This window comes from Maricaulis sp., assembly GCF_030149425.1.
In the GTDB taxonomy this organism is placed as follows: domain Bacteria; phylum Pseudomonadota; class Alphaproteobacteria; order Caulobacterales; family Maricaulaceae; genus Maricaulis.
This window is the reverse complement of record NZ_JASBRQ010000059.1, coordinates 1-53,049: the sequence shown is the minus strand read 5'-3', so window position 1 is coordinate 53,049 and position 53,049 is coordinate 1. Positions and strand designations below refer to the sequence as shown.

Genomic DNA, 53,049 nt, shown 5'->3' with positions numbered 1-53,049 from the left:
ATGGCTCGGGGCGAGGCTTGGATGCGGCTTGCGGCGGCCTATATGGAACGGAGTGAGGCACAGGACCGGCGCGACGAGATCCGCGCGCGGTTGGCGGAAGAAATTGGCAGGGACGATTCTGACAGCGTGCGACGGTTGGTGGAGGCCTACCGCCGAGAGACATCACGGTCTGAGTCATCCTGACAGAGTTTTACCATTGTGCGCAGCTGACAGCGCGACAGGGACGAATACATGAGCAAACCGGCTGAAGCCAACGAATCGACGGAAGCGCAGGACGGCCCGCTGCTGGACCTGACGGACCAGTCGGTGAAGAACATGATCAAGACCGCCAAGAAGCGCGGTTATGTGACTCATGACGAGCTGAATGCGGTTCTCCCGAGCGAGGAGTTCTCCTCCGAGCAGATCGAGGACGTGCTCGCCCAGCTTTCGGAAATGGGTATCAATGTGGTCGACAACGACCCTGATGCCGATGACGAAAACGGCGATAATGCCAAGGCCGCCGACTCGAGCGACGATTCCGAGGAATCGGAGGAAAGCGAAAGTCGCGCCGTGGCCGGCGCGAGCAAGACTGCCGTGGTCGGTCAGAATACGCCGTCCTCTGCCGATCGTACCGACGACCCGGTCCGCATGTATCTGCGCGAGATGGGCTCGGTCGAGCTTTTGTCACGCGAAGGCGAAATCGCGATCGCCAAGCGCATCGAGGCCGGCCGCAATGCGATGATCCGCGGCCTCTGCGAGAGCCCGCTGACTTTCGAGGCCATCATGGTCTGGCGCGACGAGCTCCAGGAAGGCCAGGTTCTGCTGCGCGACATTATCGACCTCGACGCCACCTATGGCGGCCAACAGGCCGAAGCGGCTGGCGATGATGAGGACGAGGACGGAGAGGACACCGGCGAAGGCGAAACGCCGACGCCCGAACAGGCCGGTCCGTCCGGCGAGCCGGACGAGGACGAAAAGACCAAGTCCGACGACGACGACGAGGACGGCGAGGAGACCGAGGGCTCCGGCGAGGATGATGACGACGACGATGATGATGACGGCGCGTCGCTCTCCCTGTCCGCCATGGAAGCCGAACTGCGCGACGGAGTCATGGAGACGCTCGACCTGATCGCGAGCGATTTCGCGGCCTTCCGCAAGCTCCAGGACAAGCTCGTCGCAGCCCGTATCGAGGGCAAGGACCTCACCAAGCAGAGCCGCGAGAAGTACGAGAACCTTCAGAACGCCATCGTGACCAATCTGAACACGATGCACCTGAACAATGCCCGTATCGAGGCGCTGGTCGAACAGCTCTATGCGATCAACAAGGAACGCATGACGCTGGAAGGCAAGCTGCTGCGTATGGCCGACGCGCACGGCGTGCCGCGCGCGCAGTTCATGGATAGTTATTTCGGAAACGAACTAAATCCGGAATGGCCGAGTTCCATGGCCGATACGTCCAAGGCCTGGGCCCGGTTCGTGGACCGTGAACGTGAAGATGCGGGCAAGATTCGTGACGATCTGGCCGATCTGACCCAGCGTGCCGGCGTGCCGATCGAGGATTTGCGCCGCATCGTCCGCACCGTCCAGAAGGGCGAGCGCGAGGCGCGCGTGGCGAAGAAGGAAATGGTCGAGGCGAACCTGCGTCTCGTCATCTCCATAGCCAAGAAATACACCAATCGCGGCCTGCAATTCCTGGATCTTATCCAGGAAGGCAATATCGGCCTGATGAAGGCCGTCGATAAATTCGAATACCGCCGCGGCTACAAGTTCTCCACCTATGCCACCTGGTGGATCCGCCAGGCGATCACCCGCTCGATCGCCGACCAGGCCCGCACCATCCGTATCCCGGTGCACATGATCGAGACGATCAACAAGATTGTCCGTACCTCGCGCCAGATGCTGCACGAGATCGGCCGCGAGCCGACGCCGGAAGAACTGGCCGAAAAGCTCGCCATGCCGCTCGAAAAAGTGCGCAAGGTGATGAAGATCGCCAAGGAGCCGATCTCCCTGGAAACGCCGATCGGCGACGAGGAAGACAGCCATCTCGGCGATTTCATCGAGGACAAGAATGCGGTCCTGCCAATCGACGCCGCGATCCAGTCCAACCTGCGCGAAACCACGACCCGCGTGCTGGCCTCGCTCACCCCGCGTGAGGAGCGCGTGCTGCGCATGCGTTTCGGCATCGGCATGAATACCGATCACACGCTGGAAGAAGTTGGCCAGCAATTCTCTGTGACCCGCGAGCGTATCCGCCAGATCGAGGCTAAAGCCCTGCGCAAGCTCAAACACCCGAGCCGTTCGCGCAAGCTCCGCAGCTTCCTGGATAATTGATCCGCCGCCAGCGGTGGATCATCCCGGACAAGTTCCGGGATCCAGACGAGACAGACACAAGCCGGGCTGGTTCAGCCCGGCTTTTTCATTGCGGCATGTTAGTTGTTTTGACAAACCTTGCCATATGCCGCATCCTTTCCGCCAAAGGAGTGCGCCATGGCCACCATGAATATCTCTTTGCCGCAAGCGCTGAAGGACTGGGTCGAGGCCCAGGCGGACCGCGGGCTGTATGCCAATTCCTCTGACTATGTGCGTGACCTGATCCGGCGCGATGTCGAGCGGCAGGAGAAGGTCGAGGCTTTGCAGGGATTGGTCCATGAAGGCGAGGCAAGCGGTTATTTCGAGACCACCCCGCAAGCTCTCTATGAGAGCATTCGCAAACGCTATGATCCGGAGAAGTGAGACTTGAAGTTTCCTTCCAGGCGGACCGCGACCTCGGCCAGGTTTATGCCGATGGATACCTGAAATTTGGCGCGAAACGCGCTGATCGTTATCTCCTTGGACTTACCGAAGCAATCGAGCGGCTGGTTGAATTCCCTTTTGCGAACCGCCTGCTTTCAGAATTCAATCCGCCACTGCGATGCCACCAGTTTCGCGCTCATCTCGTATTCTACCGGGTTGATGACGACACGGTCCGGGTTATTCGCATCCGCCATGGACGCGAAGCGAGCATCCGCGACTAACCTCACCTCCGCCGCAACATCCCAAAGCACAGAAAATACCCGGCCGTCACCAGAATATAGCCCTGGACGATCCAGTCGCGTCCGGTGAAGGCCATCAGCAGTGATCCGCCGACCACCAGCATCACGCCGAGGCGCGACACCTTCCAGTAGGACAGGCTCGGCAGGGTCAGGGCGGTGCCGAAGATGTAGTTCGGGCCGTAGACGATGAAAACGCCCCAGATCGAGGGGGTGCTGCGCAAGTGATTGACCACATCGCGGTAAAGCTCGCCCGGTGGCAGGCTCCAGAAGATGAAGTCGAGCACACACATACCGATGATCGCGGCCACCCCGGCCGGAAACAGCGGGATGGTGAGCAGGTGGATGTTGCGCTTGGGCAAGCGGCCGATGAAGGGCAGGAACAGCACAGAGCCGATCAGGAGGGACCAATGAGCGAAGTCGATGGGCTGCTGGCGGGCGACGAAGTCCGGACCGAGATTGAGTAGCGTCTGACCGATGATGTAGAGCAGCAGACCGGTAATCATCAGGGCTTGATCGGACCGTTCGGGGAAGCGGGCGTCGCTGGACTGGATGATCATGGCAGCAGCCCTGCCCGGTCGGGGGCTACGGAACTGGAAATACGCAAATCTGTCTCCTGGAAAACATGAAGGACGGTCTGGCCAGCAAACAGGCCCTGGGGCAGAAATCAGACAAGCGAAATGGCGTGAGGGTGGCCGAAAAAGTCGCCGATTGCCTGTGCCTGCAACTCGCGTATCGTGAACCGACACCATGACTGTACCGCCGATCACCCGCTCCATCCTCAAAGCCGTTCTGGCCACGCTTGTTCTGGGCTCGTTATTTGCCTTCCTGGCGCCCTACCGCACTGCCGTTCTCGGCTGGCCGGGTGTGTGGCTCTACTGGCTCTGCATGATGGGGGCGGGCTGGGGAGCGGGGATGGCCGCCGAGGTCGTCATTCCGCGCCTGGCGCCCCGCTGGCCGCCGCTGGCAGTTTATGTCGGCGTCGCGATCTGTGCGAGCCTCAGCGTTATCGCGGCAACGCTGATCTATCATCACCTGCGCGGATATCCGGTCAGTCCAGGCGGTTACGCCAATGTCGTGCTGCAGGTCACTATTCTGGTCAGCGTGGTTACCGGGGTTTATGCGTTTTTCCAGACCCGCAACCGGGTACCGGAGCCGTCTGGACACCGCGCAGAACCGGACGCCGCCATGGCTGGCGCGGCCTTGCTGGACCGCCTGCCGCTGAAACATCAGCGCGCGGCACTCCACGCCATCGCGGCGGAGGACCATTACCTGCGCGTTTATACCAGCGCCGGGGAGACTCTGATCCGCATGCGTATGAGCGATGCCCTCCCGGCTGTGGCGGCGTTGGACGGGGCGCAGACACACCGCTCATGGTGGGTGGCGCGCGACGCCGTGGAGGGCGTCAGACGGGGCAATGGCAAGGCGGAGCTGAGCCTGTCCGGGGCGGTCACGGCGCCGGTTAGCCGCTCTTTTGCACCGGCTCTGCGCGAGGCGGGATGGTTCTAGGTGCCGGGCATGCCTAAAGTGCGGATCAGGGGGGAGTCGATCATGCTCAAATTTCTTCTGGCCGGTGCGAGCCTGGCCCTGATCGTCAGCTGTAAACCGGCGACCGAAACATCGGCTCCCGAAGCGCTGGTCCCAGAAGCACAGGCGAGCGACGAGACCAGTGCCCCCGCCGCGCTCAATGCGTTTGAGGTCCAGGGTTTCCGAACCCAGATCGTGGTTGAGATTGATGCGGCTCGGCAGGATGTCTGGGACGCGGCGACCGGCGATATCTCACCCTGGTGGGACCATTCTTTCGCCCTCGAGCCGGCCGAGCTTTACATCGAGCCAGTGGCTGGCGGGATGTTCTATGAAGTTATCGAAGACGGCGCGGATGACGGCGCCGTCCATGCCACGGTGATCTATGTCCAGGCACCGCAAAGCCTGCGCCTGCATGGACCTCTGGGCCTGTCCGGCCGCTCCTATGATCTGGTCTCGAGCTGGACGCTGACCGAGGCCGAGAGCGGCGGTACGACCTTTACCGTAGATCTGTCCATGCATGGCGAGATCGATGCGGAACTGGCCGGCGTGGTGCGCAATGTCTGGGTCCATTTCATCGACAACCGGCTGAAGACCTATATGGAAAACGGCTGCTATCGCGAGCCCGAAGCGCCCTGCGCCGCGTTCGAGGAATAGCCGCCCGTGTTCAGCCTCATCCGCCTGCTCTGCTTTCCCATCGCGCGATTGATCGGTTGCTGGCCGATCGCGGTCTATTTCGCGCTGGTCATACCGGTTTTGGTGGGGCTCTACCCGTTGTCGCCGGAGACCATGGCCTATGTGCCCATATGGATGTTCCCGGTGCTCTATATCTACCTACTGATCGGCTTTCCGCTGCTCGCCTATGTGCGCAAGGGCGGCTGGTATGAGGTCCCGGAGCGGAGTTCATGAGCCTTCATCGCCATCAACTTCAAACCACGGGCCCCGGCCTCTATGATTTCACCGCCGAAGCGGAGAGTTTCGTCCGCCAGGCCGGCTCTCACGAAGGCCTGTTGACCGTCTTCGTGCGTCATACCTCCTGCTCGCTGGTGATCCAGGAGAATGCTGACCCGGATGTGCAGCGCGATCTGAATGCTTTTTTCCAGCGCCTGGTTCCGTCCGCCGACCACCCGTCCATGTCCTGGCTCCGGCATACCACGGAGGGGCCGGACGACATGCCGGCGCATATCAAGGCGGCGCTGACCCAGACCTCGATTGGCATCCCGGTAATGGAGGGGCGGTTGGCGCTGGGGACTTGGCAGGGGATTTATCTGTTCGAGCATCGCGAGCGGCCGCACCGCCGCGAGATCGTGATGCACCTCAGCGTCTAGGCGCCAGCACGCAGGACCGCCCAAAAAGCAAGAAGCAGGCTGCTTGGGCGGCAGCCTGCTTCGCTCAGGTATGAGATTTGGGGCTCCCATACCCTCCGGTCCGGTGTGCGTTAGCGAAGTGTTGGGCGCACTCCTGTCCCCCCGGCCCGGAATTTGGTTGTCAGTTTTTCAGCTCCTGCATGCCCCGGCGAACGCGACTGGCGCGCTGCGGCGTTTCCGCGGCCTCGTTTTCGGCCTCCTGCAGGCCGATCACGTCGGGCGCATTGAGCGCGATGCCATCGCTGTCCGTGTCGGTTCCGTCGGCTCCGGTCTCGGCGGCGTGATTGATCACCAGCAGCGCATCCATGGGTGAGACTTCGCCTTTGGGTTCATCTTCGTCTGCGAGAGCGCTACCCGAGGTGCGGCGCGCGGCTTCGCGGACGCTCTGCACGGCCGGTAAAAGCAGGGCTGCTGCTTCATCGCTCTCGCCGTTGGAGATGTCCTGTTGGGGTGCGCGTGTGGACTGTGAGCCGTCTGACACGCCGCTGTCAGCGGCCACCGCCGGCAAGGCGATGAGCAATGCCGCAAGACCGGCATAGGTCAAAAATGTCGTCGTCAGTTTCATTCCATCCTCTCTTCATGACGGACCGCGCGGTCCCTCACGAAGCGCGGCAAGTAGAGGTTATTTTTTAGAATATTCGCCGGTGCGAGAAGGTGTATGTCACAACAATGGCGCGCACCGAGTTGCATGGAGTTGCACGCGAGTTGCACTGGAGGGTGGCCCGTGACATGGTTGCGTCATGAAAATGGACAGTTTCTCAGATAAGCTCGGGCTCGTCCTGAAGACCCTGGTATTGAGCCGGACCGGGCTCGCAGCGGCGCTCAATGTCGACAAATCTCTGGTGGGTCGCTGGGTCGCCGGGACGGTCACGCCATCCGAGCACAATCTGGCCAAGCTGACCCGGTTTGTCGCCAGTCGTGTAGACGGTTTCACCATGCTCGCCTGGGAGAAGGACCTTCCCGCTTTTTCCCGCGGGCTGGGCGTGGAAGCGGAGGAGCCGGCGCAGTTTTCCGCCGGCCCGGCCGGGCTGATACCGCCGGCGATCTTCCAGGAAGGCCTGCGCGGCGCAGAGATGCGGGCCGAGGCTTATGAGGGCTTCTGGCGCACGACCCGCCCGTCAAGCGATGTGCCGGGCTGCTATCTGCGCGATATCACCATGGTGCGCCGGCGTCCCGATGGTCTGATGGGCTGGTATACCGGTGTTGAGGGCGAACGTTTTGAAGGCTGGTCCCTGCTCCTCGGTCACCAGTTTTTCTCGATTGGCTGGGACCCGTCGCACGGCACGCTGATGTTTGCCATTTTCAACGGCGTTGCACGGCAAAAGGCCGAGGTCGTGGAGGGGCTGTCGCTGGCCAATCTGCGCGATGCCGGCAGTTCACCGGTCTGTTCCGCCTGTGTCATGGAACGGGTGGGAGAACTCTCCGGCGATACGGCCCGCGATGATGCCGATTTCGATGCCCAGGTGCGCGCGCTTGATCCGCTGGTTCCGGCCAGTGCCGTGCCGGAGGAGATTCGTGTTCATCTGGCCCGGACCGTCAGCGACGAAGTGCCGGGCATGATGCGCATGTTCTTTGCCACCTCGATGGCGCGCGGGCCGGTACTCGACCCGCTCGACGCCAAATAGCCTAGCTGTCGCGCCCGTCGAGCAAGCGCTCATAGCTGTCGACCAGCGCCATATAGGGCGGCACATTGGTGTTCTCGATCCCGGCTCCGGTATCGATCGCCATCTTGATCTCGAAATGCAGATGGATGGTGGTGGCACTGCCGCCAAACTCGTTAGAGACATAGCCCAGCCGCTGGCCGCGCACGACCCGGTCGCCGGGCGCCACCGTCAGGCTCGAGGCCTCCAGGTGCAGATAGGTATAGCGCACACCGCTATCGGTGGTCAGGCGCACCGAATACGACCCGATTGAGGTGATGGTCCCGTCCTCGCTGGCGACGGCCCAGTGAATAGCGTCCTGGCAGGTCGCCGGGCGGATGTCCTGGCCCTGATGGCCGACCCCGGCCGGGCACATGGGTGTGGAATAGCCCCGCGTCTCGCAGAAATTATCGCGCCAGGCATAGGCATAATTGCTGGCATTGCACTGGCCACCCCCCGGGCCGTGATAGCCGCCATGGCCATAGACCTGGCTGTTGGCGTAGGCCTGGCCCATCTCCATGGGGAAGCGCATGCCCGGGGCGTAATTGGGCTGGATGGTCTGGCCGGTTCCCGATCCCGGTGTCAGATCCCCTGCGGGCAGGTAGCTGAACGCATCGCCGGCGGCATCGGTGGGAATGACCGGTTCGGGTTCTGGCTCTGGTTCTGGCGCAGGTTCTGGCGCAGGTTCTGGCTCCGGCTCCGGCTCGGGTTCGGGCTCTGGCTCTGGCTCTGGCTCAGGGGCTTCCACCGGGGGCGGATCGGCCGGCGCCGGGAGGTCCTCTTCCAGCGGCCAGAACACCATGGCGGCGATCCCCAGAGCGGCGACAATGGCGGCGAGGGTGCGTTCGGTATTGGGAGCCATGATTATTCTCCCTCATCCGGCGAGCCGGCGACGATACCCAGATTGAGGGCGAGGCCGCGGACATAATCTGCTTGCGTACAGCGTGGATCGGTTTCCGGATTGTCGCACTCCACCGTCACCGAATAAGCGGCGCCATAGCGGCTGAAGTTGGCCTCGGCGCCATATTCTGTGCGGGTGATGCGCAGCCCGTCGCCATCGCTTGTCCGCAATCGCCGCAGGGTGACGGGGTCGGGGGCGCGGGCGTGGGCGAGGCGGGTGCCGAAGACCTCGATCAGAATGTCCGGCCCGGTGATCGAGATGGTGAAAAAGTCCTCCTGCGGGAAGAGCAGCACCACCGGCTCCTCGGCCAGGCCGAGGCTGGTCCGGGACGGCATCAGCACCGGCAGGCGGGTCGAATTGGCCTGTATGGCTTGATCATTTTGCGGTTGCGGGAAGCGTTGCACCAGGCGGGCCGTGGCGGTGAAATTGGCATCGCGGGCGTTCTGGGCCCGCACATCGGCACGCACCTGATCCCAGTCGATCGGCATGATGCGCGGATTGTCCGGTGTTGCCGTCCGGGCCGGTTGCAGCGTTGCCAGCGTGCTGACCCGGTTGGAAATCTGCGCGTTGACCGCGCGCATACTGCGCAGGTCCTGTGTGCGATCGGCGCGGTCCTGGGCGTCTACCGTCGCCGGTCCGGTCGCGATCACGCCGAGCGCGATAATGGTGGTGAGATTGAGCTGATGTCGCATGAACGCCTCCCTGACCCCATGATAACCCATGATTGCCCTGCCCGCATGAATGCAGGATGAGAGGCGAGCTCAGAACCGGTTCAGACGGCCCGCCGGCCGGCAGCATCACCCGCCGGCGCAGGGATCGCGGCGCCGCATCATTGAAATTTCAAACGCGAGCCCGTATGTGCAGCGCACCAAGTGCGTTGGCAGGAGTTGAGCGCGATGCGTCTCACCATGATGAAAGCAAAGCTGCACCGGGCCGTCGTGACCCAGGCGGACCTGCATTATGAGGGTTCGATCTCGATCGACACCGATCTGCTCGAGGCCGCCGGCATCCTGCCGAATGAACAGGTCGATGTGCTCAACATCAATAATGGCGAGCGTTTCACCACCTATGCCATCGAGGCGCCGCGCGGCAGCCGCACCTTCGGCATTAACGGCGCCGCGGCCCGCCTGGCCCAGCCGGGTGACCGCATCATCGTCGTGGCCTATGCCGGCATGGATGAGGCCGAGGCCAAGGTGTGGGAACCGACCGTCATCCTGCTCGACGAGAAGAACGCCGTCGTCGCCGCCTCCGAGGCGGGCTGAACCAGCCCCGGCGATCCGGTCTAATCCTGGCGAATACAGAAATCGGCGCTGACCGAGGCCGTCAGCGTCAGCTGACCGGCCGCAATCGGTGTATCGGCACTGGCCATGCGGGCCATGGCCATTTCCGGCATGGCGACCGGGCGCGGCTGGGAAAAGCCCTCGCTCATGCGCAGGATACCGCACAGCTCGAACCCGGCGGCGTCGGCATAAAGCTCGGCCCGCTCGAGCAATTGCGCCACCGCGTCACGGCGGGCCGCATCCATCGCTTCATCGGTATTATCGGCACCGAAGCTGACGCCCTGGATATTATTGGCGCCGGCCGAGACCATGGCATCGATCACCTCGCCAACCGCATCGATCTCATTGATGCGGGCGATCACGGTGTTGCGCGCCTCATAGCCGACGATCTCATTGATATAGGTGCCGGGCACGCGGCGGTCGGAATAGACCGGGCTGACCGAGAGCTGCGCCGTCTGCATATCTTCGCTCGCCACCCCGGCGCGGCGCAGGGCGGTAAAGACGCGCTGCATCAGCGCCGCATTGGCGGCGACCGCCTCGGCCGCCGTTTCACCGCGGCTGACAGTGCCCGAGCGTACGGTGGCAAATTCCGGCGCGATCTCGGCCTGCGACTGGGCCGACAGCGAGAGCTGCGGCACTGGCGGGGACGCCGTGAATGTCTGGGCGGAACAGGCGGGCAGGGCCATCAGGGCCAGGGCCGACGAGGCCAGCAGCGTGCGGATCATCCATCTTCTCCAAGGCTTAAGCCGGTTATCGGCTCACACTAGACACCAGACCCGCCTGCGTCATGCGCAAACCGGCCCGATGCGCCCACAGGTCGCACGGCCGGCCTGCACCGGACATGAACAGCCAGGCCGCCAAGCCGTCGCATTTCCCCCTGCGCGCCCGCCTTGGCCTTGGCGCCAAAGGAGGCTAGTCCTGTGCCTTCTTCCATGCGAGCGGGCCTGTAGCTCAATTGGTTAGAGCCGGCGGCTCATAACCGCTTGGTTGGGGGTTCGAGTCCCTCCGGGCCCACCATGCATTTCAATGGGTTGAGGGGCTACCTTGATCGAGCCCGGTCGTTGCATCTCCAGGTCCAGCTGAGGTTCCAATAAACCTTCGCTCGCTATTCAGTTCGATTCCGTTTCGCAATGGTGTTTCAATGGGGGGGGTAGCTTGCCGAAGCTTAATTGTTAACGTTTGATTGAAGCGTGGGGAATAACGTCTCCGGGTCGAATTTCTTCATATACGGATTACGAATGCGCCACGCCAAGATTGCTCCAAAATCCACCACTGCGGGATCCAGTTTTCGGGATTGGATGGGGGCACTCTCGGCAGATGTAAAGTCTGCCAGCGTGGGAGTGGCTGAGCTTCCGTTTCAACGATGGCGCCGGTTCAAAGAGGCTTTTTCGCCGGAGCTGGTTGTCGACGCGATCCAAGAGACGGAATCAGATTGGGGATGTCCGATCCAATCTTGTTTCGATCCGTTCGGCGGGTCTGGAACGACGGCGCTAACCTGTCAGTTCTGGGGCATCAAGCCGTATTCAGTCGAAGTTAACCCATATCTCTCAGATCTGATCGAAGCCAAACTTGCGACCTACGAAGAAGGTGAAATCATTACCGGATTGGCGCAGGTGCTCGAGTCGTTAAGCGCCGACAGCCGCGGCGGCTCAGAGAGTGCCTGTTTTGAAGGTGCGCCGGCATCATTCGTTGAGCCCGGTACTAATGGGAAGTTTATTTTTTCCGTCGGGGTCGCCGCTAGGCTCGTCGCGTTCCGAAACGCGATCGAGTCCATATCTTCTCTGCGAGTGCGACGTCTCTTTCGTGTACTTCTTTCGTCGATAGCCGTCGACGTGAGCAACGTGGTCGTAAGCGGAAAGGGACGCCGATATCGTAGAAACTGGCAAGCGCTCGATATAAGCGCCGAGCAAGTGGATAGATGTTTCGTCAAGGCAGTCAATATAGCAATTGAAGACATCTATACATTCGCTGATCGAGCCGAGACCCGCTACTCATTGACGCGAGGTAGTTGTCTTGAAGCGAAGATCCCTGCGGAAGAACCAATTGACCTGTCGGTTTTCTCTCCGCCGTATCCTAATTCATTTGATTATACAGATGTTTACAATGTAGAGCTCTGGGTGGGTGGTTATCTAAAGAGCTCAGACGACAATCGTAATTTGCGAATGGGGACGTTGCGAAGCCATGTTCAACTTAAACGACCGACCGCTAATCCTCAGGCATTCTCGAAGGCGCTAGAGGGTTGTTTGATTGAATTGAATGAAGTGCAGTCGAAGCTCTGGAACAAAGGTATCCCACAAATGGTCGGGTCCTATTTCGCCGATATGGAATCTGTACTTTTGCGATTACACAGCGCACTTGCAGAAAACGGGCGAGTTTACATGACCGTCGGCGACAGTCAGTATGCTGGAGTTCATGTTCCGGTGGCTCGTGTGTTGTGTGAGATAGCCCCTCAACTTTCTTTCGAAGTATTGGGTACCGAGAAAGTCCGAGCAATGCGAGCTTCGCCTCAACAAGGTGGACGTGCTGAACTTCCTGAGACGTTGATCAAGCTCCAGCGTTCTGGGCTATAGCGTACGCTTGGTCGCGTGCCGCTTCGGCGTTCTGCCGAAGCGGCCAATACCAAATCGCTGTTTCATCCGCTGCGGCTTGGGTCGCAAACTTGTCTAAACAATTAGGGTTTGCCACTTGCGTCGCTCGCATGTCGTAGCAACAAAGCGCCACCCAGTCCGCTTTTTTCTCGCTGCGGTACTGATGGGCTTGGATCAGTCCTTTAGCAACGTTCTTTTCATTGTCATTGTCGCTAACCGGGTTGCCTCCGGACGTCTTCGATCGGAGTACTTTGAGCTCTAGTACGCCGTCACACGTTAATGCCTCATTGAATCCTGGTCCTCCGTCGAACCATCGGCAAAGCTGCAAGTCCAATCGACCTTTGGCTGTATCGGCTTCTGAACGAACATCGAACCTGTCGTGAGCAAATTTTTGCGCTAAGCAGTCGTGCACCCGCCAGTGTACAAGAATCTCCGCTTGAGACTTGGGAATGGCCTTTCCTGCGTCATTCCATGGGCTTTCTTGGTTTCCCTGGTTCAGAAGGAAGGGGGTTTCAAGGGCCCGCGAATGCAGTTGATTCAATGTCTCTTGGACCTCGTCAGAGGTAATTGGTTCGTCGGCGAACTTCACTTCAACGGAGTCATCCGGATTTCTCATACCCGTCGGGTATGCGCCCATGAATGGGCGTGCGGATGTCCACTCCACAATGATAGTAGGTAACCCGCCAAGGTTTGATGCTTCAATGCGCCCGATCATCTCCGAGAAAGGTGTTCCCATGGCGCAGCCCGTAGCTCGCAGCAAACTCGGATTTACGATCCAAATATGATCATCCATCTCGCTGGATCCCGACTTAAACGTTGCGGTTTGTATCGCATTGGCTGCCCCGTCGAATTCCATGAGAGTTTCAGTCGGGGTACTGGAAAGAATTATTACCGAGTGCCCTTTTGTATTGCCGCTAGCATGCCGGTCATGAACTAACTTGGCGGCGGCCCTCATAAATCTCGTCATTGGAGAGGTGCCGGCCGACGTTGGTGGACGCTTCCGCTCAGCCAAAATAGTTTGGACCTCGTCGTCGCTGGGAACGCCCTCAGTAAACTCAGCCATGCGCGCGAGCCTTAAGCAGCTGCATATACATTTCCAGCTGAGCTGGAGGATCTAACCGGTAGGACTCATCCCACCATTCAAACTTTCGAGCGCTCTCAACCGTTTTGTTGGACTTAATTGCAGCTCTGTTGAATGCTACTATTCTGTTGCGTGCAATCTCCGGGTCTGAGTAAGAGGCGTCCATTCGTGCGACGTCATCGCTCTGCTGGGCTTCCACGTCTTGTAAGTTCACTGCGATCTCGAAGAACAAGCGAGCTACTTCAAGCTCTCCCGGAATTCGATCAATAAGCTTGAGGACAGCTGGTGCGTTCTTCGAGTTCAATGAGAATTCGGCGGCTATCCTGGCTCCGCCCAGTTCAAGCTCTCGATACCGAATTTCATCTACGTCGACCAATCTTTGCCCGACCAGGTGATCGAGCTGACGCTGTAGCGAGGGGTAGTAGGGGCCGTCGTCAGATTTTAGGACGTGACTAGCTAGCGGGGTGACGCCCCAAAGAGGGCTTAAAAAGCTAGCGAGGAACGCTACGGCGTGGATTGTCTCGACTGGCGTCGGGTACAATCCCGCGTCTTCACATGCTCTCAAAATCTGCATGAGTTGAGCGCGTGCAAGTAGTGGAGAGCGACTGCTTTGTTGAGTTGGACTGGGTTTGGTGGAAGTCATGTCGACCCATCAGTCGCTGAGCTCATTGCTTCGCGGATTTTGCCCTCATATTCCTCGCGGAGAGAAGTAAGCGCCTGCGTAGGGGCGGCGATCTGAGTTAGGTCTAGAAGGCGAGAGTATCGGGCTGCTTTAGAAAGGCCGTGGAACAGATTGGGAACGAAGTCTCCATCTACGACATTGCACGCGGCGATAAGCGTCGGTCGAAAATTAGAATCCCGGCCGTAGGCGTTATTTGCAAAGGCACTGAAGAGGTTGCCTGCTCTGCCGGCGAAGACTGCGTCTACAGCCCCTTCGGGCGAGTCTACTACTAGATTGGCGGTTGAGATTTGCGCGGCCTCTAGCAATGCCATTCGGAAGGCAAGGTCCAAATAATCACGTTGCGATAACGAGACCTCGGAGTCTTCTCGGCGGATGAAATCCCCGGTGGATGCTGTTCCAACCATTTCAATTTCGAATGCTGGAAAATGAAACCTACTAACCCCTGATCCTTGCCCAAGGGCCTCTTCGCGTGGCGTATAGGCGAGGCGCACTTCTTCAACGAAGTATATCGATGCCCAGTAGGCGAAGCGGTCTTCAATGGTTTTGCGAACCTCTAGCGTTCTTTGCTTGAATAAATCGAACGTCTCTCTGAACTCCGCTTCGGCTTGTTCACGCTTGGCAATAAAATCGCGACGGCTAGTCTCTAGCAGCTCGATGCGCTCTTTTTGCTCGCGCAACGCGCTTTGTTCTTCGGGCGGCAATTCGCGTTCAAGTTCATGTATTTTATCGATAATTTTGCGGGTTTTAAGTTGTAGTTCGGACCTGGTCCGAGAAATAGAACGAACCCTGTCTCCTGTGATCTCCAAAGCTGATTCAAAGCTGCCTCGGAGCTCTCGAGCCTGTTCAAGTTGGCTGTACTTGTCTAAGAGATCAGCATGCGAAGCTTCCGAAATGTCGCGGATTTCCGGATCTCGGTTATGCTCTTCGCCACACACTGGGCACCTGCCCTCGATGATGCGAGCATTCAATTCGACCGCGCTGGATTTCGCGTCATTTCCGCAGGCTGAACAGTGTTGTGAAGTTGCCAGCTTCAAAAACACGTAGGCTTCGGAAGCTGGCAGCCCGGCGAATGCGTGCCGCATAACCTCGTACTTTGCCGCCTCGAACGCGGTTTCCGACGCATCTAATTCTGTATCCGACGTTTCCAATTGAGTCTGAGCGGATCGGTGCGCTGATTCAGCCTTTTCGTAATCAGCATCGATACTCTCCAGCTCAGCCTCGGTCTTCTCCTTTTCAATTTTGAGCTCGGCTATTTCGCTCCTAACTACGTCTGCGTTGTCGAATTGCGACACGGTTTTAACGTGCTTGTCGCGAATAGTTTTTAGTACGCTGCGAATATTCCGTTCAGAGCTGTCGCTCGAGATTATTGATGCCTCGAGCTCCTTGAGTTTCCGGTTTGTTTTGCCATCCAATAGGATTGCTCTGAGGATTTCATATTGCGCTCGGAGGTTCCAAACCAGAGTCTTCCGAGACTCAAGAAAAAAGCAAAGGTAGTCGATCACTCGGACGATGTCGGCAAAGTCGGCGAAGTTCGACTTTTGGCACAGGTAGATTTGGTAGGTTTGTTCGTCGTCGAATTCTTCGCATGTCTCTAGGTCGCGGCAACTTATGAGGCGCAGGTCAGAAAGCCGCCGCTCGACTTCTAGAACGCTATCGCCAATCCGTAATCTGGCAGTGGCGGTGGCTGATTTCGCTCGGTCAGCGGTACGAGCCGAAAAGACAGATTTATTGGATGCAATGAGAGCTTTTCGCGCCTCGCCGAGCTTCCCCGGTTCACGTACCGCGAATGGGCCCGTGATCATATGCCTCAGCATAAGAAGAAGGGTGCTTTTTCCTAGGCCGTTCACACCCAAGATCAGATTAGCGCCAGGCTGTAGGTCGAGCGAAAGGCCTGTGGCTGCCTCTGTACCCGGGTAGAGCCCATAGCCGCCCACCGAGATGGCTTCAACGGTCGGAAAACTAATCACGTCGCCCCCAAATTCACTCCCCTCGGCGGCCATAAAAAGCCGAGTAAGCGAGATTATCTTTATTGGTCGAAATTGCAATCAGGGGTCGTTTTTTTGAGATGAGAAAACACACCCAACACCCTTCCCAGCGCGCCCCTTACCCCTCAACCCGCTCCACCAGCGGTCGCGCCTTGAGCGCCTTCACCGCCTTCACCGCGACGCTTGCCAGATCCACGCCCAGCTCCTCGTAAAGCGCGTCCATTGCGTCGCGGATTTGGGCCAGCATCTTCATCATCAGCGTGAATTGCGCCTGTCCCTCCGGCGTCAGCTCGAGCACTTTGCGGCGGCTGTCGGTGGGGTGGGGGTGTTTGGAGATCAGGCCGAGCTTGATCAGGAGGTCGACGCGCTGGGTGGCGAGCTGGTGGGGTTGGTCGAGGCCGTTGGCGATGTCGGCGGCTGTCACATTCTCGACCTCGCCGATCATCAGCACGGTGGATATGGCGCGCGGCGGGATGGCGATCTGGGCCGAGGCCAGCAGGACCTCGCCCTGGTCAGCGATGGTTTCGACCAGCCGTAACAGCTTGTTTGAAAGGAAGGCTCCGCTCAGCGGATGGGTATCCATGATGTTGCTGTCGCGCATGGCTTGCTAAATCCACAATCAGTTGTACAATCAATTGTGCAATAATATGGATATCCGTCGCTCCGGTCAATCCGGAGCCTTGTCGATACGAGGAGGAAGGCGATGCAAGCGCAGCAAAACGACAAACACGCCACCATCACGACGCTGATCGTGTTCCTGGGGGTGCTCACCGCGAGCAGTGCCGCCGGGCATTACCTGATTGTCGGGCTGGTCCCGACCTCGCTCTATGTCGGGACGCTGATGGTGATGCCGACCCTGTCCGCCTTTGTGACGCTGATGCTGCGTGGCCGCAAAATCTCCTCCCTGCCGTGGGCCTGGGGCCGTCACGGTGCCAATTGGGCGGGTTATCTGATCCCGGTTTTTTATGTCGGTGTGGCCTACGCGCTGATCTGGCAGCTGGGCCTGGGCGGGATGGGAAACCCGGAAACCCTGGCCGAGTGGCGTGGTGAGCTGGGCCTGCCAGACGCTGACGGCTGGATGGTGATCGCGCTGATGGTCGTCCTCATGGCGGTGGTGCAATTCGTCAAATCGCTGGGCACGATTGCCGGGGAGGAGATCGGCTGGCGCGGCTTTTTCGTCTTCGAATTGCGCAAACTGATGTCGTTCGAGGCGACCTGCCTGGTCAGCGGTCTGGTCTGGGCGGTCTGGCACTATCCCATCATCATCGCCTATGGCGGCGGCGATACCGTGTTCCAGCTGGCCTGCTTCACCGTGATGCTGGTCTCCATGTCGGTGATCATGACCTATTACACCTTCCGCGCCCGCTCCCTGTGGCCGGCGGTGATGTTTCACGGCGCCCACAATATCTACATCCAGAAAATCTTCTCACCGATGACCGAGGCGAATGACCAGACCGCGATGTGGTCCGACGAATACGGCTTGATGATCCCGATCGTCGTGACCGTGCTGGCGCTGATCTATTGGCGCCGGGCGCGCGCGGCGGGGATGTGAGGGGAAGGGCGTTAGGGCCCCGCCGTTTGTCACACCCTCTGCCCGCCCGGGCAGAGGGTCCGCGAGAAAAACAGGAACACTCGGAATGCAGGAACATTCACCAGTTCTGCGCGTTGCTCTGCAAGACAAAAGCAGCAGGCGCGAAGGCGCTTGACCCTGGCGAGCGAGGTTATACCCGGTTGGCCTCAGAGATCAGGGGGAGGGGCCAGGAAGTCCGGCGGGCAACGCTGGTCGTCGCAGGCCGGGAAGCGAACATAGACCTCGTCGACAAAAAACGAGATATCCATCCCGGCATCGCTCATACGCTCAATATACTCGGCGTTTGACGGGCGTGATTCAATCCAGGTGTAGATTTCGGAGGCGCGGCCATCGGTCAGCGTATCGAAGCGCGCCATAAAGGTCTCGAAGCTGTAACCGTCGCCGCGGTCAGCTGCCAGTTGGCGCATGACGTCAGCGAAACGCTCCGGATCATCCTGTGACAGCTCCGCGTCGAGGAACATCGCGATCAATGATCCTGCCGAATAGACCGAGTACCAGTTGTCACCCTTGGCATAGCCCGCCTGGGCAATACTCTCCGGGGTCTCGACCAGACCCGCTATGTAATAGCCGCGAAAAATATTCGCGATGCGCTGTTCCAAGAGGTCAGTGTCCCAATAACCGGCCTGTGCCATCAGCTTCAGGGTCAGATAGTCGGTGAAGCCTTCAATGACCCATTCCAGCTCGGGAACATTCCGGCCGCTGGTACGCCCGATGGGATTCCACAAGTGCATGACCTCGTGCCCGAGCGTGTGAGACCAGTTGATCTGATCGGCGCTGCGCAGAGGCAGGGCGATCCGCATCGCGAAACTGTCGTAGAACACACCGCCATCCGATGTGTAATCCGCCATGAAGAAAATCGTGTACGCCTCTCCGGCCGCCTCGCCCCAGAATTCTGTGTAAGCCGCGGGGAGATCGCCCAGTATGCTCTCGATTGTGGGCATGATGGGCGCCAGTCGGGGATCGACCAGCCAGGTCAGGTCCAGTCCGCCTGAAGAAGTGGAGTAGGGGGTGGCGGGGCCCATGCCGAACATGTTCTGCCCCAATGCCCATGTTTCGCGCACCCAATGGTGATCGCCGCGGTCGTCCCAGGGCGAAACGACCTGCCATCCTGACGGCAGGTCGAAGGAGACGGTTACATCACATCGCGGCAGTTCCCAGTCGATCAGGAAGAAGGCGTGACCGGCGAAGACATAGGTGCCATCGATGATGTCGGCGACTTCATCCTTGCCGGGCGCTGAGATGTTCCAGTCAACCTCGCCATGATCTGCCACCAGCTGGTAGGTCAGGCGTGACGCCTGACCGTCCGGAGTGCTCCATGCACCGTCGCCAATATACTCGATTGCGAGGTCCTCACCCTCCGAAGTATAGGCGCGCAGGGCGCGCACCGATGCGGATTGGGCCTGCGGCCGGTCCGGGGTTGGAAAATGTGCGAGATCCCAGCGCGACGACGCCTGGGTCTGCTCCAATGTGACCGCGAAAATGTCCTCGCCCACATAGGTGACCTCGTAGTGTGCAACAGGATGTGGACAATCGGGCGTTTGTAGCGCGTGTGCGCCGGGTGTGCAGGCCGCTGAGGCCACTCCGGACACAATTGCAAGTGTGGTGAGGGCATGAATGGGTTGCGGTGAGAAGGGCATTGAATCTCGCGCCTTTCGGGTTGTTTCTCGTTTTGTTTGGTGCCGCGGGGCGGATGGTCAGATGCGACGCGCGAATGAGCGGATCCACCATTGAACGAAGCGGTACTTTCCGTCGGGGGTCACCGCGATGCGGAAGCGGAACCAGCGCCCGTTCTCGGCCACGCCGATGTAGAACTCGTCCCCCTCGTGATGCAGCACATAGTCCACGCCGCGATTGCGCAGAAGGACCTCCTCGCCGGCCTGGAAGATGCGAATGGTCGGCAGATCGTCGCGCTGCTCGTATATCCCAAACAGCTCGGCAGCCGCGGCCGGGCTCAGTGGAGCAAGCCCGCTTGGAGCCGGGTTTTGTGTCTGCTCCGGCAGGTCGGTGAATTCGGCGACAATCCGGCGAAGCACTTCGCGGCGATCAAGCTCCTCGCCATTGGTGAAGAGGACAACCCCGAGGTCAAGCTCGGGCAGGATCAGAACATTCGAAGCGTATCCGGGCATGCCGCCGGTATGGAAAAGCGCGGTTTGTCCGAAAAACTGCCCGTTCATGAGACCGTATGAATAGGAATAGGATGTGACCAGTTCAGCCGGCGGAATCTGTGGCGACTGCATGATTTCCGCGGCCGATGGCCGCCACACCGCACGGCCTTGGAATTGACCATTATCAATGAATGCGGTGAGAAAATTCGCGTAATCGAGGACGGTCGAGAACATCGTGCCGGATGGCATGGCGGCAAGTCCGGTCTCGGATGGCGCAACGGCTTGCATGCCGCTATCGGTAAGGCGATGGCCGACGGCCAGGCCGGTTCGTTGTGCTTCGGTCAGTGAGAATGTTGAGGAATCCATGTGCAAAGGAGCCAGCAAAAGCTCCCGCATGGCCTGTTCAAATGACAGGCCCGTCGCCGCCTCCAGCACTGCACCGGCCACCGCGTATCCGGGATTTGAGTAGGAGAAGCTCGCCCCGGGCGAGACGTAGATAAACCTGCTGTCCAAGCTTCTCGCATAATCCAGCAATGGCATTGTGCGCGGCGTGGAGTGCTCGACACTGGTGTCAAGCAACCCGCTGGTGTGATTGAGCAGCTCATGGGTCGTGAGCGCTCCGATCGCCGGGTCGAGGCCGTGCAAGTATCGCGATATCGGGGCATGTAGATCGAGGCGCCCTTCATCGTGCAGCCGGACCAGCGCCATGCCGACCATCATTTTCAAGGTCGAGGCTGAGCGGAAAGTGTGCTCCGGGGTGACCGGCTCGCCGCCCGGTTCGGTCTGGCCATATCCAGCTGCATGAACGAGCTCACCCCGGTGGACGATGGCGATGGCGGCGCCCGGGACAGTTCCGGTGCGGATCTGTTCGCCGATATAGCGATCAACGGTTTCTGAGCGGAACTCCGATCGCTCGGCATGTGCGGTAATGGTGGACAAGCATGCGAGAATTGGTACCAGCAAAAGGCGACTGAACATGACAGACATTACCCATGTTATTGTAAGCGGGAACGCAGCGATGTGCGGGCGCCCTTTCTGAGGGCAGGGCGCTGGCTCTCAAGGCGTTTGCAGTGAAATGGACGGATTATGCAGCGAAAGAGCAGGGAGATGACGGGGCACGTATTCTCCCTGGCCACCAGCCAGCTGAATGCCTGGCTCCGGCGATTCCCCGGCGCGCTGTTCATGTTCGGCGTTCTGGGCCTGGCGCTGTTCCAAGCAATCTACCTAATGCAGGTCGGGCGGATAAACGGTCAGGATATCACGGCCGTTCAGTCCGCTTTGATTGCTCTGACAAAATGGTTGGTCTACGTGCCGGTGTATCTGGGCGTGCGCCTGGCCATAAAGCGCTACCCGGTCACGCGGAAGCGGCTTTTGTCGTCGCTCGTTGTGCCATTACTCGCATTCCTTGTTGCGATCGGGGTCTGGAGAACATCCTGTCTCCTTGCGATCGTCCCGTCAGGTCACGCATTCGCGACTATCTTCAAAGCGGGTATCCGCTCGGACCTGCTGGAGGTTCTGTTGGTGCTGGGGGGCATTTATGGGCTTGCTCAGCTCAGCCAACGTCCCCTTGCGGCGCTGCCCATGCCCTCGATCGAGGTCCGTGACGGGACCAGGACGCTACAGCTTTCCAGTGCGGAGATTCTCTATATTGAAGCGGAGGATTATTATGTCCGCTTGCATACTGCCAACCGGTCCTGGCTTTTGCGGCGCCGGCTCTACGAAATGCTCGACTTGCTCGAAGAGTTTGGGTTCATGAGGGTGAGCCGGTCAGCGATTGTCTCGATTGGACACATTCAGGCGCTGAACCGCGACGAGACTGGTAAGCTGTTGGCGGAGTTCGAGAATGATCAGTCCTTGGCAGTGGCTAAAGGCTATCGGCAGGCCTTGCGGCAGAAATGGCGCGGAATGACTGTAAGCGAAAACCGGGATGGTGGGGCTGGATCTGGATAGGGGCAAACAGAGCCTTATCAGCTTCGGTCACGCTGTCCGCCGTCCTGCCGGTAGGCGGAAATGGGCACCAATTACTCTGGGTTCGCCCCTGAGGTGATTGGCTCGCGCGGTCGTTCCCATCGCCAAACAAAAAGCCGGAACGCTGAGACGTTCCGGCTTTTGCATTTCAGAGCTGATCGGCGTGGGTCCTAGAACCGTCCGCGCAGCGTCACGCGTGCGTTCAGCGGGGCGCCGACGCTGGCCTGGTGCGTGCTGTGGGCGTTGGGGAAGTAGAGTTCGTCGGTCAGGTTCTCGATGTTGAGCTGCAGGCGGAAGCGCTCGGACATGTCGTAAAAGGCCGCGGCATCCACGCGGGTATAGGCCGGCAGGATGGCGGTGTTGGAATTATTGATGAAGGTCTCGTCCTGATAGGTCAGGCCGAGGCCGCGGCCGAGCGCGTCGCTGACCTGGTAGACATTCCACAGCGACAGCGTGTTCTCCGGCAGCTCGCGCGGGCGCAGGCCGGTATTGCCGGTGCGGTTGACCTGCTCGCCGTCGAGATAGCTGTAGCCGGCGGAGATGAACCAGGCCTCGGTGAGCTGGCCTTGCAGCTGCAGTTCGAAACCGGTGATCTCGGACTCGATCACGTCCAGCGTTGCCGGGTCATTATCGGCGACCTGGGGCGAGCGCTGCTCGATCTCGAAGATCGAGCCAGTGAAGCTGAGATTGGACGCCAGGTCCCATTTCAGACCCGCTTCCAGATTGGTGAACTCATTCGGGTCGAGGGCGTTATTGCTGCCATTGATGGCGGCGAACTGCTCGCCCGAACGCGGCAGGAAGCTCTCGGAGTAGGAGGCGTAGAGCGAGACGTTTTCCTGCGGCTTGTAGACCAGGCCGAGGCGCGGGGAGACGTTCTCGTCGGTGCGTTCGCGCAGCTCGTCGGCCAGCACGTTGTAGACCTCGATCTCGAAACTGTCGAAGCGCGCGCCGATGACAATGTCGAGCTGATCGGAGATCTCGATCTCGTCCTGGATATAGGCGGAGAAGACGCGGACATCAGCTTCGGTGTCGTCATTCGGGTCGGAGAAGGCGAGCGTGGTCGCATTGCCGTTGGCGGCCGTGCCACTGCCGCCGCCGGTCGCCAGCGGACGGGCGATGGTGAAGAATTCCACATCGTCATTGCTGTCCGACCAGACCGGGTTGAGGCGGTCATTATTGTTGACCGTATCGATGAACTCCACGCCGGTGACGAAGGTGTGGTTGAAGCCGGCCATTTCAAACTGGCCGATCAGGTCGGCCGAGAGGATCAGGTTCTGGCGCTGGGTGGTGTCGAGATAACCGTCGAGGCCAACCTGGTCCGGCGTGTTCACCGCGTCATAGCTGGAGGCGTAGAGGTTCTGATAGACCTTGTCATAATCGCCGTAAAAAGCGCTCAGGCGGCCCTTCATCGTATCGGAGAACTGGTGCTGCAGCGTGGCCCGGAAGACATGGGCGTCGAGCGTGTGGAAGTTCAGATCCTCATCGCCGAAGACAATGTCCTGGAAGGCCTCGACCGGTTCACCATCGGCGCCGGTGGGGATGCCGCGATCGATGAAGCGCTCATGGTCGAGATATTCATAGGACAGGTCGAGCCGGGTCATCTCGCCGAGCTGGAAGCGCGCGGTCGGGTTCACGCCGATGCGCTCGCCATCATAGAAATCGCGATGATTATCGAGGCTCTCATACATGGCGTTGATGCGGAAAGCCGAGTTCTCGTCAGCCGAGACATTATGATCGAGCTGCAGGCCGTAACCGCCGAAACTGTCGAGCGAGAGCTGGTAGCCGGTGAAGCTCTCGTCGAGCTCGGCTTTCTTGGTGACGCGGTTGAGAATACCGCCCGTACCGCCACGGCCGAATAGCAGCGCATTGGGTCCGCGCAGGATCTCGACCTGTTCCAGATTGTAGAGCGGACGGTAGTACTGCACGTCGTCGCGCACGCCGTCGATGAAGAAGTCGGCCGTCGAGCGCACGCCGCGGAAGACGACGGAATCGCGATGGCCTTCGCCCTGGGAGGTGTTCACACCCGGCGTGTAGTCGATGATCTGGCCGATGCTGTTGAAGCCGCGCTGGGAGATTTCCTCGGCGGAAATGATCGACAGGCTCTGGGGCACGTCAATGATCGGCGTCGGGGTGCGCAGGGCATTGATCTGGTTCGCATACAGAACCTGACCGGTGACTATGATCTGCTCGCGGTCTGCCGCATCGGCATTGTCAGCCATGGCCGGTGCGATGCCTAGGGTGAGCGAAAGCGCGGTCGCGCTCATCAGAGCGAGCGAGGATTTGTACATAATTCTTGTCCCTGCGAAGTATTCGCAATGACCCCTAATGCGAAGGAAAGTGATAATCAATCGCAAAACTGCAACACTCCGGCGCAAACCGGACTTGCAGGATTGTCGGGGCGCGGCCGGGCGCGGGCGGGAAATCCCGGCCTAGGGCGCAATCCGCCTGCTATTGCATCCACATCCCGCGTCGACCAGTCGGCGACACTGATCAGCCCGGCCCGCCGGGGTGCGTCAATTTGCGCTGTCTTTCGCGATGAGATCATCGCTGCCGGTGAAGGGGGGAAGCATCTCTGTCCAATCCGCCTATGCCGCATCCGTGTCGCATGCCATTTAAACGACTGTCGCGGGGCTGCCGTAGATCAATGGTGGTATCGCGGCTGAGATTTCAGACATCACGGCCGGCCGCTCGGGCCGGGCTGGATGTAACGGTTGGTAACAAGGGAAAGTCGATGAAAAAATTTCTGCTTGGTGCATTGAGTGCAATTGCGATGACCGCCGCGGCGCAGGCCGATCCGGCGATGTGGAAAGTGGCCGATGAAGACAGCGAGATCCTGCTCTTCGGTTCCGTTCACGTTCTGCGCGAGGACACGCAATGGCGTACCGATGCACTTGAGGCAGCGATCGCCGCAGCGGACGAGGTCTATTACGAGACGCCGATGACCGCCGAGGCCCAGGCCGCTTCGCAGCAAATCATCCCGCAATATGGTCTCAACCCGCCGGGCCAGACGCTCAGCTCCATGCTGACCGAGGAGCAAAACGCCCAGCTTGCCCGCGTCGCCGCCCAGTTCGGTTTTCCGGCACAGAACCTCGAGCCGCTACGTCCCTGGCTGGCGGGCGTGTCGATCGCCATGCTCGGCGTGCAGCAAGCCGGTTATAATCCGATGGCGGGCGTCGAGATGACCCTGGCGGCGGTCACCGAGGACGAGCGTGAGCGCTATTTTGAGACCTTCGAGGACCAGTTCGGCTTCTTTGCCGGCCTGTCGCCGGAGGTGGAGCTGCATTTCCTGACCTCCTCGCTCGACCAGATCGAGAATGACCCGGACATGCTTGATCGCATGGTCGCGGCCTGGGCGGCGGGTGATATCGAGAGCCTTAACACCATTTTCCATGACGGCATGCTGGAAGCGGGCCCGGAGGTCTATGACGTGCTTCTCGTCCAGCGCAACCAGCACTGGGTCGACGAAATCCAGACCATGCTGGACGGCTCCGGCAATACGCTGATCGTCGTGGGTGCCGGACACCTGGTTGGTCCGGACGGGGTTCCGGCCCTGCTGGAAGCGGAAGGCATTTCCGTCGAGCGCGTGCAGTAAGCGCAGCGCTCACGTCGAAACGATCAAGGCCCGCGGCACTTTGGTGTGGCGGGCCTTTTTCTATGCGCTTTTGACGGTCGCCCCGGAGGCTCGAAAGCCGGACGATTTGTAGGTCAATAAAAAGGTATGTATACTGACAAAAAACAAGACGAAAGAATGATCATGAATATACTCTCTGACCTGCAGCACCATATTGATAAAATGGACTTTTATCAGCGCTATCTGCTCGGATTCGCCCTCCAGGTGGCTTTCATTGCTGGTGTGATTTTCCTCGGGATGATCGGTAGCTGGCTGAATTGATTCGGCGATCCGGAGAGCCGGAGCGCGGACAAGAAAAAGCCCTCCCCGGGAGCGCCGGGGAGGGCTTCTTGTTCCAGGGCTTGGCCGGGTTTACTGACCCTGGCCGAGCGAGTAACCGCGTTCACCGTCAAACGTGTAGAGATTTTCCGTCTTGATGGCGTCGATCCCGGCCGTGCCCAGCTTGCCGAGCAGGTCGGCGACATCGAGGATGCCGGCCTTGCCCGTAGCGTGGAAGCGGCAGCGCCAGTGATCGGTGCAGAAGGTCTCCGGCAGACCTTCCGGCCAGACCTTGACGCCGCGATTGGTGATCAGGACCAGCTCGAAGGCCTCGTTGGACGCCGCCTGCAGAGCTTCGGCCAGCGCGTCGGCGGCGCCGGCATGCTGCACGAAGACATCAACACCGACCATTTCCTTGACCGCCGGAGCCTTGCGCTCGGGCTGCTGGATGGTGATCGGCTTGGCGTCGGCGGCGTAATTGGCTTTCGGCAAGGTGGCCGGGTGCTGACCCATGCGCTCGACCACGGCCTGGGCGAATTCCTTGGTGCCGAGCGGCTGTTCGGTCGGCTTCATATCGCCGGTGCCGAAGCCGTCCTCCACGGTCTTCAGCCAGGCATTATGAATGCGCGAGGCAGCTTCGCTCTGGCCGAGATGCACCAGCATCATCACGCCGGCCAGGATGAGGCCGGACGGGTTGGCGATGTTCTTGCCGGCAATATCCGGGGCCGAGCCGTGAATGGCCTCGAACATGGCGCAGCTGGCGCCGATATTGGCGGAGGCGCCCAGACCGACTGAGCCGGCAACTTCGGCCGCCACGTCGGAGATGATGTCGCCATACAGGTTCGGCGTGACGATGACGTCGAAGCGCTCCGGTGCGTCGGCGAGGCGGGCGGTGCCGATATCGATGATGTAGTGTTCAGCCGCGATGTCGGAATACTCCGCCGAGATCTCGTCAAAGACCTTGGCGAACAAACCGTCGGTGAGCTTCATGATGTTGTCTTTCACCATGCAGGTCACTTTTTTGCGGCCATAGGCGCGCGCGTATTCGAACGCATAGCGGACGATCTTCTCGCAGCCCGGGCGCGAGATCAGCTTCAGGCACTGATAGACCTCATCGGTCTGACGGTGCTCGATACCGGCATAAAGGTCTTCCTCATTCTCGCGCACAATGACGACATCCATGTCGGGATGCTTGGTGGCGATGTAGGGCGCATAGGCCGCACAGGGGCGGACATTGGCGAACAGGCCGAGCGATTTGCGCACGGTGACATTGAGGCTTTTATAGCCGCCGCCCTGCGGCGTGGTGATCGGCGCCTTGAAGAAGACGCGCGTACGGCGAAGGCTGTCCCAGGCTTCCGGGGTGATCCCGGCGCTGATGCCCGACAGATAGACCTTTTCCCCGATCTCGATCGGCTCAGCCTGGAAGCGTGCGCCGCCGGCCTCGAGCACTTTGAGCGCCGCATCCATGATTTCCGGGCCGATGCCGTCGCCGGATGCCACAGTGATGAGCGGGGTTTCGACGCTGCCCTGCGCCTCGGAAATATCGTTCGGATTTACAGTCAGATTCACGTTGACGTCCTTCTTCACACACAAGTTTGGCGCACCGCCTACCCTATACGTCACCATGTGTGAAATTGATTTTCGTCGCCGTCATTATTAAATATCGCAATCATGCCCCACAGTCTTCATCCCGACCTTCTGCGCGCCTTCGTCACCGTGGTGGAGAGCCGTGGTTTCAGCGCTGCGGCCAAACGCCTGCATCTGAGCCAGTCGACCGTATCGCTGCAGATCAAACGCCTTGAGTCGCAGCTCCGGGTCCGCCTGCTGGATCGCTCGCCGCATCACCTGCGACCGACCAATGATGGCGAGGCCCTGCTGGAGAAAGCCCGGAAGATACTCTCTTTGCATGATGAGCTGGTGACCCGGTTCGACGAGCAGCGGCTGACCGGTGTTGTCCGGCTCGGCGCACCGGAGGATTTCGCCACGGTGCACCTGGCCAATGTGCTCTCGCGCTTCGCTGCCAGCCACCCGGACGTGGTTCTGGAAATGCGCTGTGAGCTGACCCTGGACCTGGTCCAGCGTTTCGACAGCGGCGGGCTGGACCTGGCAATCGTCAAACGCGAACCGGATGACGCGCTCACCGGCCGCCGGGTCTGGCGTGAGCCGCTGGTCTGGGTCGGCGCCTCGGAAGGCGCCGCGGAACAGACCGATCTGCCCCTCGTTGTGTCGCCGTCTCCTTGTGTCTATCGCAAGCGCGCCACCGAGGCGCTCGACCAGGCCGGCCGGCCCTGGCGGATTGTCTATACCTGCGCCTCGCTTGCCGGCACCCATGCGGCGGTGCGGGCCGGGCTCGGAGTGAGCGTTCTGGCCAAGGATATGGTGCCGGACGACCTCTTCATGCTTGATGCCGCCGAGAGCGGTCTGCCGGATCTGTCGGATACGGAAATGGCGCTGTTGGAAGCCTCTTCCATCCCACCCGCGGCCGAGCGCCTGCGCGACACCATTATCCGCGAGCTCGAGCACGGTCATGGCGGGCTGAAGCTCTAGCGAGTCCGGGCGCCAGCTCACTGAAATGTCAGAATTATTACATTGCCACTGCGGGCGCGCTCTCGTCAGGTGATGCCTATGATGAGACAGTTGAACATGATTTGGTCCGGGCTTGCGGCCGCGCTGGCGGGGGGCTCAATGGCCTTGGCTGACTGCAACCCGGGTGTTGAAGTCGAGATTGAGCGGGTCGACCGGGACAACTGGCAAATTCGCTATCACTTCGACCAACCGCACGCGCGCTGGGCCTTTATGCGTAGCGGCGATGATTTTCGTACCGCACGCTGGACAGTGACTGGCGACCATGTCGCGCTGAGCCGCAGCGCGAACATCGATTATCTGACAGCGGGCCAACCGGTTGACCAGATCACGATCGAGCTCAGCCATCGCGACCATCCCGTCTTGTTCGACAATCAGTCTTTCCTTCCCCTCGGTGGTGAGGCCATCGCGATCTATACCGGTCAGTTCATGCTTGCGGGCGTGTGCGAGGACGACGTCCCGAGCGCTGATGATCTGCGCGCCGCAGAGCACCGTTTCCGCTTTGATAGCCGCTTGCAGGAAACGGTTCTGGTCCATGGCGGCCCCAGCACGGCATCAGACAGCCATGTCTTCAATCCGCAAATCGGCGCCTTTGCCCTGTTCGGCACGGCACACCAGAGCGTTGACGCGGCGACGGCCGTATTTGTCGCTGACACCATCCCGGCGCGAATGTCGCAAGTTGTGAGTGCCGCGCTTGAAGACGCGATTGCGGGGATAGAGCGCGCGCTGGGGCAGGCCTTGCCGGTTCAGCCCGTCCTGATCCTGGCCGAGCGTACCGATGTCGGCGATGGTATCGCCTTTCGCGGCGGGGTGCTCGACAACCAGGTCGCTATTGAAGTCGGCGGCGGCCGCCTGTTCAGCGACGATCCCGCTATGCAGGACATGGTCGACCGTTTTGTCACCCGGTTGATGGTCCATGAAGCGGTGCATCTTTGGAATGGCGACCTTGTCACCAATGCCCAGCTCAACGAGGCCTGGATGCATGAGGGCAGTGCCGATCTATTGAGCTGGTTCGCACTCATCGACGCCGGTCTGATTGACCAGGAATTTCTCCAAGAGCGCCTGTCCAGGGCACTGAATGGATGTATCGGCGAACTGGAAGGCGGACCGCTGGATGCCGCCATTGAGCGCGGGCGGTATGGTGCGCATTACAGTTGCGGTGTGCTGATGAATTGGCGTGCCGGCTTCAGCATCCGCCCTACAGACCCGTCCGCTGGCCTTTCGCAATTATGGTCGGAGCTGATCGCGCGCGGGCTGGAGCATTCAGACCGGCTCTACACGGTGGAGGATTTTCACGCCGTCCTGGTCAGCCTGGGAGCGGACGCACGGCTCGCGGCATGGATCGACAGCGTCCGGCAGTCCGATCTGGATGACCCGGCTGGGTTTGTCCTGCCGGGCCTCGCCGACGCCGGCTGGGTCATATCCGGAGAGCCCGGAGCCTATCGCGTAGCACTCTCGCCAACTCCCTGAAAAATATGGTGTGACGTATTGCTGTCACACCGCTTAGGCAGCGCTGTCGCGTCTGTGTCGTAGACGGTGACGTCTTGTTTGCGTCATGGAAGACTCTGGTTTGATGCAGCGGTAAGCGAGCGGAGTATGGTCATGATGACAGAGCGAAAAAAGGCGCTGGCCGGAGCAAGCGGCTGGGAAGTGGTTTTCTTTCTCCTGCTTGGCGGTGGCATTGTTGCGCTGGTCATCGCATTAAGTCGCTTCGGTTGATTGCGGCGCTATGCTCTGAAAGGTCTCTGAAATGGCGGATCACGTGATGGCTGATCATGACTTCATTGCACGCGGGCTGGTCGATGCGACGCTGTCGCTCAAGCATGGCGCGTCGCTCAAGTTCAAGCAGGACGATGTGGAGATTGGCGTCTGGCTGTCGGCTTGGACGGGCAAGGAGAAGATCTGGATCAATGGCGCGCTTGTATCGGAGCTGCGCACGATCGGGTTCAATCCCTAGCATCGCTTCGAGCATGACGGTCATATCTATGAAGCCGTAATGACGGTCGAGACGGGCGGCGCCTATATGGCTGGCGGTGTGATCGGAGCCGTTTTGGCGCTGGTTCTGGGTTAGCGCCTAGCCACTCCGCCGCTAGAGCTAGCCGAGGGCCTGATCGAGGTCGGCGCACAGGTCCTGCGGGCTTTCCAGACCGACCGACAGGCGCACAAGCCCGTTGCCGACCCCGGCTTCAATCCGCGCCTCTGGCGTCATCGCCGCGTGCGTCATCGTTGCCGGGATCGAACACAGGCTCTCCACCCCGCCCAGGGACTGGGCCAGGGTGAAGAGCTGCAGTGTCTGCACGAATTGGCGGGCGGCTTCTGTGCCACCGTCGAGCTCGAGGCTCATCAACGGGCCGAAACCATCCTGCTGACGGGCCGCAATGGCGTGACCGGGGTGATCTTCCAGTCCCGGGTAGTCGACCCGCAGGACTCGGGGGTGGTGGCTGAGATGGCGGGCAATCTCGAGTGCGCTGTCTGACTGCGCCTTGGCGCGGACCGGCAGGGTGCGCAGGCCGCGCAGGGCGAGAAAGGCGTCAAAGGCGCCGCCGACGGCTCCTGCGGCATTGGCCCACCAGGCCAACGCCTCGACATGGCCGGGGTCGCGGGCACAGATCACACCGCCAACCATGTCGGAATGACCATTAATGATCTTGGTCAGGGAATTGATGACGAAGTCGGCGCCGAACTCGGCTGGGCGCTGCAGCGCCGGGGACAATATCGTATTGTCGACCGCCACGAGCGCACCGGCCTTTTTGGCCAGGCTGATGGCAAGGTCCAGATCGGTCAGGCGCAGGCGCGGATTGGATGGCGTTTCAAGGAAAAGCAGAGCGGTGCCCGCGGTTACTGCGCGGCGCAGCGCAGCCGGGTCGGTGCAATCGGCATAGACGAGGTCAAAGCCGCGCTGACCGGCCCGGGCATCGAAAATCCGCCGGGTCCCGCCGTAACAATCATGCGCACAAATGATGCGGGCGCCATTGGGCAGCAGATTGAGAAGGATATCGATCGCCGCCATACCGGAGGCGGTGATCACGGCTCCGGCTGTGCCTTCTAGGGCCGCTAGCGCCTTGGCGAGCTCTGCGCGACCCGGCTGGCCGGTTCGGGCATAGTCGAACTGGCCCGGTTGTGCCGGGTTTTCACGCCGGTAGGCGGCGGATACGTGTACCGGTGCGATAACAGCGCCATGGCCCGGATCGGTATTGATACCTGCGCGCACAGCGCGGGTGCGTGATGTGGTCATGACCGGTCCTTGAGGAATTCATTCACCGGCCCGGCATCCTTGAGGAAGCCGTCATGGCCGTAGAGGCTGTCGATCTCGATGACCTCGGCGCGCACCGCCGTAAGGGCCTGGGCTGTGGCATGGATTTCTGCCGGCGGAACCAGGCGGTCGCTTCGGATCGCCAGAAGCCGCGTCGGGGCACAAATGCGCTCAAGCCCCCCTGCGGGCGCCTGCATGGCGTCGAGCCGGGACAAGTAGCGCTCCGGAGATACAGTGCGGGCATAATCGCTTCCGCGTGCCTGCAGATAGCCCTCCACACCGCGGTCACACCGGTCATCCGGACCGGCCGGGCCAAACCTCTGGGCGAATTCTTCCGGCGTGCGATAGGTGGTCATGGCGAGGCGGCGGGCGATGTCCACCCCGCGTGCGCCAAGGCCGGCATCGAGGGCCAGTTCCAGGATTTCGCGCTGGATCGAGCGCCAGGCCTGGGCCATGGGGTGGATCCCGGCCGCCGCGCAGAGCAGATCGAGACCGGTTACGCGTTGCGGGGCGCGCGCAGCGATCTCCAGCGCTACCGTGCCGCCGAAGCTGGCGCCGATGATGGAGAATTGCTCTATCCCGGCTGCATCAGCCAGGGCCAAGGCGGCGCTGGCCTGGTCTTGCAGCCGCGCGGGTTCTCCCGATGCGCTGCCGAGAAAGTCCATCGACAGGATCTGAACATGATCCGGGTCGAGGGCACCGCCGCGCGCCGCGACGCCTGGCCACCAGCCAGGGCCATGCTCATCGGACAGAACCCGGCGATCAGCCGAGACCCCGCCAAGCACTATTACCGGCGCGGCGTCGGGGTTACCGGCCAGGCGGCCGTGCACAATCGTCGTCGCGGCCTGTCCTGGCAGGTCGATGGTTGTCTGTAAGTCGCGCACAGCGAAACGGGCGGCGGCGGGCGGGATTCTCAGGGCCGGCAGCATCAACACGCCCCGTCGGGCAAGGCGCAAGATGAGACGGGCTGGATCCTGCTTGCCCGCATAATCATGAGAGGAGCCGGGCTCTGGCGTTGGATTGTGGGGTTAGGCATCAAACGTCTCCTCTGTTCTGGATAAGCTTGAAAAGCCCGGAACGAGAAGACAGCACGCCGCAAGGATCCAATCAGGATCGTTTCATATCTACGGCGCTCCGCTTTAGCTGCACTTGTTCCGCGCCCGCAAGCTGAAGCTCAAATCGGCGCACATCGGTATATAAAGATATCTTTATGCTGCGTCCAGTGGATTATTCATGTCTTACGGGCGGACCGAACCGGCGGTGTCCGACCGCCAGGTTTTAAAATTTTACACAAATTTGAAACCACGCCGGAATTGCCGCGTTGGTGAACCGGCACGAGCCGGTTAGATTGGAGCCGGTCGAACCTGAATCGCTTTTCTCTACGGAGCCGTCAGCATGCAATTCATTACCGCGACTGCCGCGAACACGCTGACGGTGAAGCTCTCCGGTACTTTCCGTTTCGATGATCACGAGGTGTTCAAGGGCGCCCTTGATGCCATTGACGGGCTCAGCGGCGACAGTGTCATTTTCGATCTTGCCGATGTCAGCGCCCTCGATTCCGCAGGCGTCGGCATGTTGTTGCTGGCCCATGAGCGCGGCAAGAAGCAGGGCAAGGTCGTCCGGCTTCGCGGTGGCGGACACAATGTTAAACAGGTCCTCGACGTCACCAAGGTCGCCAGCATCATGCCGGTAGAAGACTAGTTTCCCAGTCCTGGTTGGGCTTTTTTAATCATACTCTATTACAACACCCCTAGCGGAGGTTGTATTCAGTGTTCTGGAATCTCGTCGACAAGCTGATTGGGGCTGACCCGGCTGTGGATCTGCAGCGGGCCATCAAGTCCCGTATCGCCTTTACCTTCTCGCTTATCCTGGCTGTGACTGCTGTGATCAATGCGGTCATTCTGTCGGCCACCGGGCAGGGGCGTCCGGGCATGGTCGAGCTGGCACTCCTCAGCGCGGTCAGTGCTTTCGGGGTCGGCATAATCGGGTTGCGGCTGCGCCGGCCAAATCTGGTTCTGGGCTGGATACTGGTATCCTCCTCGGTGATGTTTCTCGCTGTCGCCTGGGCCAATCGCGGCTCTTTCCCGCCGTCTGCGGCCTATGTGCCGGGTATCGTTCTGGGCGCCTACATTGCCTGGGGCTGGCGCGCAGCATTGCTGGCGACCATCCCTGTTGGCGCCTTTTACGCCACCGTTCTCTATGGCGGTTTCAACTATCTCGGCACGGAACTGCAATACGACCCGCAGCTCATGCTGCCGGCCCTGGTTTTTGCCAGCATGCTGTCGACGGTGTGGATCGTCTTTTTCGGGTCCATCCTGCGATCGTCAAACGAGCAAACCGCGGAGATACTGCGCGACCAGAACGAGAAATTACAGCTCGCCCTGGCCAAGGCGGAGGAGGCCAGCCAGGCCAAGTCGGAATTCCTCGCCAATATGGGGCATGAAATCCGTACGCCCCTGAACGGCGTTCTGGGCATGACCAATGTGCTTTTGCACGATGACAGTCTCACCGATGAGCAGCGCGAACGCCTGCAGCTGGTGGATCAGTCCGGCGAGAACCTGCTGGAACTGCTCAATGACATTCTCGATCTGTCCAAGATCGAAGCCAATGCGCTGGAACTCGAGAATGTCGCCTTCGACTTGCGTGAGTTGGTGCAGTCCCTGGCCGCGACCTGGCGCATCCAGGCGGAAGCCAAGGGGTTGAGCTTTGACGAGCGGTTCAGCGGTGTGGACGTCCAGGGCGTCAAGGGCGACCCGGTCCGTATCCGTCAGATCCTCAACAATCTGCTGGGCAATGCCCTCAAATTCACGACCCTGGGCGGGATTTCTGTTTCCGTGGAGCAGACGACGGATGCGGCGGGGGTCGTCACTACGACCTTCTCGGTCGGCGATACCGGCGTTGGCATTCCTACGGACAAGCAGGCCCGGATATTCGACAGCTTCAGCCAGGTCGATAATTCCGTGAAGCGCCAGTATGGCGGGACGGGTCTCGGCCTTGCCATCTGCCGCAAGCTGGTCGACCGTATGGGCGGTGAGATTTCGGTGAAATCGACGCTCGGGGTGGGATCGGTCTTCACCGTGAAGATCCGCAACCAGGCGGTTCAGCGGGTCGAAGAGGAGCCGGAGGCGGTCCCGCTGGAACCGCTTGAGGTCGACAAGTCGCTGCGTCTGCTGCTGGTAGATGATGTCCCGACCAACCTCATCGTTCTGCGGGCCATGCTCGGTCAGGCCATTCGCGGCGGTGACATCGATATCGACACGGCGTCCGGCGGTCGTGAAGCTGTCAACATGGCCTCAGCCAAGCGCTATGACATCATCCTTATGGACGTCCAGATGCCGGAGATGGACGGCGTTACCGCGATGCGGTGTATCCGCGAAAACCGGCGTTCGGGTGCAACCAAGATCGTCGCTGTCACCGCGCTGGCGTCGGAAGACAATCGCCGGGCCCTCAATGAAGAAGGCTTCTCGGATTATCTGCCCAAGCCCATTGAGCCGACCGCCTTGCGGGCAATGTTCATGCGCATGCTCGGCAGTGAGCAGGCCAAGGACCGCCTGGCCTGCTAGGGCAGGCGGTGGTCGCGCGGCCTAGATTTCCGCGACGATCAATTGGGGTCCACCGGCGTCAAGCGCGGCGACCAGAGCCTTGTCGAACTCGCCAGCAGTCCGCGCGCGGCGTCCTGGGACGCCGAAACCTTCGGCCAGCTTGACCCAGTCCATCTTCGGATGATCCAGTGAGAGCATTTGCTGTGCCGCCGGTCCCGGCTCGCCGGCACCGACGCGGGCGAGTTCGAAATTCAGGACCAGATAGGAGTGATTGGCGAAGACGATGTTGATCACATTCTGTTTTTCGCGCGCCTGGGTCCACAGGGCCTGTAGCGTGTAGGCAGCGGCGCCATCGCCGCACAGGGCAAAGACCTGGCGATCCGGGCAAGCCAGCGCGGCGCCGACCGCCTGCGGCATACCTGATCCGATCGCGCCACCGGTCAGGCAGAGCCAGTCATGGCGCGGTCCGGCCTGGGTCCAGGGGAAAACCCCCATACCCGAGGTCGTGGCGTCGTCGCAAATGATCGAGTCTTCCGGCATGTGCCGCATCAGCGACAGACCAACAAATCCGGGATTGAGCTCTGCGTCCGGAATGAGCTTGGGGGCCTGACTGGCTTCAATGCCGGGCACTTTGGCCGGGGTGTCAATCGCTTCGGCGAGAATGATCAGGGCTTCAGTGACTTCGTCAGACGGCCCGCCGACGGAGACGATCTCCGCCTCAGGCGGTGCAAACGTGCCGCGTTCGCCGGGATAGGCGAAGAAACCAACTGGCGCCTTGGTGCCGACAAGAACCAGAAGATCGGCGCCCTCGAGTTCCTTCATCGCTTCGGCACCCAGATAGCTCAGGCGTTTCGGTGCAACGCGGCCGTGTCCGCGTGCGATGCGGGGCACGAAGGTGTCCATGAATAATCTGGCGCCGGTAGCCTCGGCGATCCGTCCGGCCGCTTGCAGACCGTCATCCAGGCAGGCGGTGCCGCCGAGCAGGATGACAGGGGATGAAGCCGCTTCCAGAGCCTTGGCGACCTTGTCGAGCTGATCCAGTGGCACCGCATCAAGATCAGGCATGTCCACTTGCTCAATGACCTGCGGCTCCGCGTCCGACCAAGCGCAATCGGCCGGCAGGACCAAGGTCGCGACACCGCGTTCGGGCCCATAGGCCTGCTTCACCGTCTCGACGGCCATGCGCGAAATATCCTGCGGGGTCTCCACCGTGCCGACCCAGCGCGACATCGGCGCACAGACGCCTTCAATATCCGAGGTCAGCGGCGCGTCGAGTTCGAGATGGGCCCGGGCATGATCGCCGACGATATTGACCACCGGCGCATAGCCGCGGCGGGCATTGTGCAGGTTGGCCAGGCCATTGCCGGCACCCGGGCCGAGGTGCAACAGGGTGCAGGCCGGCTTGCCTGCCATGCGCGCATAACCGTCGGCCGCCCCGGTCGCGACACCCTCGAACAGGCACAGGACAGATTTCATGCCGTCGACACGGTCGAGCGCGGCGACCATGTGCATTTCCGACGTTCCCGGATTTGTGAAACAGGTGTCGACGCCCTGGTTGATCAGGGTGCGCACAAGGCTTTCGGCTGCAAACATGGTCGGTCCTTTGGGAGTTAGAGGGCCGGACGGCGGACCAGGTCCGGCGTCAGATCTTTCAGTCTTATCGCGCCCGTCAGCGCCATGTCGCGCTCCAGGCTGCTTATTAGAAAGTCGAGGGCTTTGCTGACACCGGCTTCGCCCGCGGCGCCCAGCCCGTAGAGATAGGGTCGGCCAACTGCGACAGCGCGGGCGCCGAGTGCGATCGCTTTGATGATATCGGTGCCCCGGCGGATTCCGCCATCGAGAATGATTTCGATCTGATGCCCGACCGCCGCCGCGATATCGGGCAGGGTGTCGATGGTGGCCGGAGCCGTGTCGAGCTGGCGTCCGCCATGATTGGAAATCCACACCGCATCGGCCCCGATATCGACACAGCGCCGGGCATCATCGGCGCGGGCGATGCCCTTGATTGCGAACGGGCCGCCCCAGGCTTCTTTCATCCATTTCGCGTCTTCCCAGCTGACCGTGCGGTCAAACTGGCGGTTGAGATACTGGATAATGCCGTCACCCTGCGGGTCGAGATCGGTGTAGTTCGCCGGCGTGATGGTCGGCGTGGTCAGCATGTCGAACAGGTAGCCCGGGCGGGCCAGGACCTGGCTCACCGTCTGGGCATTGATTTTCGGCGGGATGGTGAAGGCGTTGACGTGATCGCGTTCGCGATTTCCTGCTACGGGCACGTCGACCGTCAGGATCAGACCGGTAAAGCCGGCTGCCCGGGCGCGCTCGAGGGCGGCCTCGACCAGGGCTCGGTCCTTCCAGACATAGACCTGGAACCATTTCGGCCCGTCCGTGATAGTGGCGATATCCTCTATCGAGGTCGAAGCCAGGGTGGACAGGCCATAGATCAGGCCGGCCCTGTTTGCCGCGCGGGCGACAGCGGCTTCACCGCCGCGCGGGCTGAACAGGCGCTGGGCGGCTGTCGGCGTAACGATGATCGGAGCATCGCATGCAGATCCCATGACCGAGGTCTTGAGGTCAATCTCGGAAATATCGACCAGCGCCTTCCAGAGAAGTTTGTAGTCGGCAAAACGTCCGGGATTATCCTTCAGTGTGACTTCGTCATCCGCGCCGCCATCAATATAGTCAAACACCATCCGCGGCAGGCGTTTGCGTGCCAGCATGCGGAGGTCGCCGATATTGTTGACGCGGTCGAGAGCGGACATGGACGGGAAATTTGCGCGCGCCGCGCTCCCGGTCAAGCCGCTGGGGCTTCTGTCATATTTTTAATCGCCTTGACCTCCGCCTGGCGACGCACACCGAAGAAGAGCGCGTAGATGACCGGCACCGCGATCAGCGTCAGCACGGTGGCGAAGGTCAGGCCGCCGATAATGGTGATGGCCATGCCCTGGAAGAAAGCGTCGAACAGCAGCGGTGTCATGCCCAGAACCGTGGTTGAGGCAGCAAGCAGAACCGGTCGCAATCTGGACACCGAGCCATCGCGGACCGCGGCATAGGGATCGCTGCCACGGGCGATGCGCAGATCGATCTCGTCGACCAGCACGATGGCATTCTTGATCAGCATGCCGGACAGGGAGAGCAGGCCCAGAAGGGCTGTGAAGCTGAAGGCAATCTGGGTCACCAGCAAGCCGATCACCACGCCATTGAGCGACATCGGCACGACCGCCCAGATAATCAGCGGCTGGCGCACTTTGGCGAACAGCATGAAGGAGATGGTCAGCATGATAACGATGGTGAAGGGCAATTGGCTGCCCAGTGCCGCATTGGCGTCGCCGGAGCTTTCGAACTCGCCGCCCCATTCCATCGTGTAGCCGTCGGGCAGTTCGATCGCCTCGATTACCGGGCGGAAACGGATAAAGCCCTCCGAAGCCGTCTCGTGCTTGTAGGGATTGGCACGTACGGCAATGGTCCGGACCCGGTCACGGCGCTGGATCAGGGCTTCTTCAGCGCCGAGATCGAAGCGGGAGACGACTTGCGCGATGGGCACATAGGCATTCTGGGCCGGGCTCCAGACCAGGCGGTCGGACAGGTCAGACGTGTCGACCCGCTCGCTCGCCGGGGCGCGGGCGATAATCGGGATCAGCTCCTCGCCTTCCCGGTAGACACCGACACGGGCGCCTTCGGTGGCGAAGACCAGTGCGTTGGCGATGTTCTCGCGGGTCACGCCGATGGTCTGGGCGCGTTCCTCAATCATCACCGGGCGGATCACCGGGGTCAGATTGCGCCAATCGGTCCGGATGTCGACGAGATCGGCTTCGCTGTGCAGCGCGGCCATGGCCTGGTCGGCGAGTTGCCGCAGAACAGCGGTGTCCGGGCCGGCAAAACGGGCTTCCAGCTTGGCGCCGGCGGGCGGGCCGAAGACGATGCGGTCGACCCGGACGGTGATATCGGGATAGCGGTCGCGGACATGGGCGAGAATACGTTCGCCGAGCCCGGGGATGTCGTCCAGGGAGCGCGTCCGCACAATGATCTGGGCATAGGAGGTGGAGGGTTGTTCTGACGCGTAGGTAAGCATGAAACGCGTCGCGCCGCCGCCGATGAAGGTGTTGAACTGAACCGTTTCCGGCTGCTCGCCGACAAAGCGGCCGATGGCCACGGCATTGGCCTCATTGTCGAGAATGTCGGTGCCCTCGGGGTGCTCCAGATTGACGTAGAAGAGCGGTGTATTGGTTTCCGGGAAGAAGGACTGACGCACCTGGCCGAAGCCGGCATAGCAAAGAACGGTAACCACCAGCAGGCCCAGCATGACCAGCCAACGCCGCGCCAACGCGCCTTCCAACAGGCCCCGGAAGACCCGGAACATCAAACCGGAATAGACCTGCGCCTCGTTGAGTGCGTCCGGTTCGGCCCCGGCTGCCTTTTGGCGTTGGGCGGAGAACAGGTGAAAGCCGATCAGCGGAACGACCGTAACGGCCAGTACCCAGCTCAACAGCAGCGAGATGGCGATCACAGCGAACAGGGAGAAGAGGAATTCACCCGTCGCATCGGGGGACAGGCCAATACCGGCAAAGGCCATGATGCCGATAACGGTGGCGCCGAGCAGGGGCCATTGCGTGGATTTCACAGCATTCTCGGCCGCATCCATCCGGCGCTGTCCGCGCATCACCCCAGTCAGCATGCCCTCGGTGACGACGATGGCGTTATCCACCAGCATGCCCATGGCGATGATCAGCGCGCCCAGCGAGATGCGCTCCATCTCGATGGCGAACATGTTCATGAAGAAGATCGTGCCGGCGACAGTCAGGAACAGGACCGAGCCAACCGTCAGTCCGGCGCGCCAACCCATGAACAGGCACAAAACGCCGACCACAATGGCCACCGACATGGCCAGATTGACGAGGAAGTCGTTGATCGAGCGGTCAACCACGACATGCTGCTCATAGATCGGGTGCAGTTCGATACCGAGGGGAAGGTCCGCCTCGATCTCTGCCAGGCGGGCTTCGACCGCATAGCCGACATCGACGATATTGGCAGTCTGTTGACCGGCAATACCGATCGTGAAGGCGTGGGTATTGTTGTGATAGACGATCCGGCCCGGGCGCTCGACTTCGGTGCGCCAGACCGTGGCAATATCCGACAGGCGCAGGGTTTCGCCCGCATTGCGCGGGGTGATCAGCAGGTTCTCGATCGCATCAACGCCGCTCAGCGTCTGCGGAATATCGAGCCGGACATAACGATCCCCCATCGCTGATGAGCCGGCCGAAACGACGGTGTTCTCGCGTCCCAGCTCCGACAGGAGTTGCTCGTAGGACAGGCCTATGCGGGCAAGTTCATCCTGGGCAATCTCGATATAGATGCGCTCTTCCGGCTCACCCTCGACAGATACTTTGGCGACGCCATCGACCACCAGTAGCTCACGCCGCAGTGTCCGCGCGACCGCACGGATACGGTCATTGGAATAGCCCTCGGCGGTCACGGCATAGAACAGTCCGTAAGTGTCTCCGAAATCGTCGAATACGACCGGGTTGCCGGTGCCCGGTGGCAGGCTGGGGACGGTGTCGCGGACCCTGGCCCGGACCTTCGTCCAGATGTCGGGGAGTTCATCGCCGTCGAACGTGTCCTCGATGACGACATGGATTTCCGACATGCCCGGTGAGCTTTCCGAACGGATCTCGCGCACCTCGGCCAATTGCTGCAGCGCGATCTCGAGCCGTTCAGTGACCTCTTCTTCTACCTCCAGTGCCGTGGCGCCGGGATAGGGGGTGAAGATGATCGCCTCCTTGATGGTGAAGGCGGGGTCTTCCAGCCGGCCGACATTATTGAAGCCGTGTAGCCCGCCCAGAAGGCAGAACAGGATGATGATCCAGGTCAGGACCGGTTTTTCGATCGAGATCCGGGCGAGCGAGAGGGCGGCCGAGTTCGCGCTTTGCATGAGAAATGTCCTAGCCGGTGATGGCGCCGTCGATCAGCGGACGTACTGCCATGCCGTCATAAAGGGCCGAGACGCCGGCCGTGACGATTTGCTCGCCGCTGGCCAGCCCTTCAGTTACGGCGACATCATCGCCTTCAATGGCTCCTGTGGTGATGGTCCGCTGGCTGACCCGGCCGGTTTCCGCGTCGAACACATAGACCAGCGGCTCGCTGTCGGCGTTGTAGGTGATGGCGCTGACCGGGATTCGGATCGTACTGGCACCGCGCGTCGGGGCACGGAATTCCGACCAGACCGTCGCCGTCATGCCCGGCAATATATTGGCTTCGATATCGGCCGGCAGGGCCAGGATGGCGCGATAGGTCTGCGAGGCGGCATCGGGCTCGGATACCAGCTCGCGCGGTTCCAGGGCAAAGCGCTGGCCGGGCAGGAAGGAAAACCCTGCCTCGATACGGACCAGATCTTCAGCATCGAAGGTGGCTACCATGTCCTCGGTGACCGGAATGGAGACGCGAAGCTCGCTGACGTCCTGCAGGCGGGCGATCGGCTGGCCCGGGGCAATGATGGTGTAGTTGTCGACCAGGCGGCGCGACACGATGCCGTCAAACGGGGCTTCCAGGCGGGCATATTGCAGATTGCGCTGCGCGTTTTCGAGTGCCACCTCGGCCAGGTCGTACTGCGTCTCGGCCGCATCGCGGGCCGCGGCCGAACTGATGCCGCGGTCAAACAGGGTCTGCTGGCGTTCGTAATCGGTCCGGGCCTGGTCCAATTGAACACTGGCCTGGCGCTCTGCACGCAGGAAATCGGCGAGGTCGAGTTCGGCGATCAGCGTGCCGGTGGTGATGTCGAGGCCTTCGGTAACCGGGAGGTTGGCGAGCTGGCCGCCGACCTGGAAGGCGATATCAACCGTGCGAACGGCTTCAACGCGGCCCACGAATTCATGCTCGGTCTGAGGGCCGCGGTCTTCCACCGTTTCGACCTGGACGAGGCGCGGCGGCGCGGAGCTGTCGACCGCATCCGGGCTGCAGGCCGTCAGGGTCAGGGCCGCAAGCGCGGCGAGGGGCAGGGCATTACGGATCATTGGAACAGGTCCTTGGACATGGCGATCAGCCGGGCCTTCACGGCCGCCCGGTCTTCATCGGAAAATTGCTTGAATTTGATCAGGTCGTTGAAGCTCATACCGTCGATCACCAGCAGCAGGATCAGAGCCTGGATCGGGTCACTTGAGGCGTCGCGGATACGTTCCCAAAGGCGCTGATTGAGCGCTCGGGCGGGGTCGAGCAGATGCGGTTGTTCGGCGCTGGCCGCCAGCAGGGCGACAGGCAGGTCGCTTTCCAGATGGCGTTTATCCGCAATCACCCGCAGCAGGTGCGAGGCGACAGGCTCGCCGGCCTGCTGGGCCGCGGTCTCGGCGGCTTCCAGGTCGTGCTCGATAGTGCCCATCAGGCGCGCCACCATTCCCTCCAGCAGGGCGATCTTGGACGGGAAGTGATAGAGCACGCCGCCCTTGGAAAAACCGCTGCGCGCGACCACCGCATCAATTGTCAGGCGGCCGGCACCTTCCTCGGTCACAACGGCTTCTGCGGCGTCGAGAATGGCTTCGCGGGTATTCGGCTTGGGCGATTGGCTATCGGGCATGCACAGAGACTCCGTTGTTGCAGTGCACATAAACCGTCCAGACGGTACAGTCAAGACCGTCCAGACGGTATAGACCAGGTTTTTCCAAGAAACTGGGTCGGCGGGGATTGGATCTGGAACGCGCCGCCGTCACTAACGCATTAAATCAATGGTTTTATTCGCCCGTATTGCGCGTTGGGGGTCGTAGAGCCTCTGACCCGCTTGCCCTAGAGACTGGCGCATGGGCCTCCCGCCGGGAGTGCGAGATCAAGGGCGATCATCATGTTTGCATGGCGTGTCGTATTGCTGGCCGGCCTGGCGGCGGTCGGGCTTCAGTCTTCTCCTGCAGAAGCCTACGGCCGTGACGGCCACCGCATTGTCTGCGAACTGGCCTATCGCCTGATGACCGACGCAGCCCGCGCTGAGGTCGATCGCCTTATGACCGCTGACCGGATTTACGAAACATTCCCGGAAAGCTGTTCCTGGGCCGATATCGTGCGCGGCACAATCATTCGTGAAAGTGCGCCCTGGCACTATACCGGGCAGGACCGGGATGACCGCACGATTGATGAAGAAGATTGCGCCGAAGAGGGCTGTATCATCAGCGCCATCAACATGCATGCCGAGCAGTTTGCCAACCGGGCCAACGATGTTGAGACGCGGCTGCAGGGCCTGAAATTCCTGGCGCACTGGATTGGCGATATCCATCAGCCGCTACATGTGTCCATTGAGGGCGACCGCGGCGGCAATGACATCCCGGTCCTCTGGCGTGGCGAGCGTTACACCAATCTGCACCGGGTCTGGGATAGCGAGATCATCCTCGACTATATGAGCGAAACCTGGCCCTGGGTGCCTGAGCGCGAGCGCTGGCGCTACTTCATGGAAGAACTCGCGGCGGATATCCCGCTCGCTCATTCCACCGTCTACACCGAGGTTGACCCGATCGCCTGGGCACAGGAGAGCCATGATATCGTGCGCTCACGCGATTTCGGTTATGTCTGGGCCCGTCCGGAAAACACGCTCGAGCCCGGCGATGCCTATTATGAACGCGGTCTGCGGATTAGCCGCCAGCGCCTGCAGCTGGCTGCCGTGCGGCTGGCGGGCGTCATGAATACTTTGACTGAACCGGGAGCGGGCGGCAGCGTGGCGGGCCCGGCCCTCGACTAGGACCACCTGACAGTCGGAGCTGTAGCATCAGCGCCACGCTTGAGCGTTGGCGTCATCACTCACACCCGTATCTGCTTGGCTTTCGCTTGTGGACAGCCTTGAGTTTTGGTTAACATCTACAGGCGTGGCGGCGATTTGAGCCGTGCGAATTAGGGGTTGGCGTGAGCGAGTTCTTGCAAAACTTTGCCGTAGAGCTCGGGGCAGTTGTGCTGTCCGCGGGCCTTTTGGCATGGGCCGCATTCTCGATCTGGCGTCAGCGAGCCCTGGCCTATGCGGATAAGCAGACCATCGACGATCTGCGCTCGAAGCGCTTCGCCAAATACGCCAAGGCCCAGGACGCCTACCAGAAATTCCGCGAAAAGCTGGAGAAGAAGAATAACGGCAATACGGTCATTATCGATCTGATCCATGATCTCGGCGATGATTTCGTCGGCCGTGACAAGGCTGAGCAGCAAATCACTTTCGACGAAGCGTTCGAAGCGGTCGCGGCGATCCGCGGGGCAACGCCGCGGACGCGTATCCTCGTCGTCCTGCATACGCTGGGCGGTTATGCCCGACCAGCCCACATGATTGCGCTGGCGCTGAAACAGCATTTGAAAAAGGCCAAGCGTCACAATCCCAAGCATGACCCGATGGTCATCGCCTATGTGCCGTACGTCGCCATGTCCGGCGGCACAATGATCGCGCTTTCGGCCGATCGTATCACCATGGATGCCACCGCTGCGCTGGGGCCGATCGATACGATCTATGGCGGTTTCCCTTCGGAAGCCTATGAGGACCTGATCGAGCGCAAGGGGGTCGAAGCGACCCAGGACGTGCTGGTCATGCTCGCTCACGAGGCCAAGAAATACGACAAATACGCCGCCAAAGTGGCCCGCCAGATCATCAACAAGGCGCATAAACTGCCCGGCGATGACCCAGACCGCTTGGCCAATTATCTGACCTCTGGCCAGCTTTCCCATTCCGAATCCATCTCGCCGGAACGGGCCGATGAGCTCGGCATCAATGTCTCTACCCGCATCCCCGACGAGGTTTACGGACTGGTGGATGCTCGCATCCGCATGATCCAGACGAAGGTCGAGGACGAAGACCGCAAGGGTGAGGGTGGCAGCGATGGCGGCGAGCCGGAGAAGCCGGAAAAGGCGATTGAGACCATGATCGCGCGCAAGCTCCGGGTCTCGCCGCGGCTGTGATCAGGCCTTGAATCCTGCTCGCGAAACGCCACTTTGGCGTCGCACAATCCAGCCATTGGAAAACCTATGTCCAGCAAAGCCGAACAGTATGAAGAGGTCCGCAAGCAGATCCGGTCCGTCGTGACCGGTGAGACCAGCGAGACCGCCCGCTACGCCACTGCCGCCTGCCTGTTGCGGGAGATGTTCGGTGAGCGTTTCTTCTGGACCGGTTTTTACGTCGTTGATCCGGCCAAGGCACGCGAGCTCGTTGTCGGCCCATATCAGGGCACGATGGGGTGTTTGCGCATTCCCTTCGGTAAGGGGGTATGCGGTGCGGCGGCAGAAACCGGCGAAACCCAGCTGGTTGAAGACGTCCATGCCTTCCCGGGTCATATCGCGTGCGACAGCCGCTCCAATTCCGAGATCGTTGTTCCTGTCATGGGCCGCGACGGTAAGCTAGCCGCCGTGCTGGATGTGGACTCGACCGAATTCGGCGCGTTCGACACGGTTGATCAGGCCGGGCTGGAAGCGATCTGTGCGGACTTGCTGACCGCTTAGTGGATCGCCGTGAGGTCATCCTCGAGGGCCGGCCGGTCGCCTACGCCCTTAAGCGCTCCCGGCGCCGCACTATCGGTTTTGTCATTGATGAAGACGGATTGCGGATCACCGCTCCGCAATATGTTGCGGAAGCGGAGGTCGAGCGGGCGCTGGAGGCCAAGGCGGGCTGGATACTGGCCAAGCTGGACAAATGGGCGGCCCGGCCGAGAGCACCAGAACTCAGCTTCGTGAGCGGAGAGCATTTGCCCTGGCTCGGGCAGATGCGCGAATTGATAGTTGAGGAACGTGGCGTGCGCACACGTACCGCTCTGCAGGGCGGGGCGATCCGCATTTCGATCGATCCGGAACTCTCCGGCGAGCTGCGCCGCTCAACCATTCGCAATGGGCTGGTGCGGCTTTACAAGCGCGAGGGTGAGGCCGTGATGGCGCCCAAAACTCAAGCCTATGCGGACCTGCTGGGCCGTCGTTTGCGCAAGGTGGTTATCCGGGAGCAGAAATCGCGCTGGGGCTCTTGCGCTTCGGACGGCACGATCCGTCTCAACTGGCGTCTGATGGGCTTCCCGGTCGAGGTGATCGACTATGTCTGCGCCCATGAGGCCGCGCATCTCGTCCACCCGAACCATTCGCGCGACTTCTGGAACACGGTTGAAGCAATCTGCCCCGACTGGAAGGTTCAGCGCGACTATATGCGGTTGAATTCTAACAGCCACGTATACTTCTGACTGAAGTGTAACGCTTGCGAATAATTCGCGGTAATCCGAAAGGCGTCATGACCGGGCTCTAGACGCGCCGTGCGGGGCGGTGCGGTATCAGTTCGGGAATTTCATCGTGAAATCATTCAAGCAGGCGGCCGCCATCGGTCTGACCTCTCTTCTGCTGTCGGGCACGGCAGTGGCCCAGACCAGTACCCATGACGGCGCTGTCCTGGTGTTTGCGCCGACCTATTTCAGCGCTTTCAATCCGGTCACCGCGCTGGACATGGTGCGTCAGGTGCCCGGCTTCTCCATCGATAATGGCGAACATGTGCGCGGCCTGGCCGACACGTTTGCCAATGTGCTGGTGGATGGCGAGCGCCAGAGCACCAAGTCAGAGAGCATCAATGATATTCTGTCACGGATCCCGGTCGAGAATATCGAACGCGTCGAGCTGGTGCGCGAAGCTGTGCCCGGGGTCGATATGCGCGGCCAGACTCGCGTCGCCAACATCGTCCTGCGCGAAGATCAGAGCAGCCGCTCGACCACCGCTCTTTTGGCCGGGATTTATTGGGCGGGCGCCGATCGCGTGACGCCCACCGGCAATATCTCCACGACCTGGGACCAGGGTAATACCCGCTTCACCCTGGCGGCCGGGCTGGACACCAATGCGGCGCCCTATATCCGCGATGAATGGCTCTATGATGCGAACGGAAATCTCATCGAAAGCCGGGATGAGCGCACCGCCCGTGATGTCGTCTCGCCGCGTCTGAGCGGCTCGATCAATACCGATTTCGACAATGGTGCCCGTCTCAACCTGTCGCTTTCGGCCAACCAGTACCTGTCCGATACGCTCGACACCTCTGTCGTCACGGACGCCGCTGGTGACAGCTTGCGCACCGAGATCTTCGAGACGGATTACGAAGACACGATGTGGGAAGGCACGCTGACCTATGAGCATCCACTCGGCGAAAACCTGTCGGGCCAGCTGGTTCTGCTCAACCAGCAGAGCGATAGCAGCTCGGATGAGGAATATCTGCGCGCCACAGCCTCTGGCAATCGCAACACCACCTTCTTCAATAATGATGTTGAAAGCGGCGAGCGGGCTGTACGTGGAACGCTGACCTGGGAGATGAATGATCGCCATTCCTTCGAGTTCGGTGCCGAGAGTGCTTTCAACTATCTCGAAAACAGCCTCTTGATCTCGGTCGCCGCGGGATCGACCCAGCCGACGCAATTGCCGGTATCCAATACCCGTATCGAGGAAGAACGGTCCGAGTTGTTTGCCTCGCATGTCTGGCGCCCGATGGATAATGTCACTGTGGAATCCGGTTTCCGCTTCGAGCGTTCGACCATCTCCCAGACCGGTGACGCTGCGCGTGAGCGTAGTTTCAATTATCCCAAACCGTCGGTCACGCTGACCTGGAACTCCGGTGAAAACACGCAATGGGTGTTCGGCCTGGAGCGTGAGGTTGGCCAGCTCTCCTTCGGTGCCTTTGCCTCCTCAATTGACCCGACCGATGATGTCATCCTGATCGGTAATCCGGAGCTGGAGCCGGAGAAAACCTGGCGCGCCCAAGCGCAATGGGAGCATCGCTGGAATGGCGAGGGCAGCCTCAGTGTGACCCTGACGCATGAAGAGGTTGAGGACGTCCGCGATGCCCAGCCGGTGACGATCGTTACCGATGCGGGTGCCGTGCCGCCGACGACCACGACGTTTGATGCGCCGGGCAATATCGGCGATGGCCGCCGCACCTATCTGCAGATCGATACGGCCATTCCGCTTGATGATTACGGTCTTGGCGATAGCCGCCTCAATCTCTCGGCCTTCCTGCGCGATACCGAGGTGACCGACCCGACCACGGGCGAAAAGCGCCGCTTCCAGGGTAATGAGGACTGGCGTTTCTCGGCCAACTTCCGCCAGAACCTGACCGAGCGGTCCATGTCCTGGGGTTGGAGCGCGAGTTTCCTGGGCGATGAGGATCGCTACCGTTTTGACGAGATCTACGAATTCGGGCGCGATCCGCGCTTCGATGTCTGGGTAGAGACCACGGCCTATCTTGGCGCGACCATTCGCCTGTCCTGGCAGGACCTGACGGCCCAGAACATGGAGCGCGAGCGCCGCTTCTTCTCCGATGCCCGTGATGTCGGCACGCTGGAGGCGATCGAGCGGCGTGAGCAGGATCTCGGCGGTTTTGTCGTCCTGCAGGCTCGCAAGACCTTCTAACCGGGCAGGCCCGGCGAACCGGGTGCGTCCCGGTCAGACCAAGAAAAAGGCCGGTCCCTTGCGGGACCGGCCTTGATCATTGGGGCTGGGCATTGCCTAGCCGTCGTCTTTCAGATGGCGGTCGAAATAATCGAAGATATCGGTCCACAAATGCACCTGTCGGTCCTCGCCACGCACACCGTGACGTTGACCCGGATAGGTCATCATTTCGAACTCATAGCGGCGTTCCTGCATGTCGGCATAGAGCCGCACGGAGTTGGCGAAGATGACATTGTCGTCGGCCATGCCATGGATCAGGAAGAGCGGCGTCTCGTAATTGTCGAGATGGGCAAAGGCAGAGCCCTGCTCATAGCCTTCCGGATTATCCTGCGGTGTATCCATGTAGCGCTCGGTATAGGCGGTGTCATAGAGCGCCCAGTCGGTCACCGGTGCACCAGCAACACCGGCAGCGAATTCACCCGGCGCCTGCAGCGTGGTCATGATCGTCATATAGCCGCCATAAGACCAACCCCACAGACCGACACGATCCGCGTCGACATAGTCCAGGCTCTTGAGGAATTGCAGGCCCAGAAGCTGGTCCTCGACCTCGGCCTGTCCCATGCGGCGATTGAGATGGGCTTCGAAATCGCGCCCGCGGTTATAGGCGCCGCGATTATCGATGGCGAAATAGACATAGCCGCGCTGGGCGAAGAGCTGGGCGCGCGTGCCCTGCCAGCCACGGTGTACGACCTGCGCATGCGGGCCGCCATAGACGTATTGCACGGCCGGATAGGTCCGCGACGGATCGAAGTCTGCCGGCAGGTAGAGATAATAGTGCAGCTCGGTGCCGTCCGCGGCGGTCAGCGTGCCGTATTGCGGCTCGATATGAGCGTCAGCGAACTCGAAATAGGGATGCCCCTCGACGAGCGCATTTTCCTCGATCCAGTTCAGGCGGGTGCCGTCAATGCCGTACAGCCCGGTCTGCGGCGGTGTCGTCGGGTTCTGATAGCTGCCGATAAACGCCGTGGTCGTGGAGTTGAACGTGCCCGACCAGCGGCCTTCGCCGGCGGTGATCTGGGTCGGGGCGGCGGATCCGTCCAGCGGTACCGAATAGAGGTGCCGCTCGAGCGGGGTCTGCATCCAGCCGGTGAAGTAGACGAGACCATTTTCCTGATCGATGGCGTTGAGATTATTGACAACCCACTCGCCCGAAGTGACCTCATTGATCACGCTGCCATCGGCTGCGAGATGGCGGATGTGGCGGAAGCCACCCGGCGTGTCCTCGGTCGTGAGGATGACGCTGCCATCTTCCAGCGTACGGAAGTCATCACTGATATTGATCCAGACATCGGTGGTCTCGGTATACCAGTCTTCCGCAGTGCCGCTTTGCGGATCAACGGCAAGGACCGTCAGCGCGTCTTGCGGGCGATTGAGCACCTGGACATAGGCCCTGGAACTGTCGGACGCCCAGTTGATGCGGGCGAGATAGTTCTCGTCCGTATCGGCCAGATAGACCTGGCGGCGGCTGCCGGTTTCCAGGTTGAGCATGAAGAGCTCAACGCGGGCATTATTGCGGCCCGCGCGCGGATAGCGCTGGTCGACTACGTTGGCAGAACCATCGGTGGCGATTTCCAGGCGCTGGATATTGTCGACCGGGCTTTCATCGACGCGGGCAACGGCGATGTACTGCTCGTCGGGCGACCACCAGTAACCGGTGCGGCGCGAGAGTTCTTCCTGTGAAACAAACTCGGCCATGCCCCAGGAGACCAGACCGCCGCCGGTCGTCGTCAGGGCACGCTCTTCGCCGGTCTCCAGATTGGTGATGAACAGGTTCTGGTCGCGGATAAAAGAGACGTAATTGCCCTGCGGGGAGATGCGGGCATCGGTCTCAAACGCCTCGGTCTCCATAATGCGGGTGGCGTCGCCGCTTTCCACATCGACATAGAAAACATCGCCATCGATCGGCACCAGGATGGCGTCACCCTGTCGATCCCACTGGTAGCGGACAATGCCGGTCGAGGAGATGCGGGCGCGCTCGCGCAATTGCCGCTCTGCCTCGGTCAGCTCACGTTCCTCCGGCGCCAGCACCCGGCTGTCGACCAGCATGTAAGGCTCGCCGCCTTCTGCATCCATTGCCCAAAGGTCGAGTACGGTGCGGTCTTCTTCCTTGGCCCGCAGGAAAGTCACCCGCGATCCGTCCGGTGAAAAGGTGAGGGCCCGCGGGCTCGGTCCGGTCAGGGACGGGCTGGCAAAAGCACGCTCAATGGACAGCGCCGGCTCCGGTGCCGGGGCCGGCACAGTGGTTTCCGGCTGACAGGCAGCAAGACCGGCGAGCGCAAGCGCCAGCGGCGCAGCAAGAACAGGTTTCATGAATTCCCCAAGCTCAGTAAGAATAACGTCTCTCCCGGGGGAGTCCTTAGCGCAGCCAGCGTCAGGGCACCAGTCGGGGTGCCAGACTTGTCAATTCGCCAGGACGCCAACTCTGGCGGCCCGGGCCCCGCCGCAACCCGTGAGTAGCCTTTCAACCATGCCGCTGCACCAGCGCATTTTCTATGGCCTCAGTCTCATCATCACAGTGGGGGGATTGCTCTATTCGCTGGAATGGATGGTGGTCGATATCGGTGTGCGCCTGGGGGTCTGGCCGCGTGAGGGGGAGTTCGACGCCTATGCCTTCACCGAAACGCTCAGCATCTGGAACGATATCGGATTCTACACGGCGATTATTATGGGGCTGGCGGCGCTTATCCTGCTGATCCGCCGCCGTGCCTTGGCTCTCCCGGCCTATGTATTGGCGCTATTGGGCGGGCTGACGGACTGGGTCGCGCTGACCGGCAACCCTTTCTTCGATGGCGGTTTGGACGCGTTATTCCTGTTTCCGGCCCAGCTGATCAACGCCATCATCATGGTCTTCCTGGTGCATTGGGGCGTGCTGACCTGGACCGGAAGCCTGCAGCGCGGCTTTGGGCGCATATTTTCCCTGCTGCGTCGCTAGCGCCCGCACCCGCCCCATTGCTCTTGCGCCCGCGCTCCGCTAAACGGGGCGGCCTTTCGCATTCCCCCGCTACGCAAAGAGATTCGACGCCATGTCCGCCTATCAATACGTCTACCATATGGACAAGCTGTCCAAGACCTATCCGGGTGCTTCCAAACCGGTCTTCCAGGACATCTCCCTGCACTTCCTGCCCGACGCCAAGATCGGCGTGGTCGGCGTCAATGGTGCGGGTAAGTCGACCCTGCTGAAGATCATGGCCGGCATGGACACGGACTTTACCGGCGAGGCCTGGGCGGAAAAGGGCGTCAAGGTCGGCTACCTGCCGCAGGAGCCGCAGCTCGATGAGAGCAAGACGGTGTGGGAAAACGTCATTGAAGGCTCCGAGCTGAAAAAGCTCGTCGACGACTTCAACGCTGTCTCCATCAAGCTGGCCGAGGACTATTCCGACGAGCTCATGGCGGAGATGACCGAGCTGCAGGAAAAGATCGACGCGTCCGACGCCTGGGACATCGATAGCAAGATCGAAATGGCCATGGACGCGCTACGCTGCCCGCCGTCCGATTGGGCCGTGACCGATCTCTCTGGTGGTGAACGTCGCCGCGTGGCGCTGTGCCGCCTGCTGCTGTCCGAGCCGCACATGCTGCTGCTCGACGAACCGACCAACCACCTCGACGCGGAAAGCGTGCAGTGGCTGCAGCACTATCTGGAAGAGTTCAAGGGCGCTGTCCTGGTCGTCACCCACGACCGCTACTTCCTCGACACTATCACCACCTGGACGCTCGAACTCGATCGTGGCCGCGGCGTGCCCTACCAGGGCAATTATTCCGCCTGGCTGGAGCAAAAGGCCAAGCGTCTGGAGCAGGAAAGCCGCGAAGCCGGCTCCAAGCAAAAGGCGCTGGCGCGCGAGCTCGAATGGATCCGCTCCTCGCCGAAAGCCCGCCAGGCCAAGTCCAAGGCGCGTATCAAATCCTACGAGGAAATGCGCGACGCGGCCGAGCGCCAGGAAATCTCAACCGCACAGATCACCATCCCGCCGGGCCCGCGTCTCGGCGGTGTCGTGGTCGAGGTGGAAAACCTCAAGAAGGGTTTCGAGGACAAGCTCCTCGTTGACGGCCTGTCCTTCAAACTGCCGCCGGGCGGCATTGTCGGCGTCATCGGTCCGAACGGTGCGGGTAAGTCCACCCTGTTCAAGATGATCACCGGTCAGGAAAATCCCGACGAAGGTTCGATCCGTGTCGGTGAGACGGTCAAGCTGGGCTATGTCGACCAGTCGCGCGACCATCTCGATGCCAACAAGACCGTCTGGGAAGAGATCTCCGGCGGCAATGACATGATCGAGCTGGGCGGCAAGGAAGTTCCGTCGCGCGCCTATGTCGGCACCTTCAACTTCAAGGGCGGCGACCAGCAGAAGAAGGTTGGCCTGCTCTCCGGTGGTGAGCGCAACCGCGTCCACCTCGCCAAGATGCTGCAGACCGGCGGCAACCTTCTCCTTCTCGACGAACCGACCAACGATCTCGACGTCGAAACGCTGGCGGCCCTGGAGCAGGCGCTGGAGAATTATCCCGGCTGTGCCGTGGTCATCTCGCACGACCGCTTCTTCCTCGACCGCCTCGCCACCCACATCCTCGCCTTTGAAGGCGACAGCCATGTGGAATGGTTCGAGGGCAATTTCGAAGACTATATCGAAGACAAGAAACGCCGCCTGGGCCCGGATGCGGACATGCCCAAGCGCATC

At 60.9% G+C, this 53,049-nt stretch carries 47 protein-coding genes and 1 tRNA gene; 27 read left to right on the top strand and 21 right to left on the bottom strand.

What is annotated here, in order from left to right:
- Positions 1 to 231: 231 nt before the first annotated feature.
- The 3 genes from rpoD to Q1V57_RS10450 all read left to right on the top strand — a co-directional run bounded on the left by rpoD (position 232) and on the right by Q1V57_RS10450 (position 2,993).
- A complete protein-coding gene (gene rpoD / locus Q1V57_RS10460; protein WP_300530327.1) occupies positions 232 to 2,310 on the top strand; it encodes an RNA polymerase sigma factor RpoD in 2,079 nt (692 codons plus the stop codon).
- A gap of 156 nt (positions 2,311 to 2,466) precedes the next feature.
- Positions 2,467 to 2,712, top strand: coding sequence for a type II toxin-antitoxin system ParD family antitoxin (locus Q1V57_RS10455; RefSeq protein ID WP_300530325.1), 246 nt, complete (start codon positions 2,467 to 2,469; stop codon positions 2,710 to 2,712).
- Positions 2,709 to 2,993 (top strand): type II toxin-antitoxin system RelE/ParE family toxin, encoded by a 285-nt coding sequence (locus Q1V57_RS10450; protein ID WP_300530324.1) that lies wholly within the window; start codon positions 2,709 to 2,711, stop codon positions 2,991 to 2,993. The genes Q1V57_RS10455 and Q1V57_RS10450 overlap by 4 nt, the downstream gene beginning before the upstream one ends.
- A gap of 2 nt (positions 2,994 to 2,995) precedes the next feature.
- Here the strand turns inward: Q1V57_RS10450 and Q1V57_RS10445 are convergent, their stop codons facing one another.
- Positions 2,996 to 3,568: a hypothetical protein gene (locus Q1V57_RS10445; protein ID WP_300530323.1), complete on the bottom strand. Its 573-nt coding sequence runs from the start codon at positions 3,566 to 3,568 to the stop codon at positions 2,996 to 2,998.
- A 190-nt stretch (positions 3,569 to 3,758) separates the two neighbouring features.
- Here Q1V57_RS10445 and Q1V57_RS10440 point away from each other — a divergent pair, with 190 nt between their 5' ends.
- From Q1V57_RS10440 to Q1V57_RS10425, 4 genes are read left to right on the top strand one after another with little or no spacing between them, the layout of a single operon-like run.
- On the top strand, positions 3,759 to 4,517 hold the full coding sequence (locus Q1V57_RS10440) for a LytTR family DNA-binding domain-containing protein (protein WP_300530321.1): 759 nt from the start codon (positions 3,759 to 3,761) through the stop codon (positions 4,515 to 4,517).
- Between the two features lie 42 nt (positions 4,518 to 4,559).
- Positions 4,560 to 5,189, top strand: coding sequence for an SRPBCC domain-containing protein (locus Q1V57_RS10435; RefSeq protein WP_300530320.1), 630 nt, complete (start codon positions 4,560 to 4,562; stop codon positions 5,187 to 5,189).
- A gap of 6 nt (positions 5,190 to 5,195) precedes the next feature.
- Positions 5,196 to 5,441: a hypothetical protein gene (locus tag Q1V57_RS10430; protein ID WP_300530318.1), complete on the top strand. Its 246-nt coding sequence runs from the start codon at positions 5,196 to 5,198 to the stop codon at positions 5,439 to 5,441.
- A complete protein-coding gene (locus tag Q1V57_RS10425; RefSeq protein WP_300530317.1) occupies positions 5,438 to 5,860 on the top strand; it encodes a secondary thiamine-phosphate synthase enzyme YjbQ in 423 nt (140 codons plus the stop codon). The genes Q1V57_RS10430 and Q1V57_RS10425 overlap by 4 nt, the downstream gene beginning before the upstream one ends.
- Before the next feature lie 160 nt (positions 5,861 to 6,020).
- Here Q1V57_RS10425 and Q1V57_RS10420 read toward each other — a convergent pair whose 3' ends face one another.
- Positions 6,021 to 6,464, bottom strand: coding sequence for a hypothetical protein (locus Q1V57_RS10420; protein ID WP_300530316.1), 444 nt, complete (start codon positions 6,462 to 6,464; stop codon positions 6,021 to 6,023).
- A gap of 181 nt (positions 6,465 to 6,645) precedes the next feature.
- Here Q1V57_RS10420 and Q1V57_RS10415 point away from each other — a divergent pair, with 181 nt between their 5' ends.
- On the top strand, positions 6,646 to 7,524 hold the full coding sequence (locus tag Q1V57_RS10415; protein WP_300530314.1) for a helix-turn-helix transcriptional regulator: 879 nt from the start codon (positions 6,646 to 6,648) through the stop codon (positions 7,522 to 7,524).
- Between the two features lies 1 nt (position 7,525).
- On the opposite strand, the gene Q1V57_RS10410 is transcribed toward Q1V57_RS10415, so the two are convergent.
- A complete protein-coding gene (locus Q1V57_RS10410) occupies positions 7,526 to 8,401 on the bottom strand; it encodes a M23 family metallopeptidase (RefSeq protein WP_300530312.1) in 876 nt (291 codons plus the stop codon).
- Positions 8,402 to 8,403: 2 nt separating this feature from the next.
- A complete protein-coding gene (locus tag Q1V57_RS10405) occupies positions 8,404 to 9,132 on the bottom strand; it encodes a hypothetical protein (protein WP_300530310.1) in 729 nt (242 codons plus the stop codon).
- A 204-nt stretch (positions 9,133 to 9,336) separates the two neighbouring features.
- On the opposite strand from Q1V57_RS10405, the gene panD reads away from it, so the two are divergent.
- Positions 9,337 to 9,702 (top strand): aspartate 1-decarboxylase, encoded by a 366-nt coding sequence (gene panD / locus Q1V57_RS10400; RefSeq protein ID WP_300530308.1) that lies wholly within the window; start codon positions 9,337 to 9,339, stop codon positions 9,700 to 9,702.
- 20 nt (positions 9,703 to 9,722) lie between these two features.
- Here the strand turns inward: panD and Q1V57_RS10395 are convergent, their stop codons facing one another.
- Positions 9,723 to 10,445 (bottom strand): SIMPL domain-containing protein, encoded by a 723-nt coding sequence (locus Q1V57_RS10395; protein WP_300530306.1) that lies wholly within the window; start codon positions 10,443 to 10,445, stop codon positions 9,723 to 9,725.
- A 215-nt stretch (positions 10,446 to 10,660) separates the two neighbouring features.
- Between Q1V57_RS10395 and Q1V57_RS10390 the strand changes: the two genes are divergently transcribed.
- A tRNA-Ile gene (locus Q1V57_RS10390) sits at positions 10,661 to 10,737 on the top strand.
- A gap of 221 nt (positions 10,738 to 10,958) precedes the next feature.
- A complete protein-coding gene (locus Q1V57_RS10385; RefSeq protein WP_300530304.1) occupies positions 10,959 to 12,290 on the top strand; it encodes a hypothetical protein in 1,332 nt (443 codons plus the stop codon).
- On the opposite strand, the gene Q1V57_RS10380 is transcribed toward Q1V57_RS10385, so the two are convergent.
- From Q1V57_RS10380 to Q1V57_RS10365, 4 genes are all read right to left on the bottom strand, one after another.
- Positions 12,265 to 13,371, bottom strand: coding sequence for a hypothetical protein (locus Q1V57_RS10380; RefSeq protein ID WP_300530302.1), 1,107 nt, complete (start codon positions 13,369 to 13,371; stop codon positions 12,265 to 12,267). The genes Q1V57_RS10385 and Q1V57_RS10380 overlap by 26 nt on opposite strands.
- Positions 13,364 to 14,032 (bottom strand): hypothetical protein, encoded by a 669-nt coding sequence (locus tag Q1V57_RS10375; RefSeq protein WP_300530300.1) that lies wholly within the window; start codon positions 14,030 to 14,032, stop codon positions 13,364 to 13,366. Before Q1V57_RS10375 ends, Q1V57_RS10380 begins: the two co-directional genes overlap by 8 nt.
- Positions 14,029 to 16,038 (bottom strand): AAA family ATPase, encoded by a 2,010-nt coding sequence (locus tag Q1V57_RS10370; protein WP_300530298.1) that lies wholly within the window; start codon positions 16,036 to 16,038, stop codon positions 14,029 to 14,031. Before Q1V57_RS10370 ends, Q1V57_RS10375 begins: the two co-directional genes overlap by 4 nt.
- 136 nt (positions 16,039 to 16,174) lie before the next feature.
- Complete coding sequence (locus Q1V57_RS10365; protein WP_300530297.1) at positions 16,175 to 16,657, bottom strand: MarR family winged helix-turn-helix transcriptional regulator; 483 nt, start codon at positions 16,655 to 16,657, stop codon at positions 16,175 to 16,177.
- Between the two features lie 102 nt (positions 16,658 to 16,759).
- Between Q1V57_RS10365 and Q1V57_RS10360 the strand changes: the two genes are divergently transcribed.
- Positions 16,760 to 17,608, top strand: coding sequence for a type II CAAX endopeptidase family protein (locus Q1V57_RS10360; protein ID WP_300530295.1), 849 nt, complete (start codon positions 16,760 to 16,762; stop codon positions 17,606 to 17,608).
- Positions 17,609 to 17,793: 185 nt separating this feature from the next.
- On the opposite strand, the gene Q1V57_RS10355 is transcribed toward Q1V57_RS10360, so the two are convergent.
- Complete coding sequence (locus Q1V57_RS10355; protein ID WP_300530293.1) at positions 17,794 to 19,140, bottom strand: hypothetical protein; 1,347 nt, start codon at positions 19,138 to 19,140, stop codon at positions 17,794 to 17,796.
- A gap of 201 nt (positions 19,141 to 19,341) precedes the next feature.
- Positions 19,342 to 20,730: a serine hydrolase domain-containing protein gene (locus tag Q1V57_RS10350; protein ID WP_300530291.1), complete on the bottom strand. Its 1,389-nt coding sequence runs from the start codon at positions 20,728 to 20,730 to the stop codon at positions 19,342 to 19,344.
- 129 nt (positions 20,731 to 20,859) lie between these two features.
- Here Q1V57_RS10350 and Q1V57_RS10345 point away from each other — a divergent pair, with 129 nt between their 5' ends.
- Complete coding sequence (locus Q1V57_RS10345) at positions 20,860 to 21,702, top strand: LytTR family DNA-binding domain-containing protein (RefSeq protein WP_300530289.1); 843 nt, start codon at positions 20,860 to 20,862, stop codon at positions 21,700 to 21,702.
- A 188-nt stretch (positions 21,703 to 21,890) separates the two neighbouring features.
- Here Q1V57_RS10345 and Q1V57_RS10340 read toward each other — a convergent pair whose 3' ends face one another.
- Positions 21,891 to 24,008, bottom strand: coding sequence for a TonB-dependent siderophore receptor (locus tag Q1V57_RS10340; RefSeq protein ID WP_300530288.1), 2,118 nt, complete (start codon positions 24,006 to 24,008; stop codon positions 21,891 to 21,893).
- A gap of 443 nt (positions 24,009 to 24,451) precedes the next feature.
- Here Q1V57_RS10340 and Q1V57_RS10335 point away from each other — a divergent pair, with 443 nt between their 5' ends.
- Positions 24,452 to 25,312, top strand: a complete 861-nt coding sequence (locus tag Q1V57_RS10335; protein ID WP_300530286.1) for a TraB/GumN family protein — start codon at positions 24,452 to 24,454, stop codon at positions 25,310 to 25,312.
- Positions 25,313 to 25,474: 162 nt separating this feature from the next.
- Complete coding sequence (locus Q1V57_RS10330; RefSeq protein WP_300530284.1) at positions 25,475 to 25,612, top strand: hypothetical protein; 138 nt, start codon at positions 25,475 to 25,477, stop codon at positions 25,610 to 25,612.
- Positions 25,613 to 25,702: 90 nt separating this feature from the next.
- On the opposite strand, the gene Q1V57_RS10325 is transcribed toward Q1V57_RS10330, so the two are convergent.
- A complete protein-coding gene (locus Q1V57_RS10325) occupies positions 25,703 to 27,172 on the bottom strand; it encodes an NADP-dependent isocitrate dehydrogenase (protein WP_366145132.1) in 1,470 nt (489 codons plus the stop codon).
- A 108-nt stretch (positions 27,173 to 27,280) separates the two neighbouring features.
- Here Q1V57_RS10325 and Q1V57_RS10320 point away from each other — a divergent pair, with 108 nt between their 5' ends.
- The 3 genes from Q1V57_RS10320 (at position 27,281) to Q1V57_RS10310 (ending at position 30,149) form a co-directional block, all read left to right on the top strand.
- Positions 27,281 to 28,156, top strand: a complete 876-nt coding sequence (locus Q1V57_RS10320; RefSeq protein WP_300530280.1) for a LysR family transcriptional regulator — start codon at positions 27,281 to 27,283, stop codon at positions 28,154 to 28,156.
- A 138-nt stretch (positions 28,157 to 28,294) separates the two neighbouring features.
- Complete coding sequence (locus tag Q1V57_RS10315) at positions 28,295 to 29,662, top strand: M1 family aminopeptidase (protein WP_300530278.1); 1,368 nt, start codon at positions 28,295 to 28,297, stop codon at positions 29,660 to 29,662.
- Positions 29,663 to 29,957: 295 nt separating this feature from the next.
- Positions 29,958 to 30,149 (top strand): hypothetical protein, encoded by a 192-nt coding sequence (locus tag Q1V57_RS10310; protein ID WP_300530277.1) that lies wholly within the window; start codon positions 29,958 to 29,960, stop codon positions 30,147 to 30,149.
- A gap of 138 nt (positions 30,150 to 30,287) precedes the next feature.
- On the opposite strand, the gene Q1V57_RS10305 is transcribed toward Q1V57_RS10310, so the two are convergent.
- Positions 30,288 to 31,427 carry a PLP-dependent transferase gene (locus Q1V57_RS10305; RefSeq protein WP_300530275.1) on the bottom strand — a complete coding sequence of 380 codons (1,140 nt, stop codon included), beginning with the start codon at positions 31,425 to 31,427 and terminating at the stop codon, positions 30,288 to 30,290.
- The gene (locus tag Q1V57_RS10300; RefSeq protein ID WP_300530273.1) at positions 31,424 to 32,374 is read right to left on the bottom strand and encodes an alpha/beta fold hydrolase; all 951 of its coding nucleotides are present in this window, start codon (positions 32,372 to 32,374) and stop codon (positions 31,424 to 31,426) included. Before Q1V57_RS10300 ends, Q1V57_RS10305 begins: the two co-directional genes overlap by 4 nt.
- Positions 32,375 to 32,840: 466 nt before the next feature.
- Here Q1V57_RS10300 and Q1V57_RS10295 point away from each other — a divergent pair, with 466 nt between their 5' ends.
- Both Q1V57_RS10295 and Q1V57_RS10290 read left to right on the top strand, forming a co-directional pair.
- Positions 32,841 to 33,146: an STAS domain-containing protein gene (locus Q1V57_RS10295; protein ID WP_300530272.1), complete on the top strand. Its 306-nt coding sequence runs from the start codon at positions 32,841 to 32,843 to the stop codon at positions 33,144 to 33,146.
- 68 nt (positions 33,147 to 33,214) lie between these two features.
- Positions 33,215 to 35,008, top strand: a complete 1,794-nt coding sequence (locus Q1V57_RS10290) for an ATP-binding protein (protein WP_300530270.1) — start codon at positions 33,215 to 33,217, stop codon at positions 35,006 to 35,008.
- A 21-nt stretch (positions 35,009 to 35,029) separates the two neighbouring features.
- Here the strand turns inward: Q1V57_RS10290 and Q1V57_RS10285 are convergent, their stop codons facing one another.
- From Q1V57_RS10285 to Q1V57_RS10265, 5 genes are read right to left on the bottom strand one after another with little or no spacing between them, the layout of a single operon-like run.
- Complete coding sequence (locus Q1V57_RS10285; protein WP_300530268.1) at positions 35,030 to 36,580, bottom strand: acetolactate synthase large subunit; 1,551 nt, start codon at positions 36,578 to 36,580, stop codon at positions 35,030 to 35,032.
- A gap of 17 nt (positions 36,581 to 36,597) precedes the next feature.
- Positions 36,598 to 37,746: an alpha-hydroxy acid oxidase gene (locus Q1V57_RS10280; RefSeq protein WP_300530266.1), complete on the bottom strand. Its 1,149-nt coding sequence runs from the start codon at positions 37,744 to 37,746 to the stop codon at positions 36,598 to 36,600.
- A 32-nt stretch (positions 37,747 to 37,778) separates the two neighbouring features.
- The gene (locus Q1V57_RS10275; protein ID WP_300530265.1) at positions 37,779 to 40,913 is read right to left on the bottom strand and encodes an efflux RND transporter permease subunit; all 3,135 of its coding nucleotides are present in this window, start codon (positions 40,911 to 40,913) and stop codon (positions 37,779 to 37,781) included.
- 10 nt (positions 40,914 to 40,923) lie between these two features.
- On the bottom strand, positions 40,924 to 41,991 hold the full coding sequence (locus Q1V57_RS10270) for an efflux RND transporter periplasmic adaptor subunit (RefSeq protein WP_300530263.1): 1,068 nt from the start codon (positions 41,989 to 41,991) through the stop codon (positions 40,924 to 40,926).
- The gene (locus tag Q1V57_RS10265; protein WP_300530261.1) at positions 41,988 to 42,548 is read right to left on the bottom strand and encodes a TetR/AcrR family transcriptional regulator; all 561 of its coding nucleotides are present in this window, start codon (positions 42,546 to 42,548) and stop codon (positions 41,988 to 41,990) included. Before Q1V57_RS10265 ends, Q1V57_RS10270 begins: the two co-directional genes overlap by 4 nt.
- A 261-nt stretch (positions 42,549 to 42,809) precedes the next feature.
- Here Q1V57_RS10265 and Q1V57_RS10260 point away from each other — a divergent pair, with 261 nt between their 5' ends.
- The 5 genes from Q1V57_RS10260 (at position 42,810) to Q1V57_RS10240 (ending at position 48,343) form a co-directional block, all read left to right on the top strand.
- Entirely contained in the window at positions 42,810 to 43,694 is an 885-nt protein-coding gene (locus tag Q1V57_RS10260) for a S1/P1 nuclease (protein WP_300530259.1), read from the top strand.
- Between the two features lie 161 nt (positions 43,695 to 43,855).
- The gene (locus tag Q1V57_RS10255; RefSeq protein WP_300530258.1) at positions 43,856 to 44,887 is read left to right on the top strand and encodes a hypothetical protein; all 1,032 of its coding nucleotides are present in this window, start codon (positions 43,856 to 43,858) and stop codon (positions 44,885 to 44,887) included.
- A gap of 66 nt (positions 44,888 to 44,953) precedes the next feature.
- Positions 44,954 to 45,424, top strand: coding sequence for a GAF domain-containing protein (locus tag Q1V57_RS10250; RefSeq protein ID WP_300530256.1), 471 nt, complete (start codon positions 44,954 to 44,956; stop codon positions 45,422 to 45,424).
- Positions 45,424 to 46,146 carry a SprT family zinc-dependent metalloprotease gene (locus Q1V57_RS10245; RefSeq protein ID WP_300530253.1) on the top strand — a complete coding sequence of 241 codons (723 nt, stop codon included), beginning with the start codon at positions 45,424 to 45,426 and terminating at the stop codon, positions 46,144 to 46,146. The genes Q1V57_RS10250 and Q1V57_RS10245 overlap by 1 nt, the downstream gene beginning before the upstream one ends.
- Before the next feature lie 106 nt (positions 46,147 to 46,252).
- Entirely contained in the window at positions 46,253 to 48,343 is a 2,091-nt protein-coding gene (locus Q1V57_RS10240; RefSeq protein ID WP_300530251.1) for an outer membrane beta-barrel protein, read from the top strand.
- Between the two features lie 96 nt (positions 48,344 to 48,439).
- Here the strand turns inward: Q1V57_RS10240 and Q1V57_RS10235 are convergent, their stop codons facing one another.
- Positions 48,440 to 50,692: a S9 family peptidase gene (locus Q1V57_RS10235; RefSeq protein WP_300530250.1), complete on the bottom strand. Its 2,253-nt coding sequence runs from the start codon at positions 50,690 to 50,692 to the stop codon at positions 48,440 to 48,442.
- Positions 50,693 to 50,831: 139 nt separating this feature from the next.
- On the opposite strand from Q1V57_RS10235, the gene Q1V57_RS10230 reads away from it, so the two are divergent.
- Both Q1V57_RS10230 and ettA read left to right on the top strand, forming a co-directional pair.
- Positions 50,832 to 51,314, top strand: coding sequence for a hypothetical protein (locus tag Q1V57_RS10230; RefSeq protein ID WP_300530248.1), 483 nt, complete (start codon positions 50,832 to 50,834; stop codon positions 51,312 to 51,314).
- 91 nt (positions 51,315 to 51,405) lie between these two features.
- The coding region (gene ettA, locus Q1V57_RS10225) for an energy-dependent translational throttle protein EttA (protein WP_300530246.1) at positions 51,406 to 53,049 on the top strand (1,644 nt) is incomplete at its 3' end.

Bases quoted from the DNA above. Each gene is read 5' to 3' on its own strand.
- rpoD (WP_300530327.1), top strand. From the start codon at position 232: ATGAGCAAACCGGCTGAAGCCAACGAATCGACGGAAGCGCAGGACGGC.
- Q1V57_RS10455 (WP_300530325.1), top strand. From the start codon at position 2,467: ATGGCCACCATGAATATCTCTTTGCCGCAAGCGCTGAAGGACTGGGTC.
- Q1V57_RS10445 (WP_300530323.1), bottom strand. From the start codon at position 3,568: ATGATCATCCAGTCCAGCGACGCCCGCTTCCCCGAACGGTCCGATCAA.
- Q1V57_RS10440 (WP_300530321.1), top strand. From the start codon at position 3,759: ATGACTGTACCGCCGATCACCCGCTCCATCCTCAAAGCCGTTCTGGCC.
- Q1V57_RS10435 (WP_300530320.1), top strand. From the start codon at position 4,560: ATGCTCAAATTTCTTCTGGCCGGTGCGAGCCTGGCCCTGATCGTCAGC.
- Q1V57_RS10425 (WP_300530317.1), top strand. From the start codon at position 5,438: ATGAGCCTTCATCGCCATCAACTTCAAACCACGGGCCCCGGCCTCTAT.
- Q1V57_RS10420 (WP_300530316.1), bottom strand. From the start codon at position 6,464: ATGAAACTGACGACGACATTTTTGACCTATGCCGGTCTTGCGGCATTG.
- Q1V57_RS10415 (WP_300530314.1), top strand. From the start codon at position 6,646: ATGGACAGTTTCTCAGATAAGCTCGGGCTCGTCCTGAAGACCCTGGTA.
- Q1V57_RS10410 (WP_300530312.1), bottom strand. From the start codon at position 8,401: ATGGCTCCCAATACCGAACGCACCCTCGCCGCCATTGTCGCCGCTCTG.
- Q1V57_RS10405 (WP_300530310.1), bottom strand. From the start codon at position 9,132: ATGCGACATCAGCTCAATCTCACCACCATTATCGCGCTCGGCGTGATC.
- panD (WP_300530308.1), top strand. From the start codon at position 9,337: ATGCGTCTCACCATGATGAAAGCAAAGCTGCACCGGGCCGTCGTGACC.
- Q1V57_RS10395 (WP_300530306.1), bottom strand. From the start codon at position 10,445: ATGATCCGCACGCTGCTGGCCTCGTCGGCCCTGGCCCTGATGGCCCTG.
- Q1V57_RS10385 (WP_300530304.1), top strand. From the start codon at position 10,959: ATGCGCCACGCCAAGATTGCTCCAAAATCCACCACTGCGGGATCCAGT.
- Q1V57_RS10380 (WP_300530302.1), bottom strand. From the start codon at position 13,371: ATGGCTGAGTTTACTGAGGGCGTTCCCAGCGACGACGAGGTCCAAACT.
- Q1V57_RS10375 (WP_300530300.1), bottom strand. From the start codon at position 14,032: ATGACTTCCACCAAACCCAGTCCAACTCAACAAAGCAGTCGCTCTCCA.
- Q1V57_RS10365 (WP_300530297.1), bottom strand. From the start codon at position 16,657: ATGCGCGACAGCAACATCATGGATACCCATCCGCTGAGCGGAGCCTTC.
- Q1V57_RS10360 (WP_300530295.1), top strand. From the start codon at position 16,760: ATGCAAGCGCAGCAAAACGACAAACACGCCACCATCACGACGCTGATC.
- Q1V57_RS10350 (WP_300530291.1), bottom strand. From the start codon at position 20,730: ATGTTCAGTCGCCTTTTGCTGGTACCAATTCTCGCATGCTTGTCCACC.
- Q1V57_RS10345 (WP_300530289.1), top strand. From the start codon at position 20,860: ATGACGGGGCACGTATTCTCCCTGGCCACCAGCCAGCTGAATGCCTGG.
- Q1V57_RS10340 (WP_300530288.1), bottom strand. From the start codon at position 24,008: ATGTACAAATCCTCGCTCGCTCTGATGAGCGCGACCGCGCTTTCGCTC.
- Q1V57_RS10335 (WP_300530286.1), top strand. From the start codon at position 24,452: ATGAAAAAATTTCTGCTTGGTGCATTGAGTGCAATTGCGATGACCGCC.
- Q1V57_RS10330 (WP_300530284.1), top strand. From the start codon at position 25,475: ATGAATATACTCTCTGACCTGCAGCACCATATTGATAAAATGGACTTT.
- Q1V57_RS10320 (WP_300530280.1), top strand. From the start codon at position 27,281: ATGCCCCACAGTCTTCATCCCGACCTTCTGCGCGCCTTCGTCACCGTG.
- Q1V57_RS10315 (WP_300530278.1), top strand. From the start codon at position 28,295: ATGGCCTTGGCTGACTGCAACCCGGGTGTTGAAGTCGAGATTGAGCGG.
- Q1V57_RS10310 (WP_300530277.1), top strand. From the start codon at position 29,958: ATGGCTGATCATGACTTCATTGCACGCGGGCTGGTCGATGCGACGCTG.
- Q1V57_RS10305 (WP_300530275.1), bottom strand. From the start codon at position 31,427: ATGACCACATCACGCACCCGCGCTGTGCGCGCAGGTATCAATACCGAT.
- Q1V57_RS10300 (WP_300530273.1), bottom strand. From the start codon at position 32,374: ATGCTGCCGGCCCTGAGAATCCCGCCCGCCGCCGCCCGTTTCGCTGTG.
- Q1V57_RS10295 (WP_300530272.1), top strand. From the start codon at position 32,841: ATGCAATTCATTACCGCGACTGCCGCGAACACGCTGACGGTGAAGCTC.
- Q1V57_RS10285 (WP_300530268.1), bottom strand. From the start codon at position 36,580: ATGTTTGCAGCCGAAAGCCTTGTGCGCACCCTGATCAACCAGGGCGTC.
- Q1V57_RS10280 (WP_300530266.1), bottom strand. From the start codon at position 37,746: ATGTCCGCTCTCGACCGCGTCAACAATATCGGCGACCTCCGCATGCTG.
- Q1V57_RS10275 (WP_300530265.1), bottom strand. From the start codon at position 40,913: ATGCAAAGCGCGAACTCGGCCGCCCTCTCGCTCGCCCGGATCTCGATC.
- Q1V57_RS10270 (WP_300530263.1), bottom strand. From the start codon at position 41,991: ATGATCCGTAATGCCCTGCCCCTCGCCGCGCTTGCGGCCCTGACCCTG.
- Q1V57_RS10265 (WP_300530261.1), bottom strand. From the start codon at position 42,548: ATGCCCGATAGCCAATCGCCCAAGCCGAATACCCGCGAAGCCATTCTC.
- Q1V57_RS10260 (WP_300530259.1), top strand. From the start codon at position 42,810: ATGTTTGCATGGCGTGTCGTATTGCTGGCCGGCCTGGCGGCGGTCGGG.
- Q1V57_RS10250 (WP_300530256.1), top strand. From the start codon at position 44,954: ATGTCCAGCAAAGCCGAACAGTATGAAGAGGTCCGCAAGCAGATCCGG.
- Q1V57_RS10235 (WP_300530250.1), bottom strand. From the start codon at position 50,692: ATGAAACCTGTTCTTGCTGCGCCGCTGGCGCTTGCGCTCGCCGGTCTT.